The organism is Geomonas sp. (assembly GCF_056994735.1).
Window position 1 is genome coordinate 1 of the sequence record NZ_JBXKJL010000292.1, and the last position, 57,671, is coordinate 57,671.

Genomic DNA, 57,671 nt, shown 5'->3' on the forward strand with positions numbered 1-57,671 from the left:
CGGCACCAGGATCTCCTGGAAAGCCTTGTAGTGAAGCGGTTCGGTGTCGACGATGATCCCGTCAAAATCGAATATCACAGCGCTAAGCATGCATGCTCCTGTACTTCATGTTGTACCTTCTACGTTCTATGTTCAGGTTTCAGGTTTCACCCTTCACCCTTCACCCTTCACCATTCACCATTCACTGCTTTTACACCCTCTCGTAAGGCTCGAAGAGCCTCTTGAACTCGTCCAGGGCGAACCGGTCGGTCATCCCCGCAATGTAATCACAGATCACCCGCTCCCGCCCCTCACGCTCCATCTTTACCTGGTGCTTCAACGGAAGGAGCGTCGGGTGCTTCAGGTACATCTCGAAGAGCTCGGCCAGGTAACGCTCGGCCTTGACCCGCATCCTCTCTACCTTGTAGTGGCGGTACAGGTTCTGATACAGGAACCTCTTCAACTCTGCATTCCTCTCGGCCATGGCCGGACTGAACGAGGCAACCTGCTTGTTCACCCGCCTCAGATCTTCCTGGGTCTCGATCTTGAGGGCCTCCAGATTGGCCGCAGCGGTCACCACCAGGTCGTTCATCAGCACGCCGATCAGCGCGCTCACCGTCTGGCAGACGGCCCGGTCGGTCTCGATGCCGGGATACTTCCGCAGTATCCCCTCGTGCACCTCGTCCCAAAGGGCCACTTTCTTCAGTTGTGCCAGATTGATATAGCCCGACTTCAACCCGTCGTCGATGTCATGGTTGTTGTAGGCGATCTCGTCGGCGAAGTTGATCAGCTGCGCCTCGATGGTCGGGACCACGCCGGGTAGAAATTCGGCAAAGGCATTCTGGGGCGTGTCGTACTGCGATGAATGTTTTACGATACCCTCTCTCACTTCCCAGGAGAGGTTCAATCCGTTGAAATTGGGATAACGCTCCTCCAGTTCGTCAACCACCCGAAGGGACTGGAGGTTGTGCTCGAAGCCCCCCGCCCCTTCCATCAGCCGGTTCAGGATCTCTTCACCGGTGTGGCCGAAGGGGGTGTGCCCGAGGTCGTGGGCCAGGGCGAGGGTCTCCGTCAGCTCCTCGTTGAGGCCAAGCCTCCTGGCGATCCCCTTCCCTATCTGCGCCACCTCCAGGGAGTGGGTGAGCCGCGTCCGGTAATAATCGCCCTCGTGGTTTACGAAGACCTGGGTCTTGTACTCGAGACGGCGGAAGGCTGCACAGTGGATGATGCGATCCCGATCCCTTTCGAAGGCTGGCCGGTTGTCCCGGAATTCTTCCTGGTACCTGCGCCCCCTGGAGGCACTGCTGCTGGCCGCATAACCCGCCAGATCGGTCCGCTCCATGGCCTGGCTCTCTCTCATCAACCCTCCCCATCATGAATAATTTCAAAAAAACATCGTATTTATATACCGGTCTGTTACTGTGTCAACAGCAAAGTTGCCATTGACGCAGTGGACGGCATCGTGGTAATAGAGCGTTTACAAAAGGTGTCTCATAAAAAATGCGCTGTGACAGGGAACCGTGGCGGCTGCAGACACTCGAAATGCAGTTGAAGCTATCTTCTTGAAACTGATAAGAGTGGAGGACTGACCTGCAATGAAAAAGGGATCGACAGAATGAGGGTAATCGCAGGAGAGGCGCGAGGGCGCAATCTCTTAGCCCCAAAAAGCCTGAGGGTCCGCCCCACCGCCGACCGCGTCAAGGAGGCTCTCTTCAGCATGCTCCTCAGCAGGCTGGGCGACTTCTCGGGGATGAGGGTCCTCGACATCTTCGCCGGCACCGGCAACCTCGGTATCGAAGCTCTGAGCAGGGGCGCCTCCTATGCCGTCTTCATCGATTCCCACCGTGAATCAGCGGAGCTCATCCGGAAAAACCTGGACATCACCCGCTTCACCGACAGAGCCAAGGTGGTGGTCCAGGAGGCGGCGAACGCCCTGAAGTCGCTCTCCCGCGGGGAGGAGCCGTTCCATCTCGTTTTCCTTGACCCCCCGTACAGCCAGGGCCACACCGAAGCCATCCTCGAGATGCTCTCCGGCTCCCCGCTCGTAGACCAGGGAACGACCGTCGTTGCCGAATTCTCGTCGAAAGAGGAGATCCCCCGCAGCTTTGGCCGGTTGGTTGAGACCGAGCGGCGGATCTACGGCGACACCGCCATATCCTTTCTAAATCTTTCCGACAGAGGTGAACAGTGCCCCTGAAACTCGCAGTCTACCCGGGCTCTTTTGATCCCGTAACCTACGGTCATCTGGACATCATCGAACGCGCCCTGAAGATCTTCGACGGCGTCATCGTCGCCGTCGCCAGGAACTCGGAAAAGAACTCGCTCTTTTCGGTCAAGGAGCGCATCGACCTGCTGTCGGAGATCCTTGCCGACCGGCCGCAGGCGAAGATCGAGACCTTCGACGGGCTGCTGGTGGACTTCGTCCGGCAGCGCGGGGCCACCGTTATCGTACGCGGCCTGCGTGCGGTTTCGGATTTCGAGTATGAATTCCAGCTTGCCCAGATGAACAGGAGCATCACCAAGGAGGTCGAGACCCTGTTCATGATGACCTCAGTTCCTTACAGCTACCTCTCCTCCTCCATCGTCAAGGAAGTGAGTTCGCTGAACGGCCCGGTGGACAAGCTGGTGCCACCCCTGGTGAAGGCAGCTCTGGACGCGAAATTCGGAAGGTAGTAGCCGGTCGCAGGGAGAGTAACCGTACACACTGGATCAATCATGGCTACTTGTCACCCTTTGAAGTATCTGATAATGTTATAGGCGCCTGCACCAGCGGCGCCTTTTCTATTAGCGGCTCCCACATACAGTATCAGGAGGATCCAATGATCACGAGAGACATGACCATAACCCAGATCCTCAGCCGCTACCCCGAGACCCTCCCCGTCTTCCAGCGCCTCGGCCTGGACTGCTACGACTGCCAGATCGCCGAGTTCGAGCAACTCGAGCACGGCGCCTCCGTTCACAAAATCGACCTCGACACCCTCATGAGCGAGCTCAATCTCCACATCACCCGTTAGCCCCACCTCTTCCTGACGAATATGAGACCTGCTTCCTGGTGATATGTATTGACGGTATTATCCTTGAGGGATAATAACTACCACTAAGAGGTGATTTATATGACTAAGCGTGATTTCCCTGCTATCCATCCGGGTGAAATACTTCTCGCAGAGTTTTTGGAACCAATGGGAATTACACAGTACCGTTTGGCGAAAGACATTGGCGTCACGCCGCGTAGGGTCAACGAGATAATCCATGGACGCCGTGGGATAACCGCCGACACAGCACTTCGTCTGGGTCGATTCTTCAACATGGAGGCGCAGTTCTGGCTGAATCTGCAGACGCACTATGACATGGAGGTTGCGCTGGAAGCTCTTCAAGGCCGTCTTGACACTGAAGTAAGACCTTTTTCGAGAGCGGCTTGAGTCCGGAAGTGCCTATCTTGGTTGTTAAGGGAACTGTATCGCAGGGGGAAAGGCCCTCGACCTGCAGATCCTAGACGATGCTCTTTCCAAAGAGAGAGACCGCCAGTTCTATGGCGACCCGGGCCGTCTGGTTGCGCTGATCCAGTATCGGGTTGATCTCGACGATATCCAGTGAAACAACACGCCCCGTATCGGCCAGGATCTCCATGAGGAGCTGGGCCTCGCGATAGGTGAGCCCGCCTGGCGACCTGGTCCCCACCCCCGGCACCTCGCTGGGGTCGAGGGCATCCAGATCGAGGCTTACATGCAGCCTCTCCACATGCTGCAACTTCCCCAGCGCCTCCCGCGCCACCGCCCCCATACCGTGCTCGTCGATGTGCCGCATGGTGAAGAGGCCCATGCCGCTATCCCGCAGCCGCAACCTCTCTTCAGTATCCAGCTCACGCAGTCCGATCATCACCACATCTTCCGGCTTCAGCTTCGCCCCCCGGCGTCCCACGTTCACCAGTTCAGGATATCCCTCCCCCGTCAGGGCGGCGACGCACATGCCGTGGATGTTCCCGCTGGGCGTCGTCTCCGGGATGTTGAAGTCGCCATGGGCATCGATCCAGATCAGGCCCACCGGCTCCTCATGCGTCACCCCTCCGATCGAGCCGATGGCCAGGGAATGGTCGCCCCCCATGAAGACCGGGATCACTCCCTCCTTGACCGCCGCCCTCCCCGCCTGGTAGACCGCCTCGCACACCGTCTTGATAGAAGGGAGGTAGTGCAGTTCCCGCTCATCGACCAGCACGTCGCGCACCGGGACATAGAGGTTGCCGGCATCATGCACCTCGTAGCCTAAGGCCGAAAGACGGGCGGAGATTCCGGCATATCTCAGCGCACCTGGCCCCAGATCGACACCCCGCTGTGCCTGGCCAAGATCTATCGGCACTCCTATGATCCTGATGTTCCCTGGCATCTCGACTCCCTGTCACATCTTCATTTCTGGTCGCACTTCAGGTTGTTCCAGAGGTTCACCATGAAGTCCTGGGCGTTGGTGAGAATGGCCGCCGCCTGAGCCGATCCCCGGTTCGCAAGCTTGTCCACGCAGAACTCGTTGAGATCGACCACGTAAAAGAAGACGGGACGGACACTGCCGTCGTCCTGCACCTGGTAGCTGGGGACCATGTTGCCGAAGGCGATGGAATGGAGCTGGGTGGCAACCGCGATCACGGTCGAAGCCTTCCGCGCATGCACCCTCATGGCGTCCTGCGCCTGGTAGACATCCGCTATCACCTCGGGGAGCGGACCGTCATCACGGATGGAACCGGCCAGGACATAGGGGATCTTCATCCTGTGGCAGGCGTACATGATCCCGTCCTTCAACTGCAACTCCTCCATGGTGCGGGTCATACCCCCGCGCATGCGGACCTCGTTGATGATGTCGAGGTGGTTGTAATGACCAAGAGGCTGGGAGATCTGCGTGTAGATGTCCTGACCGAGGCCGGTGCGGAAACGGGCGGCCTCCAGGTCATGAACGGCCAGGGCGTTCCCCGCCAACAGGGCATGACAGAAGCCGCTCTCCATCAACCCCTGCATGGCGCTGCGGCTGTCCATGTCGAAGGCGACCGCCGGCCCCAGCACCCAGACGATGTAGCCGTGATCGCGGTCGTGGCGAAGCACCTTGTACATCTCGTCATAGGAACGGGAAAAGGGGGTCTCGCGGGTACCACGGCTGCGGAAGGAAAATTTGTCCGGCTCGGTTTCGGCGATCGCCTCGAAGCCGCGGACATGGATATAGATCCCATCCTCCCCGTTCTCGCTGCGTCCGATCACCACCGGTTCCCCCCTTCTGACCCGCCGCGGCTCAACCACTTCCAGTCCCGATTCCCGCAGTACCAGGACCGAGTCCATGCGGCTGTGCGGAGCAAGGAGCCATCGTCCTCCCCCCAGGTGGACATACTCCGGGTGGTTGGAGGTGCCGTGGTAGTTCGCGGGCAAGACGCCATCATGGGGGGCCGGAACGACCTGGACTGCCGGGGCACTGGCCAGTTCGGGGAGAGAAAAATCAGGGGCGACATATTGGGGGATCACCGACATTTTTTGCACCTCCCGTCAACAAGGTGAAGTAGCTGCCCGATCTCATCGAAAGCGCCCTTCCGTTATAACTTTAACACCATCACCAACAGTTACAATGACATGGAAGAACTTGTCTATGTACTGTCTCAGTGGGGCGCTTTCCAGATACCCTTATGTCAGAGAGTGCTGGCCGCCCATAACGTTACAATCATCTAACTTAACATTTCTATTTCAAGTTCAGTCTTTGTCCTGTCGAAGAGCGAAGTACAACAATATCCCATGCCGGTCGTGCAATAGATCGAGCGCCCGCTCGGGGAGTCGTGATGAGTTTGTGGATGAATCTGAAGGTGAAGACTTTGGGAAAGCGGGCCTGGCAGAATCAGGGGAGGTAGCTCGCGGAGACGGCCCCGCCGGCCCAAAGCCTCCCCTCCCCACCCCAGCTCTTACCGGAGAAATCCCTTTACAATAACCCCTCACTTCTATACTATTCATTAGTTAACCTCGGCAGGACAAAGGACAATATGGTAATCGAGCATATCCGCAACTTTTCCATAATCGCCCACATAGATCACGGCAAATCGACTCTTGCCGACCGCCTCCTCGAATTCACCGGTACCGTATCGTCACGTGAAAAACAGGACCAGTTCCTCGACAAGATGGACCTGGAGCGCGAGCGCGGCATCACCATCAAGGCACAGACCGTTCGGCTGAATTACCGCGCCGACGACGGCAAGGACTACATCCTCAACCTGATCGACACCCCGGGACACGTGGACTTCAGCTACGAGGTCTCCCGCTCGCTCACCGCCTGCGAAGGCGGTTTGCTGGTGGTGGACGCATCGCAGGGGGTCGAGGCGCAGACGCTGGCCAACGTCTACCTGGCGCTGGACAACAATCTCGAAGTCTTCGTGGTCCTCAACAAGATCGACCTCCCCGCGGCCGAACCGGAGCGGGTCAAGCAGGAGATCGAGGACATCATCGGCCTCGACACCCATGACGCGGTACTGGCCAGCGCCAAGGAAGGGATCGGGACCAAGGACATCCTCGAAGAGATCGTCAAGAAGATCCCGCCCCCCCAGGGCGAGCCGGCCCAGCCCTTGAAGGCGCTCCTCTTTGACTCCTGGTACGACCAGTACCAGGGAGTGATCATACTGGTCAGGATCATTGACGGATCGGTGAAAAAGGGCGACAAGATTCAGCTGATGTCGAACCGGAAGGTCCACGAGGTCCTGAAGGTAGGCGTCTTCTCACCGGAGATGTGCGAGGTTTACTCGCTGACGGCCGGAGAGGTCGGCTTCATCATCGCCGGCATCAAGGACGTCTCGGACGCCAAGGTCGGCGACACAATCACCATGCTGCACAACCCCTGCGACGCGGCGCTTTCCGGGTTCAAGGAAGTGAAGCCCATGGTCTTCTCCGGGCTGTATCCGATCGACACCTCGCAGTACGAGCAGTTGCGCGACGCGCTCGCCAAACTGAAGCTCAACGACTCCTCCTTCTCCTACGACCCCGAGACCTCTCTCGCGCTGGGCTTCGGCTTCCGCTGCGGATTCCTGGGGCTTTTGCACATGGAGATCATCCAGGAGAGGCTCGAGCGCGAGTTCAACCTTGAGCTCATCACCACGGCCCCGACCGTCGTCTATCGCGTGCACAAGCCCGATGGCTCGATGATCACCATCCAGAGCGCGAACCAGCTCCCTCCGACCCAGGAGATCGCCTACGTCGAGGAGCCCTTCATCCTGGCCTCCATCCACGTTCCCAACGACTTCGTGGGGGGGATACTGGCCCTTTGCGAGGAGAAGCGCGGCGTGCAGCGGGAGATCAAGTACCTGACGCCGACCCGGGTCATGGTGGTGTATGAGCTGCCGCTGAACGAGGTGGTGCTGGACTTCTACGACCGCCTGAAGTCGATCACCAAGGGTTACGCCTCCCTCGATTACGAGATCCTTGATTACAGGCAGAGCGAACTGGTGCGCCTGAACATCATGATCAACGGCGAGGTGGTAGACGCCCTGTCCCTGATCATCCACAAGGACAAAGCCTACTACCGAGGCCGTGAACTGGTTTCCAAGATGAAGGAACTGATCCCGCGTCAGATGTTCGAGATTGCCATCCAGGCGGCCGTCGGCGTCAAGGTCATCGCCCGCGAGACCGTGAAGGCGCTCAGGAAGGACGTTCTGGCCAAGTGCTACGGCGGAGACATCACCAGGAAGCGGAAACTCCTGGAGAAGCAGAAGGAAGGAAAGAAACGGATGAAGAACGTGGGCAACGTCGAACTGCCGCAAGAGGCGTTCCTTGCCATCCTCAAGGTCGAAGGCTAGAAAAAGGGGAAAATAATACTATGGAAGATTACAAGAACGTCGTCAGCGATAAGCCGGCCCAGGCTGAAGCCAAACCTGCAAAGCCGGTCAAGGCGAAACACATCGTCAGGGAGTACGCGGAGTCCATCATCATCGCAGTCCTCCTGGCTCTGGTGATCCGCACCTTCATCGTGCAGGCGTTCAAGATACCGTCGGGTTCCATGGAGGACACCCTGGCCATCGGCGACCATATCCTGGTCAACAAGTTCATCTACGGCTCCAAGATACCCTTTACCTCCGATAGGGTGCTGAAGATCCGTGACCCCCGCCAGGGAGACGTCATCGTCTTCGAGTACCCCGAGGACCCCTCGAAGGACTTCATCAAGCGCGTCGTCGGCACCCCCGGCGATACCGTCGAGGTGAAGAACAAGCGGGTCTTCGTGAACGGGAAGCTGTATGATAACCCGCACGAGGTGCACAAGGAGTCGGAGACCATCCCGAAAGAGATGAATCCCCGCGACTTCAAGGATCCCATCAAGGTTCCCGCCAACTCCTACTTCGTCATGGGTGACAACCGTGACCGTTCCTACGACAGCCGCTTCTGGGGCTTCGTGCCGATGGAGAAGATCAAGGGCCTGGCCTTCATCAAGTACTGGTCCTGGGACAAGGACAAGTTCCGCGTCCGCTTCGGCAGCATCGGAAAGCTGATCAACTAGATCTTCGAAAACGTCATATACAAAAAAGGCCCACGGGGAAACTCTGTGGGCCTTTTTGTATCAAACCGCTAATTGCGCCCTTCGACAGGCTCAGGGCGAACGGTCTCAGCATGTCTTCTTCAGGGGACCATCTGGTGCCGATCCTGCGGAAGCACGCACTGCACGTTCATGACCCCTTCGCGCCGAGCCCGTCGAAGCACGCACGCATTTGATGACCCCTTCGCGCCGAGCCCGTCGGAGCACGCACCCATTTGATGGCCCCTTCGTGCCGAGCCTGTCGGAGCACGCACGCATTTGATTGCCCGTTCGTGCTGAGCCTGTCGAAGCACGCACTTATTTACCCAGTGAACCTGGGGACGTGTGTGGATGTGCCATAAAAAAAGCCCCCTCTGCCGAAAGCGGCAGAGGGGGCTTTTTGATTATTGCAGGGTTATCTTACATCCCCGGGGTCAGATCCTCTACCGCCATGTAGATGATGTCGAAGAGTTCGGGAAGATCCTCTTCAGCGATGCAGGAGAAGGCGATACGCAGGTCGGTCTTGGTGATGGAGATGGCACCGACGCCGTACTTCTCGAGGAGATGCACGCGGAGCTTCTCGGCTTCCACGGTCTTCAGCTTGAGGCACATGAAGTAGCCAGAGTTGAAGGGGTAATAATCCCAGGCCTTCACGTACTTGCCGCTGTCGAGCACTTCCTTGGTCTTGAGGGCGCGCCCCTTCATGACCTGGAACTTCTGCTCCTTCTGGGCCAGGAAGTCCGGGGAGCGCAGGGCCTCGATGACGAAGGTCTGGGAGGGGTGCGGGCAGTTGGAGATGCGGGCGCGGATGATCCCCATGGCCTTCTTCTCGAGGGCGTTGATGACCGGGGCGTTTTCATAGTCGTTGCCGTCGGCAAAGGTGATGAAGCCGGTGCGGAAGCCCCACACGAACTCTTCCTTGGTGGCCCCGTCGAGCTTGACCGCCAGGATGCGCGGATGCAGGTTGGCCAGCTTGCCGAAGAGCGACTCCTTCATGCTGTCTTCGTAGAAGAGCCCGAAGTAGGCGTCGTCGGTCACCGCGACCACGTTGCAGCCGCCTTCGGCGACTTCCTTGATGGCGGCCACGATGGCGTCGCCCTCGGCGACGGTCGGGGTGTAGCCGCTGGGGTTGTTGGGGAAGTTCAAGAGCACGATGACCTTGCCCTTCTCCTCGGCGGAGTTCTGCAGCTCGGCCTTGAAGGCGTCGACGTCATAGCCGCCGGTAACGGTGAAGGTCGGGTGCTTCTTGACGATCGCGCCGCTGCAAGTACCGAAGGTGAGGTTATAGTTCCCCCAGAGCATGTCCGGAAGGATGATGTGATCTCCCCTGTCGACGAACAAGTCGGAGACGATGGAAAGCCCGTGGGTCAGGGCATTGGTGACGATGGGGTTGCTGAAATGCTTGCCCTGCTGGCTCGGGTTCTCGCGCAGCATCTTCTCCCTCCACAGCGAACGGAGCTCGGGCTTCCCTGCCGGAGGGGCGTACGGATAGATGTCCTTGGGGTCGAAGCTGGAGAGCTTGTCCTGGATGCAGGAGAGGAACATCGGGCCGCCGTTTTCGGTGGCGATCCCTATGGTCGCGTTGAATTTGTGCGCCTTTTCCTTGGCTTCAGCAGACTGGGTGAGGATGCCCTTGGGGAAGAAGAGGTTCTTGCCCAGATCGGAAAGCATCTCCAAAACGTGCGGGCTGTGCTGTGCTAGAGACTCGTTTAATTCTGCGGCCAATGGGTTCATTAATTCCTCCTGAAGCTTTATCGTTAATATCCGTGGCGGATCCTGTCGCGCCCGGGGGGACGCGCCATTAAATCAGCTTCACTCCTGATTTGTCAACGGTTCTTTTCAGCGCCTGATCTGGAATAAAATGGCGACGATTACCTGCTAGCGGGCCGCGAAGCCGTATTTCGCCAGTACCGTCTTAGCCTCGCCCCCGAGGAGGTAGCGATAGAATTCGGCAGCCTCCCTGTTGTTGGCGCCGACCGAGGTCATGGCAATGGGATAGACGACGCGGGGATAAAGTTTCTGCGGTACGGTGAAGAGGACCTTGATGTTTTTGGCCTCCAGGGCATCGGTGAGGTAGACCATCGCTCCGTCCACCTCCCCCCGTTCGGCATACATGAGGCACTCGCGGACGTCCTTGGCCATCACCAGCTTTTTTCCGAGTTGGCTGGCGATATAGGCGTTCTTGAAGGCCACCATGGCATATTCGCCTGCGGGGACGCTCTTCGGGCTGCCGATGGCGATCCTGTTCAGCTTCAGCAGATCCTTCATCGATGAGGCCTTGGTACTGGCGGGACCGGCAAAGACGAGTGCGTTGTAGGTGAAGTCGGCCATGGTCCTGGCTGCCAGGAGGTTCCTCTCCTTGAGGTAGTTGATCCACTCCTGGTTGGCGGAAATGAAGATGTCGACCTGCGCACCGTTTTCCAGCTGTTTTGCCAGGGCGCCTGAGGCCCCGTAGCTCTTCACGAATCTGACGGAGGGATTCTTCCTGGCGTAGTTGGCGGAGAGCTCGTTCAGGACCTCCTTGAGGCTCGCGGCCGCCGAATAATGAACCTCCCCGGCCCGGGCCGTAGCCGGAACGATAGCGAGCACCGCCAGCAGCAGCAATTTCCGTATCAAGTGCCTCATCTCTTCCTTCCCGATCATTTCGCGAGCAGCAGTTCCATCAGCCGGAACCCTTCCGCCACCTTGAAACCAGCTGCGGCAGCCGAGATCTCGTCGTAGCCCGCCACGCCCTCTTTGACTTCCTGCTCGCCGCCGTAGATGAGGAAGGGGACAGGATCGGAGGTGTGGGTCATCAGCGCGACCGGAGTCGGATGGTCGGGGGCGCAGAGGATGCGGTAGTCGCCTAGCTCCTTGAGTCCCTCCAGCACCGGGCCGACCACCAGCTCGTCGAAGCATTCGATGGCCTTGATCTTGTCCTGAAGCTTCCCGGAGTGCGAGGCCTCGTCAGGAGCCTCCACATGAAGGAAGACGAAATCCCTGGTCTTGAGCGCCTCCAGTGCGGCCTCGGCCTTCCCCTTGAAATTGGTATCGAGATAGCCGGTGGCGCCGGGAACGTCAATGATGTCGAGCCCGGCGTAGACGCCGATCCCCTTGATCAGGTCGACCGCGGAGATCACCGCGCCGCTCAGGCCGAACTTGTCGCGGAAAAGCTCCATGGCCGGGGCCTTCCCCTGCCCCCACAGCCAGATCGAGTTGGCGGGAGTCTCCCCCTGCGCGGCACGGCGTTTGATCTGGGGATGGTTGTGAAAGATCATCTGCGAGCTGTTCATGAGGTTGATCAGCCGATCGGCGCCCTCCCCCTTCGGGAGATAGTTGAGGATGTCCTGACCGGTAATGTCGTGGGGGGGCGTGGCCTGGATCTCGGTCTTCCCGCCGTGCCAGACCATGAGGTGACGGTAGCTCACGCCGGGATGGAAGGAGAATTCCTCGTTGCCCAGCTGGCGCTGGAGTTCCTCGACGAGTTCGCGGCCGTCGGCGGTGGAGATATGGCCGGCCGAGTAGTCCTCCATGAGGAGCTTCCCGCCGCGGGCGTCCAGGGAGACCAGGTTGACGCGGAAGGCGACGTCGTCGGGACCCAGTGAAACACCCATGCTGGCCGCCTCCAAGGGGGAGCGGCCGGTGTAGCAATCGACCGGGTTGTAACCGAACATCGACAGGTTGGCCACGTCGCTTCCCGGGGGGTAGCCTTCCGGGACCGTCTGCGCGAGCCCCAGTCTGCCGCGCTTCGCCATGAAGTCCATGTTCGGGGTCTTCGCCGCCTGCAGCGGGGTCTTCCCCCCCAAGCCCTCTATCTTCTCATCCGACATACCGTCGCCAAGGAGCACTACATACTTCATAAGATCAATCCTCTGCTCGTTTTTATAGTCACCTCCTCGAAAGGAGGTCATATCAGGGCGGTGTTCCTCACCCGCGCGGGTGGAACTGGCTGTGCAGCCTCTTGAGCCTCTCCCGGGTCACGTGGGTGTAGATCTGGGTCGACGAGAGGTCGGCATGACCCAGCATGATCTGTACGCTTCTCAGGTCGGCGCCGTTTTCCAGCAGGTGGGTGGCGAAGGAGTGCCGCAGCGTGTGGGGCGAGATGCTGCTGCGGATACCGGCCTGCTGCGCCCTTTTCTTGATGATGTTCCAGAAGGACTGGCGCGTCATACCCTCCCCGAGCCGGGTGAGGAAGAGGCGGGTGCTGGAGCCCTCCTTGAGGAGTTCCGCGCGCGCCTCGCTCAGGTAGCGACCGACCGCCAGGCAGGCACTCTCCCCGATCGGAACGAGCCGCTCCTTGCTACCCTTGCCGATGGTCATCAGGTAGCCGGCCGATATGTTGACCTCGCCTACCTTGAGTCCCACCAACTCGGAAACCCTGAGGCCGGTGGCGTAAAGAAGCTCGAGCATCGCCTTGTCCCGCACCCCTGCCGCGCCGCTCTCCAGCGGCGAGGAAAGAAGCGCCTCCACCTCCCTCCCGCTCAGCACCGCGGGGAGCCTGACGATCCCCTTGGGAGCCTCGATGATGGAGGTGGGGTTGTGCTCGCAGTACCCTTCGACCACCAGGAAGCGGTGCAGCATCCTGAGGGCGGAAAGGGCCCGGGCCCGGCTCCTCGGCGCCATCTTCTCGGCCTTCAGCTGCGCCAGGAAAGAGGCCACGTCGTTGGGGCGGATCTCCCCCGGAGCGCGGTCGCCGAGAAAGCGCAGGTAGCGGGCCAGATCGCGGCTGTAGGCGACCACGGTGTTGGCTGCGGCCCCCTTCTCCACCAGGAGGTAGTTCAGGAAAAGATCGATGAAGCGGTCCACTAGTTCTTGTCGCTGGCAGCCAGGAGTTCGGTGCGTATCTCCTCGAGCTTCCCGGGATCCATGATCTTCTGCCCGAAGATATCCTTGACGTAGAAGACGTCGGCCACCTGGTCCACCTTGGTGGAAATCTTGGATACCCCGATGTAGAGGCCCAGCCTGGTGAGCGTGCTGGTGATGTTGTAGAGGAGCCCGATCTTGTCGTGGGCGTAGATATCGATGACGGTGTAGTCGGAGGAGACCTCGTTGTCGATCTCCACCCGCGCCGGCATGGTCGGCTTGGCCTTCTCCATCAGGATGCTGGGGCGGTGGCGCTTCTTGACCAGCGAGCTCACCCGGGCCTTGCCTTCGAGGACCTGCCGCAGGTCGGAGTCGACCTTGTCCCAGCGGCTTTGTTCGTCGATGACCAGGCCCTGCGGTGAATTGATCTGAAGCACGTCCAGCACCTTTTCGTTGGTGTTGGTATGGATCTGGGCCCCCAGGATGTTCATGCCGTTGGCGGCCATGACCCCGGTTATCTTGGAAAAGAGCCCGGGGACGTCGTAGGTGCAGATGGTGCAGTTGGTGTACCCTTTATCCTTCTCATGGGATACGGTGAAGACCAGGAGATTGTCACCCAGGGAGAGGAGTACCTTCATGTGCTCGGCAAGCACATCCGCCTTGTAGGAGAGGAGGTGCCGGGTGGAGAGCGCCTGCAGCTCGTCCTTGACCGTCTGTGCCGGGTAGTCCTTGGAAAGGAGGTCGAAAAGCGCCCTCTTGACCCGCCGCACCCGATCTCCGGAGGCTTCCAGCTTGAAATCGCCGCGCTCGAGGACGCCGAAGGCCTTCTCGTAGAGCTCCTGGAGCAAAAGCGCCTTCCACTGGGTCCAGACATCGGGCCCGACAGCCCTGATATCTGCATAGGTCAGGAGGTAGAGCATCTTGAGGTTCTCGCTCTTCTCCATCTGGCGGGCGAACTGGATGATCATCCGCTCGTCGTGCAGGTCGCGGCGCTGGGCGATGTGGGCCATGAGGAGGTGGTGCCTGACCAGGAACTGGAGCCTCTCGCTGTCTTCCTTGTTGAGCCCCATCCGGCGGGCCACCGTCTTGGAGAGTTCGGCACCTACCTCGGCGTGACCTCCGCCTGAGCCCTTCCCCACATCGTGGAGGAGCACCGCCAGCAACAAGAGCCAGCGCTTGTCGATCTCCCGGGAGAGTTGCATCAGATGCTGCAGCTTCTCCGTCTCCGCGTCATTCTCGTCCTTCTTTTTCGAGAACGTCCCCCGCCAAAGCTTGCCGATCTCTTCGACTGCGAAAAGGGTGTGGGTATCGACGGTGTAGATGTGGTAGACGTCGTGCTGCACCTTGCAGTTGATACGCTCGAACTCGGGGATGAATTTCCCCAGAAAACCGAGGTGGTGCATCTGCTCCAGGGTCTCGAAGACCCATTTGTCGGACTGGAGAATGTTGACGAAGGAGGCGTTGGCTTCCTTGGAGCGGCGGAACTTGTCGTTCACCAGGTCGAGGTTGTCGCGGATCAGCTTCTTCGCGCCGAGGCTGATCTCAACCCGCTGTTTCTGGGCGTACTCGAAGATGCGGATCAGCCTGACGGGGTCCTTGGCGATCACCGTTTCGTCGGGGACCACCAGCTCGCCCTTCATCACGTACAACCCGTCGCCAACCGGTCTGCGGGTGAAGTAGCCGAGGATCTTGCGGGCACCCTCTTCACGGCGGTGGGATTTATTGATCAGCATGGAGCAGAAATGCTCGACGTTGTTGGCGTGGAGGTAGAAATCCTGCATGAACTGCTCCACCGCCAGGGTCTTTTCCCCGTCCTGGTAGCCGAAGAAGCGGGCGATGGCACTCTGGGCTTCGAAGGTCAGCTGGTCGTTTTTCCTCCCCGCGGAGTAGTGGAGCTCGTTTCGGATCCGCCAGAGATGGTCGAGGTACTTGTAGTACTCCTTCTCCTGGGACTCGAGCAGCACCCCCTTGGTAATCAGCTCGTGCGGGGTGTCGACCTTGTACTTTATTTTCGCGACCCACATCGCCGTGTGCAGATCACGCAGACACCCTTCCCCTTCCTTGATGTTGGGTTCGAGTATGTAGACGCTGGAGCCGTACTTGTCACGCCTCTTGATCTGCTCCTCGAGCTTTTCGTCAATGAAGGCGTCGCTTCGTTTGGCCCATACCTGCTTGACCATCACCTTCTTCAGTTCGTTGAAGAGCTCTTCGCTGCCGGTGAGGAGCCTGGCGTCGAGGAGTGCCGTCTTGACGGTGGTATCGCTGTTGGCCATCTCGACGCAGTCGGAGAGCGTCCGGATGGAGTAGCCGACGTCGAGGCGAAGATCCCAGAGGAAATAGAGCAGGCGGTTTGCGACCTCCTCCACGGGCTTGGAATCCTTGCCGCCGTAGAGGAACATGAGGTCCAGGTCGGAGTAGGGGTTGAGCTCCTTGCGGCCGTAGCCGCCCACGGCGACCAGGGCCAGCTGACCGTTCTTGGGGATGTGGAGATCATCGGAAAGTGCGGTAAAGAGGGTGGTGACCATGTCATCGGTCATGGCGGTGATCGATTCCACCACCTCTATGCCCCCGGCGCCTTCGCGATGCTCGCGCTTGGACTCCTCGCGGAAGTGCTCGAGAAACTCACGCGACGCCGCGAGATAGGCGCCGCGCTTCTCTTCAAAACTCTTCCCCTCTCCCTTGAGGGACTCGGGGAGATATGCCTTGATGTTTAGACGACGCATTACCCTTCCTTGGCGATTCTCACCACCTGCAGCACGCCGGGAAAGGCCTGGATTTCTGTTTCCGGGAGGGAGTCGGTGTCACCGATGACTCCTATGATGACCCGGTTGGCTCCGGTCGATTGGTGTATGTCGTAACCGCGGTCGATCAGGTAGGCCTTGATCAGCTCCTGGGCCTCGCTGTCGGCCGCCTTGCGCAAGACTATCAGCACCCTTGTCTCCTCCTCACCGTCAAAGGCGAAAGCGCTCCGGAGAACCTTTCGCCTTCTGGCTAGCTTAGTGTTCCCCGCGGGTCATGATCCGCTCCAGCCTGCGCGACTCGTCGACCACGCGCTCGAAAAGGCGGACAATGGCCTCGTCGTCCAGTGGCCCCGGGTTATCCGCGGTCATCCGGTTGAAGATCCTCTTTTCCCTCGCAGGGTCATAGACCGGCAGGTCCAGCCCCTTCTTGATCTCGCCGATCTTCAGGGCCAGCGAGGCGCGCTCGTTGAAGATCCGCAACAGGTCGCTGTCCAGCCGGTCGATATTCTCCCTGATCTCGTCTATGGTCATTGGCGCCTCAGAACTGCTTCTTGATGAAGGTGTCGCGTTTCCAGTTGGCATCGTCGACGGCGGGATGGTCGATGTTGTAGTTGAGGCCGCGCGACTCCTTCCTCATCATGGCGCAGGAGACGATCAGCTTGGCCACGGTGGCAATGTTGCGCAGTTCGATGAGGTCGGAGGTGACGATGAAGTTCCAGTAGTACTCCTCGATCTCGTCCCGGATCAGGTCGATCCTGCGCATGGCGCGCTGGAGCCTCTTGTCGGAGCGCACAATGCCCACGTAGTTCCACATGAAGCGCCTGATCTCGTCCCAGTTCTGGGAGACCACCACCATCTCGTCGGAGTTGGTTGCGGTGCCGCAGTCCCACTCGGGGATGACCGGGGAGGAGAAGGTTCCTTCTTTGAGGACCTTGACGGCGTGCTGGTAGGCGCGTCCGGCGTAGACCGCGGCCTCGAGGAGCGAGTTGCTGGCCAGGCGGTTGCCGCCGTGAAGCCCGGTGAAGGCGACCTCGCCGATGGCGTAGAGGTGCTTCACATCGGTCTCGGCGTTGCTGTCGACCGCCACCCCACCGCACAGATAGTGCGCCGCCGGCACCACCGGGATCATGTCCTTGGTCATGTCGATGCCGAAGTCCAGGCAGGTCTGGTAGATGTTGGGGAAGCGGGTGGTGATGTAGGAAGGATCACGATGGGTGATGTCCAGGTAGACGCAGTCGTCGCCGTGGGTCTTCATCTCGTTGTCGATAGCCCGGGCCACGATGTCGCGGGGAGCCAGGTCCTTCAGCGGGTGGTAGCGCTCCATGAAGGCAGTGCCGTCGCGGCGGCGCAGGATGGCCCCCTCCCCCCTCACGGCCTCGGAGATCAGGAACGAACGGGCGGTGGGGTGGTACAAGGTGGTGGGGTGGAACTGCATGAACTCCATGTTGGCGATGGTGGCGCCGGCACGGTAGGCCATGGCAACCCCGTCGCCGGTGGCGACCTCGGGGTTGCAGGTGTAGAGATAGACCTTCCCGGCCCCCCCTGAGGCGAGCAGGGTGATGCGCGAGGCGAAGGTCTTGACCACGCCGGTCTCGATGTCCAGCACATGAGCGCCCAGGCAGCGGTTCTGCTCCTGGGGCGTTTTCGCTACCTTGGACTCGGTCACCAGGTCGATGGCTATATGGTTTTCATGGAAGGTGATGTTGTCGTGAGCCCGCACCGCCTCGACCAGGGCGCGCTCGATCTCGCGGCCGGTGATGTCCTCGGCATGGAGGATGCGGCGGGCGCTGTGACCGCCTTCGCGGGTCAGGTCGTAGACCGTTCCGTTCTTGGTGAACTGCACCCCCCACTCGATCAGGTTGGCGATGACCTGGGGGCCCTCCTCCACCACCATGCGCACCACGTCTTCGTGGCAGATGCCGGCGCCGGCGACCAGGGTATCCTGGACGTGTGCGTCGAAAGTGTCCTCGGCCGAGGAGACGGTCGCGATCCCGCCTTGTGCGTAGTTGGTGGCCGATTCAGATATATCCCGCTTGGTGACCAGGGCGACGGTCCCGTGGGCGGCCGCCTGCAGGGCGAAGGAAAGCCCCGCTATGCCGCTGCCGATCACCAGAAAATCACTTTGCACCTTCATCACTTCCCCCGATTAGGCCAACGTGTACGTTGGTTTCATTGGAAAACTCGCAAATTGTGTACCCCACCGGGATTTTTGTCAAGACTTTTGACATGTTATCGCTGAAGCGGCTACTTTAGGCCTTGAATTATCGGTTTTATTGTTCTATATGTTTTGAGTGCAAAATTCGTTCTCGACACACCCCAAGGAAGGTCACGCTTGAAGCCATACTTTATCCTTTTGGTTGCCGCACTGACAATAATTCCGACCGTCGTTCCCATCACCGCCCCCGCCCGGGCTGACATCTACCGCTACGAGGAGCCCGACGGCACCCTTCACTTCACCGACGCTCCGACCGACAAGCGTTTCAAGGTTTTCATGCGGGACATCAAGAAGGACCGCAAGCTCCGCACGGCCTTCAAGCTTCCGGGCTACGCCAGGAACCCGGCCGAGTTCGAGCCGATCATCGCCTCCTGCGCCAAGAAATACGGGGTGGACGCCTCCTTGGTGAAGGCGGTAATCCACGCCGAGTCGGGATACAATCCCAGCGCCGTGTCGCCCAAGGGGGCGCAGGGTCTGATGCAGCTGATGCCGAAAACCGCCCAGGGGCTGAAGGTCGCAGACTCCTTGAACCCCTCCGACAACATCCAGGGAGGGGTCCGCTACCTCAGATTTCTGCTCGATACTTTCAAGGGGAATGAGTCGCTGGCGCTGGCCGCGTACAACTCCGGGCTTGGGAGCGTGGCTAAATACGGCGGGATACCCCCTTACCAGGAAACGCAGAACTACGTGGCCAAGGTATTGAGCTACAGGAACAACTACAGATAGACAAAGGCTGAAGCATGCAGAAATCCTCCCGGGCCCAGATACTCAACCTGCCAAACATCCTGACCATGGTCAGAATCGCGGCCATACCGATCATTTGTCTGCTGCTGCTGTCGCCTGAGCGCCGCCCCTGCTTCTGGGCTGCTGCACTCTTCGCAGCGGCATCGGTCACCGACTGGCTGGACGGCTACCTGGCCCGGCGTATGGGCATCGTCACCGTCTTCGGAAAGTTCCTGGACCCCATCGCGGACAAGCTGATCGTGATGGCGGCCCTGATCATGATCCTTCCCTACGACCGTGTGCCGGCCTGGATGGTGCTGGTGATCCTTGGGCGCGAGATGATCATCACCGGACTGCGCGGCATCGCTTCGACCGAGGGGATCGTGATCCCCGCGAGCAACCTGGGAAAATTCAAGACAATTTTCCAACTAGTTGCCATTATCGGCCTGCTGCTGCATTACGACTACCGCTGGTTCTTCTCCGTCGATCACCCGCTGCTGGTCGTCAACATGCATAATGTCGGCATGTTCTATCTTTGGATAGCGACTGTGATCACCATCTGGTCTGGCGTCGATTACCTGCACAAGTTCGTCAGGGTCATCGCCAAGTAAGAAAATTTCCCATTGACAAAAAAAAGGATTCACGGTATATATTCACCTCCTTTCGTTGATTAAGGCGGCATGGCCAAGTGGTAAGGCAAAGGACTGCAAATCCTTCATTCCCCGGTTCAAATCCGGGTGCCGCCTCCAGAAACATCAAGGGGTTAGCTTTAATGGCTAGCCCCTTTTTCTTTTTATCCCACCAATTAACTTTCCGTTATTATACCACAGCTTAGAGCGCAAGCCTCCGCGGCGAAAGAAGATGCCAGTCGCCCCCGTTCCTCGGGCCGGCACCACCGTCGCGCCTGCCGACCCATCTCCGATTCACCACTCGACTCCCATTCCCAGGCTCTTGCTACCCCCCGTCGTCCACCCAAGAAGTAACAGTCACAGCTATTGTTTATTCTGTACTTCCTCCTTTTTCAGTGTAGAAAGCCAAACCGATTAACACCGAGCCAAGACTACCGACACCAAGATTCAGAACACACATTCGTCCTCATCCATAAATGAGCAGCGGCTACTGTCACTGCCATCCGCAATGAAGTGTCGGTAGAGGTCGGCACAGATAGAGCAGACCTTAAAGGTATCCAGACCTCTTTCAGTGACCAGACCACCTGGCGGGGATCTGCCTGGTGGATGGCCTGATCATGGCGCTGCTTATCCATCCCCTGTGGATGGTGGCAGGACCGGCGGGTGCGGTTGTTATGCCGCAAGGACAGAAGTATGTGCGGGGGGATTAGCGGAAGGGAATGTCGCCGGTGAAAAGGGTGCGGGCCCCGTCGATGACGTACTGGGCTGCAATGAACGCCAGGAGCAGGCCTGCTATCCTGGTGACGATCCTCATTCCCAGGACGCCTACCATCCTGCCCAATTCATCAGCCCAATAAAAGAAAAGGTAGGTGAAGGCGAAGACGATCGCGGCGCCCTCGATGAGAACCATGAGGGAGAACACGTTGGTGGCCCGGCTGGCAAAGATGAGGGTGGTGGCAATGGCTCCCGGGCCGGCCAGAAGTGGAATGGCCAGCGGCGTGACGGAGACATCCTCCTTCTCTTCCGCCAACCGTTCCTCCTTCGTGCTGGTCCCGGTAGTGGTTGCCCTGCCGTGCAAAAGTTCCAGGGCGATGAGGAAAAGGAGTATGCCACCGCAGATACGAACGGCTGAGGTTTTGATGCCGAAGTAGCCTAGCACGTAGGGCCCGGCCAGCAGGAAGAAGACCAGCACCAGGAACGCGATGAGGCAGCTTCGCCTCGCCGTGGCGCGGCGGTCGGCCTTGTTCTTGTGCCGCGTGATCGCCAGGAAGATCGGGATGCCGGCCAGAGGATCGACGATAATGAAGAGCTGGATCACGAATACCGTCAGTAGTTCCAGATAGTCAGCCATCCACACCCCTCCGCGAAACCGTCACCCCGATTGGCTGATGGAAAGCTTTCTCATCAGATCGTAGAGGGTTGGCCTGCTGACCCCGAGGTCTTCCGCGGCCTTGAGGATGTTGCCGGACTGTCGCTCCATCGCGCCGAGCACCATCTCGCGCTCCATCCTTTCCCTCGCTTCCCGCAGTGACATCCGCTCGCGTTTGGGCTCGAGAACCGCCGGGTCGCAGTCACAGCCCAGGTCGGCCGGGGAAATACCGGGGCCATCGCACATGATGACGGCGCGCTGGACCCTGTTGCGCAACTCGCGCACGTTCCCGGGCCAAGGATGCCTCCTCAGAAAAGCGGTCGCCGCCGGCGAGAAGCGCGCCACCTTCTTCTTGTTCTCCTTCACGTACAGCTTCAGGTAATTTTCGGCCAGCAGGAGAATGTCGTCGCCGCGCTCGCGAAGCGGCGGAAGCTTGATGGTGATGACGCCGATGCGGTAGTAGAGATCCTCCCGGAAGCGCCCCTCGCTGATTGCCCTGGGGATATCGACGTTGGTGGCGCAGGTGGTCCTGGTGTCGATGGAGATGTTTTCCCTCCCCCCTACCCTCTGGATAGTCCCTTCCTGCAGGAAACGAAGGAGCTTGACCTGCAAGCTGACCGGAAGCTCACCGATCTCGTCCAGGAAAAGGGTCCCCTTCTGGGCGTACTGCAGCTTCCCCTGCACGGCGATGTGGGCACCGGTGAACGCCCCCCTTTCATGACCGAAGAGCTCGCTCTCCAGAAGGTTCTCCGGGATGGCACCGCAGTTGATGGCGACGAACGGACCTTTGCGTCGAAGGCTGGCTTCATGAATCGCCCCCGCCACCAGTTCCTTCCCGGTCCCGCTCTCTCCGGTGATAAGAATGGGAGCGTTCGAGGCGGCGACCTTTCGGATCGTCGTGAAAACGGTCTGCATCTCCGTGCACGACCCCACCATTCCCCACTGATCAGCCGGGTCCGGGGCCTGGGGGACACATCCTCCCTGCTTCAGGTTCTGCTCTTCGATATTGGCGAGATGGAAGGCGCGGCTGACTATGACCTTGAGCTCGCTGAGCACGGGAGGCTTCGCGTAGAAGTCGAAAGCTCCCATCTGCATGGCCTTCAGGGCATTCTCCCTCTCGTTGTTGCCGGTCAACATGATGACCTTGGCGGCCGGGTACAGGCTCAGCATCTCCTCGAGACAGCGGAAGCCCTCGACCGAGCTGTCAGTGTGGGGCGGGAGCCCGAGATCGAGCACCACCACGTTCGGACGCTCCGTGTGGAAAACGGCCAGCGCCTCCCGTGCGTCGCCCGCCAGGAGCACCTGGTAATCCCGGTTGAGCCCCCACTTCAGCTGCTGGCGGATTTCTTCATTGTCATCAACGATCAGCAGTTTCTTCACGGCACTCCCCTTCAGATATATTCAAGGCTCCCGGCCCGGCTGAGCCTACATGGTCGCGGCCCTTGACCCTTCACCCTTCACCCTTCACCCTTGACCCTTCACCCTTCACAGCTCTTAAGCCGCCTGATGGATGTCGGCGCTTCCTTCGGTACCGGTCGGCAACCACACGGTAAAGACCGTCCCATCCCCTTCCACGCTGGCGACCTCGAGCCGGCCGCCGTGGGCGGCCACGATCTGGCGGCACTGGTACATGCCGATCCCCAACCCCTTGAGCTTCGTGGTCCTAAACGGTGCGAAGAGCTCGCTTCTCACGAAGCGGGGGGACATCCCGCAACCCTTGTCGCTGACCCTGATGAAGGGAGCGCCGGCGAAGCCCACCTCCGCTGTTATGGGTGCCCCCTTCTTGGACGCCTCGATCCCGTTCACCAGCAGATTCAGAACCACCTTCTGGAGTTCGTCCTCGTCGACCTTGGCCGTTTCGCGACTCCCCTGCACGGTGATGGAGCCTCCCTGGACCATCCTCGCCGTCCGCTCCACCAGGGAGAATAGGTCTACCTGACGCATCTGGAAAAGCTCCTGTTCGCCAAGGTTCCGCAGCCGGCCGATCAGCCCGTGCATCTTCTGCGATGTGCTGCCGAGGCTGGCGAGCATGTCCCGCTGGAACTCGGGGTTATCCAGGTGCTCCTTGGCGTTGTCCACTATGAGCGCGATGGTGGCCGCGAGGTTCTTCAGGTCATGGGCCACGAAAGTCGCCAGGTTGCCGACCGCCTCCATCGCCTTCGCCTGGGTCAACTGCTCGGAAAGGCGCTGGTGCTGGATGCTGATGGAAGCCTGGCAGGCAATGGTCTTCATCAGGTCATAATCTTCATAGCGGTACTTTTCGTCCCTGACCACCTGCTCACCCAAGGCAATGAAGCCGGTCAAGAGGTCGGATTCAAAAAACGGAATGACGAAGGAGATATGGTGGAGGTCTATCAAGTTCCTGTTGCTGGCCAGGATCGCGGGATTGTCGTCCCTGCTGTAGAAGACCCACTTTTTCTCACGCAGGTAGGCGAGCAGCGGGTTGTCGTCGTTTATGGTGTCTTCCAGCCCCTCAAGCTCCTGTATCGCGGTGGCGCAGAACCACCCGCACCCCTCCTGGTGAAGAAAGACAGCGCCCCCTTTTACTCCGAAGATGTCGCAGTAGGCCGAGAGCACCCTCTTCAGCAGATCCTCCCCCGAGTCGAAAGTCGCCAGCCGCCGGGTAAGCCCCAGCCACTGTGCCCGGTAGTCGTACTTGCTCTGGTAGAAGTTCTTGTGAAAGAAGACGGTGAGTTCGCGCTTCAGGCGGCCGGAAAGAAGAAACAGCAGCAGGGCCATCCCCACGATGAAGGCCAGCGACAGGGTAAGGACGCGGGGGAATTGCGGCCCGAAGTACTTCATCCCCTCGCCGAAGACTCCGAGGATCAGTAGGTAACCCGTTACCACCGCAAGGACCCCGGAGCGAACCAGCACCCGCTGCGAAACCCTCACCCGTGCCATTCCACGACGGTGGGCCCGCGACCACGCCATCATCAGGGCGGCCACGATGAAGAGGAGCGACCGAAGCGGGACCAGGTCCATATTCAGGGTGCGCTGCAAAAGGGCATTGCTGTAGTAGAAGATCAGCACGGCCAGCATCGACCCAAGTGCCACCACATCGAGCTTCACGCGCCACAGAGCATCGGGAGAGGCGTTCACCAGGGTCGCTTCCAGGTTGGTCAGGGCCACCACCAGCAATACCAGGATTGCGACATAAAAGTAGTATCCGGCATCGGTGAGAAAAAGGATGCGCTCCGCCGGGAAATCAGGCGCGTAGAAGAGACCCTGTGGAGGGAGCACGGCCGGGACCAGGACCATGAGAGCGCTCATCCCCAGCAGGAGACGCACCCACCCCTTGAGCTCCTTCGAATTATCGACCCTGGCATAGGTGACACTCAGCAATAGCCACAGCACAGGGAGGAGCGCCTCGAGGTAAATCGAGCACTTCTTCCAGGGCATTTGCGGCGCAAGCCCGCTCACAGTGAGAAGATCGCACAGCTCAAGAAGCGCCGTCGCGGCGAAAGGCGCAGCCAGTATGAAACGGCCGTTTTGCTCCAGCTTGAAGATCCGCAGGACCGAAACCGACAGCACGATGACCGCTATGAGCGATATCGCCATATCCACCTCTGTTCATCCGGCCGCTCCCTTCCCGGCCGGGGCAGGCTGCTACAAGGTCCACATCCTGATTCCGGCGGCCGTCATCACCTGCCGGTCATACAACCTCTTCACGTCGATCAGTACCGGGTTATCCCCCATGAGCGCTGCGATCTCGGCACCTGTCATACGGCGGTATTCGGCATGGGCCACAGCCGCAATGACTGCCACGGCAGGACGCATGGCCGTACGCGGCACCAGCGTCACCCCGTACTCATGGGCGGCCTCCGCCGCGTCAGCAAGCGGGTCACAGACCTGCACCTCCATCCCGTAATCGCGAAGCTCATGAATGATGTCCACGACCTTCGAATTGCGCAGATCGGGGCAGTCCTCCTTGAAGGTGAGCCCCAGGACCGTGACCCTTGAGCCCAGCACCGGGTGCCCCGCCCTGATGATCTCCTTGACTGCGCGCTGGGCGATGAACTTCCCCATGCCGTCGTTGATGCGCCGCCCGGCCAGGATGACCTGCGGGATGTACCCCGACTTTTCGGCCCGGTGGGTAAGGTAGTAGGGGTCGACCCCGATGCAGTGCCCTCCGACCAGTCCCGGGGAGAACTTCAAGAAGTTCCATTTGCTTCCCGCTGCGGCCAGCACATCTCCCGTGTCGATGCCGAGGCGGTCGAAGATCAGGGCCAGTTCGTTCATGAGGGCGATGTTCAGGTCGCGCTGGGTGTTCTCGATCACCTTGGCCGCTTCGGCGACCTTGATGGAGGAGGCCCTATGGACCCCCGCCGTGACCACCGAGCCGTAGACCTCGGCCACGATGTCGAGCGTCTGGGCGTTTTGGCCGGAGACGACCTTCTTGATCTTAGTGAAGGTATGTTCCTTGTCGCCGGGGTTGATGCGTTCGGGGCTGTAACCGACTGTGAAATCGAGGCCCCCTTTCAGCCCGGAAACCTTCTCCAGGATGGGGAGGCACTCCTCCTCGGTGACGCCGGGGTAGACGGTCGATTCATAAACCACGATATCACCGGCCTTGAGGGCGGCGCCGACGGTCTCGCTGGCCCGGCACATGAGGTTCAGGTCCGGCTGATTCGCCTCGTCTATCGGCGTCGGGACCGCAACGATGTGGAAATCGGCGGTCTTCAGCACGTCGATGCTGTCGGTGAAATGGATATCCGCAGCCTTTAGGTCCTCGGCACTGACCTCATCGGTGCGATCATAGCCGTCGCGCAGCTCGGAGATCCTGGTTCTGTTGATGTCGAAGCCGATGGTCCTGCGCTTCTTGCCGAAGGCAACAGCAACAGGAAGTCCAACATACCCAAGGCCGACGACTGAAATGATGCGATCTGAGCTCATAAATATCCCCCACAGTGTAATCACTAGAATTTGGAGTGTCTCTTCCCGTTACCGAAACCAACTGCACCTTCAATGCTCTCATGCCCTGTTACCGCCAGCCCCCGCGTAGGGGCCTGCCCTCAACTCGGCAAAAACCCTCGAATGGCCGGGAGGAAATCGGATACGAATCGCTCCGCGACCGCCGTGGCCTTCTGCTCGTCACCTTGGAATGGAACGGAAATGCGGATGAAGGAGGCATCGCGGCGGCGGTACAAAACGGAGTTGCTGATTTCCGCCACCTTCAGCGAGTACTCCTCGGAAAGGCTCTTCCCTCTCACCTGGTACCAGTAGAGAAAGAGCTCCTTGCTGTCGCCCTTCTGGTAGACAGCCCTGACCAGGTTGAGCTTGTCCCCGGCCGCCGGCAGCTCCGCGCGGGAGCTTGAGATCTCCAGCCAGCCGCTTCCGGGAAGGCAGTGCTTTGGTGAATGGATCTCACCTGCGCCCTTGCCTCCGTCGTGGTAGCCGATGTAAAGCTGGACCGTCTCTCCCCGGTCGTTGACGTACTGCCGCAGCAGGACATCGGAGGCCTTGAGCACCGCCAGAACACTGTCCGAGAGCTGCGACTCCCCCGCCATGCGCCACTGGCTCACCACCGCCGGGAAGCGCTCAAAGGGAACTTTCATCGGCACGCCAAGATCCCGGTGCAGTTGAAGATAGAGGCCGGAGATCAGGATCAAGGCATACACCGCGATGAAGCGGCTTTTTCCGATCACGCTTCCCCCTTCTTGCGCTCGGTGAGCAAGGCGCCGAGGCCGACCAGAAGGACTATGGCCACGGCGAAGACCGCCATCCCGGCGAACTCGTGAAAGAAGCCTTCCGCGGCCCTGCTTCCCCAATACTGCGCCAGCAGCCCGGTACCAATTACCCTGACGGCGTTGGCGAAGATGGCGATGGGAATCGCGGCAGCGACCAGCAGCATCCTCCTTGCAGTCGTCACCTTGAGAAAGAAGGCGTAGGCGACGGCCAGGGACAGAAGTGAGATCAACGACCTGATGCCGCTGCAGGCGTCGGCGACCTCCAGCGTGGTCATCGGGAGCATGATGATGTTTCCTTCCCGCATGACCACCACCCCGACAAGCTTGAGGACGTAGATCGAGACGCGGGTCACGAAAAGTTTGAGCGGGAAGGCTATCGAGTCATAGACGATATACGGGAGCGGGACCATGAAGAGGAGATAGCCCAGCGGCAGCAGCATCTGGCGAAAGAGCCTCTTCCCGAAGAAGAAGAGTGTGAGCCCGCAGAGCGTGACCACGAGGGAACTCCTCATGGTGAAGAATTCGGCCCCGAGCCAGCCGATCACCAGTTGCAGCAGGCCTAGGATAAAGAGGACCAGCCCAGGCCACCACGGCTCGGTCGCGACCGCAAGGAGTTCGTCCCGCCTTTGATAGATGAAGTATCCAGCGATCAGCGGGACGATGAAGCCATGAGAGTAGTTGGCATCGTCGTACCACTGATGTGCCATGTCCGGAAGCACGCCGCGGTAAAGCACGGCCACGAGCAGCAGGGTGAGGAGGAACTGGATTCGATAAGCCTTTATGGTCTCTGCACAAGTCACTATTGGTCCGCCATCGACACATTAATTAAAGGTAAGAAAAAACAAATCCAATTAAATACTTATCATATTTTTATGTCAAGCATAAATTCACAAAAGTTAATAAATTTTCTTCAATTGGGTTTGATGAATTTAAGCAGGCCTACTCCCCTTGAAGACAAGGGTGGGAGTGAAGAAAATTAGTGGTTGTGCGGGTCTGACTGCGGCGGGGCAAGAAGCTTTAAAGACCAAGTGCTTCCAGGTATAGATCCTTCAGCTTCTTGTGAAAGATGGACTGGTCAAACTCCTCCCGCGCACGCTGATACCCCGCCTCAGCGATCGATTTCCTGAGACCCGGGTCCGTCAGGAGCATAAGTATGGCATCCGTGAAGCGCTCGGCATCGAGGTCCAGGGTGAAGCCGTATTCTTTGGAAGGGATGATCTCAGGTATCCCACCGACACGCGTCGCGACCACGGGAACCTTGGCGGCCATGGCTTCAACAAAGACCATTCCGAAGGGCTCGGAGCGTGTAGGGAGAAAGAAGACATCGAGAGTGGCAAGAAAATCTGCCACGTTGTCGAGCGGCCCAAGGAAAAGAACCTTCCCTCCGAGACCTTTGTCCTGCACCATCTGTCTCATTTCGGAAGCGAACCGCTCCTCCCCCAGCCCGTCAGGCCCGGCAACCAGGAATCGGGTATCCGGCATGGTTTTCAGCACCAGTTCCGCGGTCTCGATCAGCACATCGATCCCTTTCCTTTGGCAGACCTGCGCCAGCGCACCCACGACCGGGACATCATCCGCCAGCTTCAGGGGGGCACGAAGCGAGCTTCCGCCCGAGAAGCGGCCGACGGCTATCGGATTATAGAGGACCTCGACTCTGTCGTCGAAGGCACTCCCCTCGCAGCTGGCGGCGGCAAGGGCCTTCGAGACGAAGAGGAACTTCGTGCCAATCCTGCAGTTCAGGTTGGATTTGCACATCGTGACGGGGTTATGGATGTGGAAGAAGACCGGAATGCCGACGAGTTTAGCAGCCAGGGCCAATTCGGAATTCCATCCGAGCTCGTTCAGGTGTACCAGCGAGACCCTGTTTTTCAGCAAAAGCGAGGCGAGCCGGGAGAGATTTAGAAGGCTCTGGGGCAAAGAGTGCAGGGAGAGCTGTCCCGACCTCCCCCGCAAGACCCCGCACCCCCTCTTCCCCAGTTCCCGGCTCAGGTCCCCATCCCCCTGAGCCAGAAAATACGGGGCAAACGAAGCCCGGTCGAGCCCCTCAACAACCCCCATCAGCACCCGTGGGGAACCGGTGTGAATCTGTTGCGATGAATAGTGGTACAGGACGTTTTTCATCGGCCCAACACCCCATCTTATGTTTCCCACCAAAGAAGCAACGCGTACCGATGCAAGCCCCAACAGCTGTTCGTGCCGAGCCTGTCGAGGCACATATCCCAAGACTTGATACCGAGCTGCAAAAGTCGGCACTGGCGCGACATCGTCTTCATGACAGCTTCAAGGATAGCAGATGTCGAGGAAGTTGGCCGCCCGCAGCGGACACCTGTCCGGCATGGTTGAGTGCCAGGGCCGGACAAGTGTCGGAAACCTTTACATATCCACCCCACCCCCTTCACGGGCGAGGAAGGAAACGGCAGCATAGGCGGTTCTAGCAAGTGGCATCGAAGTTGCTCGCTTCGTTTTTGGCACTGACCTGGTCATTGAGCATTCGGCATTGGTATGCGGAGGAAGCTTGAATATGCATGAGAGAAGCGATGGTCGCCAAAGATTGACCGGGAGTGCGATAAGCAACATTCCCTTCTTCTCCATGCTGCTGCCGGAGGAAATCGAGCAAGTCGAGGTGCTGTTCAGAAAGAGAAGGTACGCAAAGGACGAGATAGTTCTCTTTGAGGAAGAGGTATCGAGCTACATGTATCTCGTGTACTCAGGGAAAGTCAGGGTCGTGAAGCAGAACGAGGAAGGACGCGAACAGATCATAACCATCCACAAGAAAAACGACTTCTTCGGCGAGATGTCGCTGCTCGACGGCAGGACCGCCCCCGCGACCATCATCGCCCACGAAGAAGCGACCATCGGGATCCTTTCTAAAGCGGACTTCGAAGAGCATCTCTTAAGGCACGACAACATCCGCCGCAAGATCATCGACCTCCTCTGTCATCGGCTGAGAGACTCCTGGTCAGTCATTAAGATCCTCAGTTTCGACGGCGCCGAGAACCGCGTCATGGCAGTACTGGAGCGTTTGCAGGACCTATGCGGGGTAAAGGACAACCGTGGCGTCATCATTACGGCGAGACTGACGCACCAGCAGATCGCCGACTATGCCTCGCTGACCCGCGAGACCGTGTCGAGGGTTTTGAAAAACCTGGAAAGAGAGGGATTGATAAGCGTCCTGGAGAATAAGTCGCTCCTGCTGAACGACGTCTTTGCGGCACGCCGCAAAGATGCTATCCAGGTAAAATTCAGGCCTTCACTGGACCATATTCTGCTTAAGACTGCACGAAGTGAAATGGGTGAAATCGATATTGAAGGTTAGACCATTGGCAATGTAGTCGCCTCAGGCTTTCACGGTGTCGAGAATCTTTACAAAAGACCAAAATGATCAAAAGAAGGAGCAAGAAGCAGATAACGTGATGAAATGGCGGAAGAGTGACAGTGCCAAAGGGTACCACCACGTCAGAAACAATGTCGGATCACCTTACAGTTGCCGCGGGCCCGGCCTATTAAAATAACAAAATAACAACATGTTACACTGGTGGCACCCTTAGTGCTAATCATGCCCAAGCAAGTCCACTTTTAAGGGGAGAAATCATGAGAAAAGCAATCATTGTGGCTTCTGCATGCTTTTTGCTATTGATGAGCATAAACGGGGCGCAGGCGAATCTGATAGCCAACGGCAGCTTTGAAGAAGGCCCCTACACAAGCAACGATCCCTTTGTCACGCTTTATTCGAATACCCCCTCCTCATCCACCATTCCCGGCTGGAAGTTGATGAGCTTCGACGACGGCACCGTAACCTCGATAGACTGGATCAACACTTATTGGAACGCAAGCGAAGGAACGAAAAGCCTGGATCTGGCGGGCTATTATAAACACGGCCTTATTTACAGCGACCCGTTTACGACAGAAATTGGAAAGACCTACCGCGTGCAGTTTGACATGGCAGGGAATCCGGATCAATCGTATTTGAAGTCGCTGCTTGCCTTCTCCAACAACGATCTCAACGTTAACACCTTTAAGTTTGACTTCGATCAAAGCGGACATACCAAGGATCAAAGCGGACACACCAACATGGGGTGGGTAAGTCAATATTACGATTTTATAGCCGATACCGACACAGCCCAACTCGTTTTCCTCGACGTTACTAATTACCCTAACGCCGTGGAGGCATGGGGCGCAGCACTTGACAACGTCAGTGTGGACCTCGCCCCCGTTCCCGAGCCGTCCACCTTTTTGCTTTTAGCTGCCGGGCTTGCCGGTGCCGGCATTTTCCGGCGAAAGATGCGGCGGCAAACTGGGGTATGAATCCCATCGCATGTTCAGGAATGAGAAAAAGGCAGCTCGATATGAGCTGCCTTTTTCTTTGGGGGCATCCTGGCCAGCAGGGCCGGAAGAAAATCGTACTCCATTAATAGAATCGATTGATGGTCTTCGATACCGAGTTGACGTTGTTGGCCGCGTCGTATGCTTTCACCACGATGGTGTGTTTTCCGAGAGTGAAATTCCAGCCGATGTTGAAGGAGCTGCTGGTCGTCGTGTATTTCAGCGAACCATCGATGTACAGTTCCATCTTAGAGACCGCGACGTCATCGGTAGCCGAGGAGCCAATACTCACGTTGTTGCCGGACACGTAGTTGGAGCTAGGGGCGAGGAAGGCAACCGTCGGTGCGGTGGTGTCGTTGAAGACATTCACTGTCACGTCAGAGGATTGCCCGATGTTGCCCGCCGCGTCATAGGCCTTCGCAGTGAGTGCGTAAGTGCCGTTTGCTAGAGCATAGGTGTTCCAGTTAAAGCTGTAAGGTGCGCTGGTCGATATCGTCTGAAGGGCGCCATTGACGTAGAACTCCACCTTGGTAACCGCCACGTTGTCGCTGGCGTTGGCCGATACCGCTACCGAACCGCTTCCCGTGCCGTTAGCGGTCGGGGAAGCGATGGAGACCGTCGGAGCGGTCGTATCGTTGAAGACGTTCACTGCCACGATGGCGGACTGGCCGACGTTGCCGGCTGCGTCGTATGCTTTTGCGCTCAGGGTGTGCTGACCATTGGCCAGATCCACAGTGTTCCAGTTGAAGATGTACGGAGTGGTATTGAAGGAGGCCGTCAACTCGCCGTCGATGTAGAGCTCGGCGCGGGTCACTCCGAAATCATCGCTCATGGTTGTCTTAACCGCCACGGTTCCGCCTATGGTTGTGCCTGCAGCCGGTGCCAAAAATCCGATGGTCGGAGGGGTAACATCGCGGTTGATGATCACCGGCAGATTGGAAGCTTGCCCAACATTCCCTGCCGCATCGTATGCTTTGGCTGAAAGAAGGTGGATTCCGTTGGAATACTTCGTGGTGTCCCAGATAAAGACATAGGGTGCCGCTGACTCACTGCCCTGCAGGATGCCGTTGATGTAGAACTCCACTTTAGTCACTGCCATGTTATCAGTAGCGGTGACATTCACGGTCGATATTGCGGTCACCGTCGAGTTGATGGCAGGTGCACTAAAAGATACCACTGGCGCATCTGTGTCGGTAACGTCAGACTTGCATTCGTAGGAGAAGCCGCTCTCACCTTTCAAGCTGTCGATCGCCGTGACCGCTATGTAGTAAGTCTGTCCGCTTTGCAGTCCGCTCAGGACGCTGGAGGTGACATTGCCGACCTCTTTGCCCGTTTCATACCCCGAAACATTATAGATGCCCGACGAGGTTCCCACGTAGACCTTGTAGCCGGCAATATTCGCATTAGCGGAGGCAGCGTTCCAGCTAACAGCGACACCAGCGCCAGCCGCAGTCGCTTTTACGTTGAAGGGAGGGACCGTGCTGCCCAGATATCCCCAGATGTAGTCGGTAAGCGGAGTAGCTGTGTTGACGGCCGCAAAGCCGCGATTACCACCAGGGCCGGAGGCCGTATATGCTTTCATCTTGGCTGCCCAGATGGCCTCGTTCGGGTAGGGCCACAGAGCGTTGGTGCTGACCTCATCCCACCCTCCGTCACCGTAAAATGATCCACTGTTGCCGATCTGGTACATGACGTTTGCTCCGACATCAGTTCCATCACTTCCGGCGCCGGTGAGGGTAGAAGCCTTTTCGATCCTGGGAAGGTACTTCAGGGCGTTTACCATGGGGTTGGCAGTCAGGGCATTGGTTAGGCTGGTACCGGTTGAACCTTTTATGTTTCCATAGGTATCTACATAAGAAGCTGTTCTGCCGTAGTAGAAACCGTATCTGCCATTGTTGGACGAGATGGAATTCTCCACATCGATAAAACTGGTTTTGTAATAGGGATTGCTGCTTACTCCGTCCACCGTGTTGGCGCCGATGGTGAGATGATTTGCCGAGATAGTTCCTATGGTGTTCGCTCCAGTCACTAATCCGCTTTTACCGTTGCCCCAAAGCACCGTATCTTCGATGGTGAAGGTCCCGATATTGTACTGCGGTTGATAGCCATTCAACCTGGCGTTGTTCAGAGCGATGGAACCGACGACCTTGTCATTCAGGGTGGAGGGACCGCTGCTGGGATAGTTGGCTGTTGCCGAAAATGCGCCGTAGTGCTCGCTTGCGCTGGTGTCCGTGCTATCTATAACCACACAGTTCTGACACACGTTGTCATGTCCATTATAGAACATGATGCCGCCGACCGGCCCTGTAGCCGCATCATCCTGACGCACCACGACTCGCCTGAAGACGGAATGATCTACACCGGGAGAAGAGCCGCCGAAGTAAACCCCATACCGACCTTTACCCCAGGCCCAGCAGTCTTCGAAAAGGATATAGCCAGAGTTGTTGCCCGCTATGTCCGCGATAGGAAGCTGCCTGGTATCGGTCGGGGACTGCCCATCCTCAAATCCACAGTTGGTAACCTTGCTGTAATGGCCCTTGATTGTAAAGACGCCAGCGTTGCCGCGCCTGAAATGAATGCCGTCTATATGCAGATAATCGGAAGGTACGGCTTGGTTCGCATTGCTGAAGGGGACGTCGGTGTAGTTGCCGTCTATGATTGCGCCGCCGATGTTCCTGGCCTTGATCGTGGTGAGGTGATCCCGGTCAATGCCTGCAGGTGGGAACGCCTTGGGGGCGACAGTCCCTATCATGTTCAGTGTGCCAGTATAGACGCCATCCTCGATGATGAGCGTATCGCCGCTGTGCAGCAAAATGATCCCGGCAGAAATGGTTTTCTTGGGAGACGTTTCGCTCCCGTTCCCGGCGTCGTTAACTGCTGAGGCATCGACATAGTAGGTCGCCGCAAGCAAACTGGTGGCGCAGATGGAGAGGAAAAGAGGTAACACGACCGCCGTTACGATAGTCCGCTTTAAAAGGATTCTTACATCTTTCGAATATCCACACATGACTTACCTCCGTTTGTTCCTGCCAATAATTTGTCCTCAGAAAGAGCTTGAACTTCATGAGAGCCAGGTATCTTTACAACTAAGGAAGAAATAAGTTTGTGAGGCACATCACGAAACGAGTTTTTTTCAATGCCTACAACCAACCCACTTCTACACGGTAGATGCCAGTCCGGGGCTGCAAATAAGCAGGCGGCTAAGCTGCTGAATTGAAAATGTTATCGCCACCAGCCGTACCAGGAAATGATTAACGTTTTCAAGTTGCGTTTGTTCACCTTGGTTGCAAGGACCTGATAGATGTGCAGTCGAAGGGCAGAAGAAGTAACTGGCTGGTCTGAGATGGGATCGATGGGTGGGAAACTGGTGATGAAGGGAGTAACGGCGCGCGGCCAGCGTGATGTAAAAGGGGACCCGTGGGCAGAAAAAGGAGTGGTTTAAAGGCGGTGAGAGCTCCGTCCGTAGTAAATCATCACGAACTTAGGTGAGTTTTGATCTGCAGGTGAAGGGTGGCGCTGGGAGAGTGTTTGCCGGAGTTGTCCCTGTCGGAGGCCAAGACGCATAACCCTGTGAGGAGATTGGCTGACTACCGCCGGGATGTGTCGGTAACTACCTCGTAAGAGTACCCGCTCTCCCCTTTCACTTTGTCGAGTGCGGTGACAGAGATAAAATAGGTCCGGCCGGCGGGGAGGTCGAGAACCTCCGAAGTGGCCTTTCCGACTCGGCGCCCCCCTTTATATCCTGCGAGGCGGTAGGTTCGCGAGGAGGTTCCGACATATATTTTGTAACCGCTGAGGTTGGCATTGGCGCGGGCGGCATCCCAACTCACTTCGACCCCCTTGCCGACCGCGACAGCTTTTACGTTGAAGGGAGGAACGGTGTTACCGATATACCCCCAAACGTAATCGGTAAGTGGGGTGGGAGTGTTTACCGCGGCGAATCCACGGTTGCCGCCCGGCCCGGAAGCCGTATATCCTTTCATCTTGGCCGCCCACATCGCCTCGTTGGGAAGCGGCCACAGAGGTTTGGCGGTGACCTCGTTCCAGCCAGCATCCCCGTAAAGCGCTCCAGTGGTGCCAATCTGGTAGAGGACATTTGCTCCGGCTCCCTTACTACCTGAAGAATTCTCGATTCGTGGCAGGTATTTCAGGGCGGGGAAAGGATCGGATGTCGATCCACTGGTTATCTTGGTGCCTAACGCTTCGCCTGACCGGTTGCCGTAACTGATAACACGGTTAGCTGTCCTGGCATAACGCAAACCGTATCTGCCGTTTTTGACAGCAAGGGTATCCTTAACGTCGATAAAACTCTTGGTATAAGTAGGGTTGCTGCTGATGCCGTCGACGGTATTTGCACCAATGGTAAGTTGATCTGCAGAGGTGATTCCTATCGTATTCGCTCCGGTCTCTATCCCGCTCTTACCGTTACCCCAAAGAACTGTGTCTTTAAGGGTAAAGGTCCCGATGTTGTACTGCGGCTGGTAACCGTTCAGCTTCGCATTGTTGAGTGCGATGGAACCTACAACCTGATGGTTCAGCGTAGTGGGACCTGTCAAAGGGTAGTTGGCTGTAGCCGCGAAAGCGCCGTAGTGTTCGCTGGTACTGGTGTCGGTGCAATCGATGATGATGCAGTTTTGACAGGCATTATCGTGCCCGTTGTAGAACATGATGCCGCTGACCGGCCCAGTCGCAGCGTCATCCTGACGTACCACCACACGTCTAAATATCGAATGGTCCACGCCGGGTGAGGATCCGCCAAAGTAAATCCCATAACGCCCCTTGCCCCAGGCCCAGCAGTCCTCGAAAAGGACGTAGGAGGATGCACTGCCGATGATGTCGGCGATGGGAAACTGCCTGTGGTCGGTTGGGGACTGTCCATCCTCGAAACCGCAGTTGGTGACCTTGTGGTACCTACCCTTGATCTGGAAGACACCTGCGTTGCCGCGTCGAAAATGGATGCCGTCGATAGCCAGATAAGCGGCTACGGGATTGGCTTGATTGGCATTGGTGAACGGGATATCGGAGTATTCGGCATCTATTATTGCTCCGCCGACACTGCGGGCTTTTATGACCGTGTAATGTTCAGCCGTCCCCGCTGGCGGAAAACGGCGCGGGGGTACTAGCCCTATCATGTTGGATGTACCGGTGTAGATCCCGTCCTCCAATATCAGGGTATCTCCCGAGGACATGAGAGCGATGCCGGAAGCGATGTACTTTTTGGGACTCTCCCGCGTCCCGGCCCCGCTGTCAGTCGGAGCAGAGGCATCGACATAAAATGTGGCTGAATGCGCAGGATGGATGCCGCACCAGCAGAGAAGCAAGCTGACCCAAAGGAGCAACTTCATACCTCATCTCCCTCAATGACAGGACCATGGCTCACGTTCTCTCCTTCAGGATCAGCCCTTCCCGGCAATGCTTTTCAACGCCATCACCATCTTCCCTTTCCAGGTGACGGGAAGGTCATAGTCGTACTCGGTGATCACGTTGCGTCCGAATTCCTCCTTGAACTTGTTGATCTGCAGTCGAGCCTGATCGCTTTGTCCGGAGTACCAGCCGCCGAAGTCATAAAAGTGAAAGCCGCTCTCTTTAAGGCAGGCCATGTCTTTCCAGTGAAGCCATCTGTTCGCACGTCCCACGAGACTTCTCTTTGCCGCTTCGTCTTCGATCCGGAAATGGGAAGCCGAATACAGGAGTCGTGCTGTTGTTCTCCCCAGGTAATAGACGTGCCAGACCAACATGCTGCCGTTTTTGGCAGCCATGGAAAATGATAACTTCCCGGCGCTCGACAGGCGCGTCAGGTACTCGCAGGAGAGCTCGTCCAACCCTTTCGCCGCAGCAAATCCATTGTAATACTTGCAGAATTCTTCGATCTCCTTGAGGTTCGGATGTCTCATCCATACAAAGTCTAGCTCATCACTAGTTTCTGCACGACGAATTTCGTACCTGGTGTTCTTTTTGAAACCGGCGGCGATATCGTCAAGATCGGGCCTCAGATCGATCTTTATCGTGGTCATGCTGGCATACTTTACCCCCTCCGGGGGGGCAGCACTCTGCCTATGCTTGACGATGTCCACTCCCGAGAGATCCTTACAGTCGTCGAACCACACATGTCCTATGTTATATAGTTTTCTGTTGAACACTATCATAACAAGCTCCTTGCTGTTTCAGGTTGCGGTCCTGTTTGTGGTTTGACAGAAACCTGTACGGTTTGGATGCCGGTCAGGGCTTTTCTTTTGCCATTAAAGAGATAGGAAAGCAGGTCCGATCTTGACACAATGAATAGATGGATGCATGCGCTCGCACTGAAGACGGTAATGATCATCAGAGGAAGGCCGAGTTGCGCCCCTATTCCCCAGCGGATGAAGAGCATTCCCAAGGCTATGACCAGAATATGATGAAAGAGGTAAATGGAGTAGGAGGCATTGGCAAAAAATGACATGACGGTGGAAGGCTTATTGGCGACCGCCATGAAGAAGGAGAAGCACAGGGAACAGGAAAGCCAGGTGGTCAAAAGGTTGGTGTACCTGTGGATCAGCAGGGCTGCTGTGGTGCCTTCATCAGAGGACAACGAACCAATCACTAGGGCAGCGGACAACGCTGCGGCAACCGCAAGAACGTTGCAGCCGGAAAAATTAGCAAGGAGCCGGGATCTCCACCCCAGACAGGCACCAAAGGCAAAGAACTGGAAATAGAAGAGAAGATCGAACAGCGAAAATAGCCCCAGCGGTGAGTCATAAAGCTGCGGCATCACCTTGCCGGCCGCAAGGAGCATCAAATATGACAGCGGCAACAGGAACAGAATCGACAATATATTCGCCTTGTCCAGACGGCCACCCAGAAAGGAGACGAAGCGTGCGGGAAGTTGCAACCACCCTTTCCAGAGACACATGATCAGGTAGAAAACCAGAAGGTAGGTCAAGAACCAAAGGTGCTCCACCCATTTCCCGTTCCCCACGAACTCCTTCCAATCGAGTGGGCGCCAACCGGTGAGATCGAGAAGATACGCCTGGAGGCAGTTGATGGTCGCGGCCGTCACCAATAAGGGCACGAGGATCCTTTCGCCACGCAGTTTTAAAAAACGGGCTACCCCGTACTTGTTCAAGGATCTGAGGCAAAAGAATCCGGAAACCATGAAGAAGGCAGGGATCCTGAAGGTGTGGATGACAGTTACAAGCCATGAGGAAAAGTGGCTCCCGACTGGACTGTGGATGATCCAGCCGCCGTGCGGATCGTACACCAATGCGGAGTGGAGTACGACGCCCAGTGTCATCAGGATACCTCTCATGGCGTCCATGAAGTAGTATCTGTGAGCGGAGTAAGGCATCTCACTGTCCTTTGAGCCGGCTTCGCTCATTTCCTGAAGCTCGCGCATTCGAGATTGTATGAGAAATCGACCATATTCTTAGGCACTGCCATTCGTTTGATTGCCAGAGGATCGTCTCCCCTGCGAACGGTGCCGTACGAAGTTGTGGTCGCCATCTTGTAGCCGGCCTGTTTTGTCCTGGCAATGGTCTGGTCAGTCCAGTGCGGGTTCAGGGTGGGATGTGGATATGAGAAGTGATGGCAACGGACACCCAGTTCGCGCTCCAGAATCTGTTTCGATTTGACGAGTTCCAACTGTTGCTGGTCATCATCTATGTGCGCTAGGTTAGGATGGGACATGGTGTGTGAACCGATGATGTGCCCATCCTTGTGCAGATTCCTGACCTGGTCCCAGTTCATCATCAAGTGAGGTGCGGAGGGCGACTCGACGTCGAAGTCATCCTCTATGACTTTTACGAGCTTCTGCTGCTCGTAATGGCTCAGAGCCGCGCAACGGTTGGCAACCACCCTGAATACCGCATGTTTTTCCTCCGGAGAGGCCATGCTTCTGTCCGTCCCCTGGTGCGGGTCGAACCACGACTTCTTGCGCGTCTTGACGAATGCGTGGCGAATTCTGCAAAACCAGGGGAGATCCCTCGTCACTATCGAATTCACAGTCACATAGAAGGTAGCCGGTATCGCATAGCGTTTAAGTACCGGACCGGCAACCTCAAGATTATCGGCAAATCCGTCATCAAATGTTACCGCTACAGCGTTCTTCGGGAACGGATTCTTCTCTTCCAGCGCCAGCAACATGTGATCCAGGCTTATCGGAGTAAACCGCCTGGCGATATGCTCCATCTGTCTGCTGAATACCGACAGTGAATGGACTATGCTGGTGTTGATCAGCGCCTGATTTTTTTCGGGACTTTCCTGAACGGAGTGATAACGAAGTACTGTTACAGATGGCTCTGACATATGCCTTGCCAGCCTTAGCACACGGCTCTTTATGATGCAACCTTTCACGGCACGCTTGAACCTCAAAGTAATGTCAGTCATTTCCCCCTCACTTTCGATACATGTAACGGTAAAAGCGGATTCGGGATGTGTTGCCCCATCTAAGGCAACTTCCAAGACCTGTAGAAGGTTCCCCCGGCATTAGCACTCTTTTTTGACAGCAACTTTGTGAAAAACGTCTATCACCTCGTCGGCTACTTCGCCCCACTCTTGAAGCGACGAGGTTTGCGAAATCGACTTCTGGTCCCAGGTGAGACTCATGACGCGGTCCAGTGCTTCAGCCAGTGACTGCGCGTCTGAGCGAGGTACTGTGACGCCGCAATCACCGGTGACGAAGTGAGGGACGGAGCCGACCCTCGACGAAACGACCGGTGTGCCACAGGCAAGAGCTTCGATGACCACGTTGGGACATCCTTCCCAAAGAGATGGCAGACAGAAAACGTCGGCGGCATTGTACCAGGTGGCCAAATCGTTATGAGGTATGGAGCCGACGAAGCGGACCTTGTCAGCTAGACTGTTCTCCTTCACATACCCGTTCAAGGTGCCGTAAAGAGGCCCGTCACCTATCAAGGCCAGCTTCGCGTCTTCCCTCTTGAGCAAGCTCATCGACTCCATGAGGTATTCCAAGCCCTTCTCGCTGGAAAGCCTGCTGATGGCGAGGATGTATCGGCAGTTTTCACTCAAGCCGCACCGGCTCCTAGCCTGCACCTTGTCCATCGGCTTGAACTTGATTTTATCGACGCCGTTGTGTATCACCGTTACCTTTTCAGGATGCACGCCGTATTCCCTGATCATCTTTTCCTTGAGATCCTCGCTCACCGAAATGACGTGATCGAAGAGTTTCATCTTCTCAACAATCATCTTCCGTATAGGGCCGTCCTGGTAGTAGTGGAGCGCCTCGTTGCCCCGTACGGTGACAACCACCTTCCTACCGAACCTTTGCCCCCACTCCAAAGCCGCCAGCCCGTCAGGATAGACCCAGTGCACGTCCAGGAGTTCGGCGCCGTTTTCTTGCAGGAGCTCCGCTACGAAGCTTCTCAAGGAGCGTTCATAAAAGCGGGCGTCCATGAACTTGAAATATTTGGGGATCATGAAATAGCGGGGATGCAGAACCTTCATCTCGCCGGAGTGATCATGCGCTCTTATCCGTTGGTAGCCCGCATATTTAGCGGTCTTCTCCAGGAAAGGAAACGAGGGGACCGGTGCGACCATGGTCAGATCGATTCTTTTTGCCACACGCAGCAGTCTTTCTTTTACAAAGATGCCCAAGTGTGGTCGCACCACGTTCGGAAACATGTGGCATATGGAGATTACTTTCATAATACCTTTTCTCCGGGGCCTCCATTTTCAGGTGCAGGCGCGATGGACAGTTAACCCCGGTCGTTGAAGTATCCGTTGGCGACGTTGGAAATGGTGAACCTGAACTTTCCCGACGCCTCGACCAGTGATGAGGTGCAATACTCAACAGCAACGGCGACATCGGCCCCAAGGCACAGCCTGATCTTGTCGAGGATGGGGCCCAGCGAGGCGGGGACGAAGCCGCTGCCGGGGACGATTTTGAGAAAGAGGCGGTCGCGGGTTTCCTGCACCAGCTGGAATTGCTCGATGCCTTCCACTCCGTAAAAGAGGTGAGTGAAGTATTCGCCGTGCACGAGGCCACCCTTGGCATCTACGAAGAAGTCGCTGACCCGGCCAGTGACGTCCGAAATGGTGGGGAGGCCGCGGCCGCAGCTGCAGGGGTGGAGACTCCTGGCGCCGACGTCACCCATCTGGTAACGGATGAAGGGCATTCCGTAGTTCCAAAGATCGGTGACGATGATTTCACCCAGCTCGCCAGGCGAGGTAGCCACGCCCCCCTTCTCGATTTCCAGGTACACGCTGTCGGCGTTGACATGCAGCCCTTCTTGCTGCAGGCACTCGCTTGCAACCAGTCCCACTTCCCTAGATCCGTAGCGGTTCAGCACCTTGCAGCGGAAGGCGGACTCGATGTCGCCACGTTTTCCCTCGGTCAGCGTCTCAGCCGAACAGATCATCCCTTTGAGGCGCAGGCCGCTTATGTCCAGGTTGTTGCCGCTGATGACCTTGGCGAAAAGGGAAGCCACGTTGGCGTAGGCGAGAATCATGGTCGGTTGGATGGTACCGAGTGCGGTCAGGTAGTTATGCACCTTCTCTTCAGAGATGTCGAAGGCGTTGAAGCCGTAAATGCGGTGCACGTACCTTTCCACCAGCTGATACTTCCTGGAGATCTGGCTGTCGAACTCTCTTTGTGCCCCCCACAGCTTGACGCATTTCTCCCCCAAGTCCCACCCGCACCATCTGTCATGCCGGATCTGGTCCGCCCGGCTGTCCAGAAAGCGGCCCCTGTCTTTGTAAAAGTTGGTCGGTTTCCCGGTCGACCCTCCCGAAGCGTCGAGGACCAGCTCTTCCTTGCGGAAGTTGGAGGCTACCAGCCGGTGCAGGTTCTTCTGCAACTCCGCCTTGGTGAGATAGGGGATGACGCCAAGTTCACTGAAATCGCGGAACCTAGCGGGATCGAAGCCGACAGAGTCGAACCTTTCCCGGTAGAAGGGGACATTGCGGTAGCAGTGCTCCAGCAGTTTCTTCAGGGCCTCGAACTGCCTCTCGCGGATGGCATCCGGGCTCAGATACTGGCTTTTCTCCAGGCACGACAGCCTTTCCAGGGTCCGGTTCCCTGTCTTTCGCAGATATAAGGGCAGCAATATGTGTTTGGCGATCTTTTCATAGACCATATGATCTCCCTGCCTTGCCTGTCGCTTCCAGGTATACGGCCTGATAGACGTCGATCATCTTGCTGATGTCGTATCCCTGCTCGGCAAGCTCTCTGGAGCGAGCGCCGAGCCGCCGGCGCAGCTCGCGGTCCGCTATCAGGGGCATGAGCGCCTCCTCCAGCGCCCGGCTGTCGCCGGACGGCACCAGGAATCCGTTCTCCCCCCCCTTTATCAGCTTGCCGCTGTCCCCTACCTCGGTGGCGACGACCGGCTTTGCGCAGGCCATGGCTTCCAGGATGGTGTTGGACATCCCTTCGCTAAAGGAGGTGGAGAGGAAGATGTCGAGTGCGCACATCATCTTATGGGGCTTGTCGGTTTTGCCCGTGAAGTGCACCCTTTCCGCTATCCCCAGCTCTCTGGCCAGGGTCTGCAGGCTTTCCATCCGGGAGCCGTCCCCTACCAGCACGCAGTGCAGCTCAGGGTGATCTCCCGAGAGCCGGCAAAAGACGTGCAGCAGCATCTCGTAGTTCTTCACCAACTCCAGCCGCCCCACGCTCCCTATCACGCAGGCGGAGGGGGGAATGCCTACTTCCCTTCTGATTGCGTCGACCTCTCCCCCGCCGGCCGGAGAAAATTTCCGCAGGTCGACCCCGTTGGGAATCGAGACCACCCTCGGTCGCAGCCCCCGTAAGATCTTCTTTACCTCGTCTTCCAGCGAGTGCGACACCACCACATACCGGTCGACCAGAAGCGAGAGCAAGCGGTAAGCCGCCCTTCTTCTCATGTTGTCGAGGTGAAAGGTACCGTGCTCGCCATTGATCAGCCAAGGCACCCTGGCCAGGACCGAGGCGATGGACGCGTAAAGGAGAGTCAACCATCCGTGGGTGTGCACGACGTCCACCTTGCACGCCCTGAAAACCCTCGCCAGCTTGAAGAAGAGCGAAAGGCTGAAGCCCCCGCGCCAGTGGAGGACTTCCACCTCGACTCCGTTGTCCCGAATCCTCGCAGTGAGGCTCCCGGGGTGCGACAGGCAGCACACGAACAAGGTGAAGCGCTCCTTGTCGATGAGGTTCGCTATGTTCACCACTCCGTTTTCCATGCCTCCCACATCCAGACTTTCCACCACGTGCATGACGCGACAGGTCTCGCTCATTGTCCCACCACCTTGTCGAAGACCGCAGCGAGCTCTCCGGCCAAAGCCTTGCGGGAAAAGTGCGAGACGTCGTTGCCGGGGGTCATCCTGATGTTCCCTATCTCCGCCACGATCTGCCGTAATGCGCGGCGGATGCCATCAAGGTCCTCGGCAGGAACGACGGAGAGCTTGTTGTAGTTGGTCGCTAACAGATCCCTCGTCTCGCCCTCGGGCACCAGCGCGAGGATCTGTTTCCCTGAGGCCATGTACTCGAAGGCCTTGCCGGTGATGATCTTCCCCGCCCCCGGCAGGTCGCTCAGGGTGAGGAGCAGCACGTCGGCGTTCCAGATTTCACCCATGAGCTCCGTGTGCGGCAGGTAGCCGTGCCTCTGCACCACTCCTGCCACCCCCTCGTCCTCGAGGTGTGGAAGCTCGGCGTCCACCACCCTGCCGAATATCCTCACGCTCAGGACTTCCCGCATGGCCGTGTCATTCGCCATGAGTTGCCGCAATGCCGCCAGGAAACTGGCCAGAGAGGTTGCCTTCCAGACCGTCCCCGCGTAGACGATCTTGATCTTTCCCCGGTCCGAGGGGGCGAGGTGCTTTGGCCTGGGAGCAAAGTCGTCCTCGTCGAAGCCGTTAGTCACCACGAATCCCTTGCCGGTGGCGGCACCGGCATAGTTTGCGGAGATGGCAGACACGTAACTTCGGTTGGCGGCGGTGAAGGCCGCGCACCTTGAGACGGCGTAGCGCTCCATCAGGGAGTCGAGCCTACTGGCCATGCCGTGCTTGGTCGAATTCTCCCAGTGCTCCCGCGAAAAGGACCATTCATCGCGGTAGTCCAGCACTACCGGGACCCGCATCATCCTCCCCAGGAAAACCACCGGCAAGAAGGAGGAAAAAGGCGGGGCGCTTACGAAGATGATCTTGGGGCGGTGCGACATCATCACCCGCACCAGCCCGATGACGAGTCCCGGCCACCAGAGGACCTGCAGGTCGGGGAGCAGGAAGTTGGCCGCCACCCGTTTCACCGCCTGCTTCACCCGGGACACGAAGGTCGCCCCAGAGGAATCGAACTCCCGCTTTCGAGCGTAGGAGGGCTCGAAGCTGCGGGCGCCGTGCACCGCCACGCCGGGCGGGATGTCGCGCAGCAGGCCGTGATCGAAGACCGGGACGGAAGGATTGGCGACTGTGAGCACCACCGGTTCCCAGCCATACCGGCGTAGGTACTTCACGAACTTGACGGGCCTCTGCACCCCCGCGCCCCCTACCGGAGGAAAGTTGTAAGAGACGATCACCACTTTTTTCATGGCGAGACTCCGCCCTGGTGCGCCCCGGCTAGGAAGGTCTCCTTCCAGACGTCCAGCACCAGCAGCGACATGATCAGCTTGCCGTTTTCCTCCGCGCCGCTTTGATGCCTGCTTAGCAAGCGTTGCACGGATCGGGGATTCAAAAACGACAGCAGATCCGACTTCGCTATCCTGTCGCTGATGGCGGGAAAGAGCCCGGCCCCGAACCACTCGTCGATAGGGACCGGGAAACCCATCTTCTTCCTGTCCACGATCTCGTCCGGCACCCGTTGCCGGGCGAGATTCTTCAGGATGCGTTTCCCGCAGCCGTTTTGCAGCTTCAGAGACGAGGGTAGCGACATGGCAAATTCGACCAGACGGTAGTCCAGAAAGGGGACCCTGAGCTCCACAGAGGCCGCCATGGTCATCTTGTCCGCCTTCAGGAGGAGGTCGTCGACCAGCCAGGTCTTGGTGTCGACGTAGAGCATCTTGTTGACGCTGTCGGGCATGTGCTTTACACGGTCGAAATGGTAGCTGAAAGTCTCCTCCAAGTACCTCCCCTTTCCGGCTAGCAACTCGGGGGCGTACAGCTTCTTCTTAACGCTCTCCGTGAGGTAGCTCGAGGTTCCCTGGTAGCTCTTCTGCAGGGGGGTCGAGAGCCAGTCGAGGTACTTCAGATGCTTGAGCTTGCAATAGGGGTGGGCGATGCGGGCCAGAGCCTGTGGCAGCGCCCTTGGCAGCAGCCCTTGCGCCCGCTCGATCTGCGCCATCAGGTGGTAGAGGTAATAGCCGGCAAAGAGCTCGTCGCTCCCTTCACCGGAGAGAAGGACCGTGGCGGTTTCTCTGGCAAGGCGGGAGATGTGGTAAAGGGCAATGGCGGCGGGCTCCACCACGGGCTCCTCGCAGAAGCCGACCATGGTGGCCAGCGACGAGAAGAAATCCTCCGGCCGCAACTTGAACATGCGGTGCCGGGTGCCTAACCTGCCGGCAACCAGCTCCGCGTAGCCGGCCTCGCTGAGCCCGGAGTCGTATCCGACGGTGTAGGTGTTGACCGAGGCTTCGCTCAGCCCGCTCACCAGGGAGACAACCAGGCTCGAATCGAGCCCGCCGCTCAGGAAGACGCCGACAGGCACGTCGCTGATGAGCCTCTTGCTGACGCTGTCGAGCAGGAGCGCCTCCAGGCGCTGCAGGCTTTCGGCGGCTCCCCATTCGGAAGCCTCCACCGAGGCGAAATCCCAGTACTCCTTCTCCACCAGCCCGCCGTCCCTCAGAGTCAGGAAATGGCCGGGCCTCAGCTTACAGATCCCCTTGAACATGGTCTGGGGCGCGGGGACGTAGCCGACGCTCAGGTAGGCGTCGATAACTTCCGGATTGAGTTCGGCTCGCACCAGCCCCGTGGCCAGCAGCGGCTTGACCTCCGAAGAAAATAACAGCACCTTTCCGTCAAAGTAGTAGTACAGAGGCTTCACGCCCAGCCTGTCACGCACCAGCCACAGGGTGGAACTGCGCGAGTCCCAAATGGCAAAGGCGAACATGCCGTTGAACCTGTGCAGGCAGTCGAAGCCCCACTCCTCGTATGCGTGGATGATGACCTCGGTATCGCTGCGGCTCTTGAAGGCGTGTCCCCTTTCGATCAGCTCCGCGCGGATCTGCGGGAAGTTGTAGATCTCCCCGTTGTAGACCAGCGCGATGGAGCCGCTTTGGTTGAACATCGGCTGATGACCGGACGGAGAGAGGTCTATGATGCTAAGGCGCCGGTGCCCAAGCCCCACGTTGCCGCCGGCCCAATAACCGCCGTCATCTGGGCCGCGGTGCGCCATCAGGTCGGTCGATTCAGCCACCATCCGTTCGTCGACCCGGCGTGAAGCATCGCAGTAGGCAATTCCGAAAATCCCGCACATTGTGAAACCTCTCTTGAAGAGCCGTCAGCACCTGACGGCAGGCTCTCTTCTCCGGCGACGGCCCCTGCAACGACCCGAACGGCCTTTAGCATGGCCGCTAGGCAGCGGGCCATGGCTGCGGCGTCCGCTTCGCCAACTCCAGCATGGCCGTACTCACTTTAGCTTGTCGAGGGATGTGCCATTCCCTCCCCTACCCGTACAACCGATTCTGTCTTCTGTCCTGCCCGCACTTAAAGGTAGCGGCCATAATTAGCGGAACACCGGGGCAGCCAGATCACCTCTTGAAGGGATGGGGGATCAGGTAATCCCTGTACTGATGAGGATCTCCGGTCTTGCCGTCCTCGGCTGCCTTCACTATATTGTAGGCCTCGCGGGAGGTCACGTAGTGCAGCAGGTACTCGCTGCCGTCGTTGTACCTTTCTTCCAGGTAGCCGAGCATCCGGTCCGTTTCCTGGTCCAGCACGTGACTGTGGTCCTGCCCGCCGTGGCAGAAGACCTTGACGAAGATCCACTCCGGACGTCCCTTGACGTGGATGCCGGCCTGGATCCAGGCGTCGATGCGCCTGGAGTCACAGTGGGTGCGACTAGCGCCGATCTCTCCGTTCTCTATGGTCGGGTGCCACTTGAAGCGCCAGTCCCTCCAGTTCACCGTCAGGGGGCCGGGGAAGATCATGAACTCCTTTTCCGTCTCCCGGATACCCACCTCCGCCCTGCGGCCGCTGAAGTATCCCGGCTTGCCCCTTTTGAAGTCCGCATAATAGATGGAGTTGATGAGGTTCGGCTGCGCCTCGCAGTGCAGCGCGGGAAAGGTGAAGTCCCCGTAGCAACCGGCGCTCTTGAGGAGTTCGATCTCGTTGTCGATGCCACAGAGGCTGTCCCCGCGGGAGTTGTTCAAGGACCAGTTGCCGTGGATGAAAGCGAAGCACCCCTCCGTCCCCGGGGCTATGGGACGCATGAATCCGAACTTCTGGAAGACGGCAAGTCCCGAGCATAGCTTGGCCAGGAAGGTCTCTTGGGTATCATGACCGTGATGCCAGTGCAGTTCGACCTCCCCCAACCCGGCGGTCACCAACTCTCTCAGGGAGTCAAGCTCCTCCTCGCGCATGAGGTCGAGCGCATAGAACCAGGTGTGCTTGGGAGACTCGCCGTCGGCATCCCGATGCCGCCCTGCCAGATCCGGGTACCTCGACATCCATTGCGACAGCCGGGGCTCCTTCCCGGCCAGCTCGAAGTGGTCCACGAACTGGAAGATGACGTGCCGCGCCCCCCCCTCCCTCTTTCTGAACGGCCTGCAGAGTTCCTCCTTGAGGTAGGTCCCGGCCCAGTTTTGCAGATACAGCTTTCTCATCTATTGATGCCTCTTTAATTCCGCTGCCGAATAGGTCAGGCCGAGACGTCGCCACGCTTCCCGGGAAATAGGTACTGCAGCCATCTCTTTACCGGAAGCGGCACCGGCAGGACCTCGGCGCTCCAAAAACCCGTGATGTTGGTGAGATAGGCGAATGAGGAGAACGAGAAAGCCATCAGGTAGCAAAGCTGTAGCAGATCGCTGCCGGATACGTAGAAGCTCCGCAAGGCAAGTGGCAGCAGCAGGCACGACAGGGATATCCCGAGGATCCTGGCCATGTAGCCGAAGGGGAGCAAGCGGCGCCACCTGAGCGAAAGGATGTACTTCGAATAGGCGATCTCGGAGCCGACGATGAGGCATCTCGCGGAAACGAAGGAGACGATGGCCCCCATCATGCCGAAGTGCCTGATCCCGAAGTACGAGGCGACCAGCATCAGGCAGAAGGCGACCATGGACGCCACCAGCATGAAGCCTGTGCGCGCGTACGCCCTGGTGATCATGCCGTAGCGCAACGATTCGAGCAGGACGGTGATCAACGACACCCTGAAGATCGGTACGGCCTCGAGGTACTTGGCGGTGAAAACGGTGGTGATGAACTCGCCGGCATAGGCGAAGAAGAAGACGAAAACGGGTATGCCGATCAGCATCGACTGTTCTATGGCCTTGTGCCAGGCCTGGGCCACCGCCTCGTTCTGTTGCATGCTTTTCAGCCTTACCACTACCGGCAGCATCACGTCTCCTATCGAGCCGAAGATGACGATGATGAAAGGGAGTTCGTAACACCCCGTGGAGTATAGGGCGAATGCCTTCTCTCCCAGGAGGTGGGAGACCATGAACTTGTCGGCCGACTCCGACAGCATGGCGAAGATGCCTCCCATCCCCAAGGGGACGGCATAGCTTAGGTGCGGCAAGGAGTCCGCCAGTTTCAGCCCCCGCAGCGAAATTCGATACCTCTTCCTGAAAATCACAAGCGACACGAGAGACTTGCAAACCAGCGAGCACAGGAAGCCCACCAGCAGCAGGTAGACCCCGCCGGTCAGAGCGCAGGCGATCAGCACCGGGGCCTGCAAAATCTTACCGCCGCTCATGATCTTCGCCGAAAGCTTCACCTCCCCGTCGGCCAGGAGCGCCGTGTCCAGCAGCGAAGAGAAGGCGAACATAAAGGTGGTCATGCCGACGAGGAGACTCGTCTCCAGGTAGCGCGGGTCCCTGAAAAAAATGGCGATTTCACCGGCGCCGGCCCACATCAGCAGGCAAAAAAGCAAACCAGAGAGGAAAGTGACCACGATGGTACGCGATAGGTAGCTCCCCTTCTCGGACGGGAAGTGCGGGAAGAAATAGTACAGGCTGTTAGGCATGCCGAGCGAGATGATGGAGCCGGCGGTGGTGATGATGAGCATGGCCTGCCGGTACTGTCCGTATTCGCCCACGGAGAAGCACCTGACCAGCACTACCGGCGTGATCACCGAGACCGCAAGGACGATCGCCCTGCCGGCCATGAGAAAAATGCTGTTTTTAACCTGAGTATCGGACACCGCTACCCTCTGTGATGCATCCCCCAGCGACTGCCGGCAAAGGGATCTCCATGGCGGATTTGCTGCACTCCCCCGCGACCTCCTTTCCCGCCAGCCGCAGGGCGACGCTCACCTGCGCCATGGTCAAGAAGAAGAGCAAAGACAGCAACTGGTTGGCCCACATGTAGTAGAACAGGGAACTGCAGTAGATGCCGCCGGCAACGGCCAGGTTGGCGTTGGAAAGTCCCCCCTTCTTGTTATCCAGCATCCTGCGCCAGGCCTGCCTGCCGATCCTGAAGAGATAGTAGAAGAGAAACGGGGCTCCGAGCAGCCCCGTTTCTACCAGGGTCTGCAGGTAGGTGTTGTGCAGCGGCTGTCCGCCGAATTCGTACCTGGCCCGCTGGAATCCGACCCCTACCAGCGGATACTCCTTGAAGAGCATCATACCGCCATGCCTGAGGTCCAGCCGGTCCGCCGTCGAGGCCTCGGTGTCAAGCCGCTGGGGCGCGTAGCTGCCCGACACCAGCATCGCCACCACGAGGCCGGCAGCCAGAACGACTCTGACGCCCTTTATGTCCAGCAGCATCAAGAGCGGCAGGAAGAGGAGCACCAGCGAGGCAAGCCCCGCCCTGGACCCGGTCAGGAAGATGACCAGGGTGAAAAACGGTATCAGCAGCGAGCCGGCCAGGTAGAGCAAGGTCCTGCGGTACCTGACGCATAGAAAAAGGACGTTGGCGATGCCTATGCAGGCAAGGAAGGCCGTCTCGTTGGCATTCTTCCAGTTGCCCCAGGCCTGCAGCCTGCCGGCCTGGGTGACATGAAAGAAATTCCAGGCGGGGCTTCCTGCAGCCTCGGTGTAGTGGTAGTACAGAGGTTCGCCGCATACGAACAGGAGGCTCGCGACCACGGCAAGGCTTTGCGCAGCCGCCCCAGCCGAGTCCGAGCAGAAGACGAGCAGGGTGCAGTACAAAAAGAAGCCAACGGCCAAAAAAGACGCGTTGCGAGAGAGGTCCTGCGGATGGAATATCGCCGTCTGCACCATGATGAAGAGCATGAAGTACAAAAGCGGTTTATCCGCGAGCACCTGCGTCCGTCTCTCCTCTTTCGAGGAGAAGAGCAGCAGAGACAGCGCCAGCACCGGAAAGATCAGCTTCGGATAGGACACGACACACTCGAACCTCTCGTTGGGCCGCATCAGCAACAGCGCGGCCATCAGCGCCGTGAAGTACCTCGGCTTGGCGAAGGAGCAGACCATCGCCAGCAGGATGGCCAGTTCCATCACGAGGTTTGGTTCGTACAGGTATTTGGTAACTTCCTCGACCATGTTAAGAGTGCTCGCTCCGCCCAGACTGGGCGTGTTCCTACAGAAGTGCCCACCGTTTTCCCGTCCCCAGACACAGGTGTTCTCTCAACCGATTCATTCAACGGCAGCAGTTAGTGCTGGATCTTCTTCTCCACGCAGGCGAGCAAGTCCCCCACCATCTTAAGGGCCAGGAGTTCCTTCTGGCTGAATTTGATGCCGAAGGTGGCCTCGATCGCCACGATCAGGTTGACGTGAGAGAGTGAGTCCCACCCGTCCACGTCGTTTGCCGTCATCTGCGGCGTGAGATTGAGGCCGTCGTCATCGAACACCTCGCAGAACACCGAATTGAGCCTTTGCAAAGTCGTCACAGTCTGCCTCCTTGACTTGCTGCCTGAGTATGGGCCGCCTCTACACCCTGGGCCCGGACTTCCGGCACGGAGCCGGTGGCCAAGGGTCGCCGAAAGGGGATGTCATCCTGACGACGGGGCGGGTCAGTATATTAGCGGGAAAATGCGGGCCGGGTTGCCGATCACCAGCGAGTCGGGAGGCACCCGCTGGGTCACCACGCTTCCGCCGGCCACGATGGAATTCCTGCCGATCACCACCCCCTTCATGATCAGGCACTTCTCCGCGATCCAGACGTTGTCCTCGATGACGATCGGTTTGCTGCTTTCCGGCGGAGGCGGCAGATGACGCTCAGCCGGATTGGAGCGGTGCTGGTCGTAGCTGAAGATGGAGACCCCTCCGGCAATCATGACATTGTTGCCGATAGTGACATCGCATCCCACGGTGATCTGCAGTTGATACCCAAGCACCGTGTTGTTGCCGACTCGCAGCGTGGGCTGCTGGAAGACCTTGGCGCCGGTGAAGGTCGATTTCCCATGGAGCGAAACGTTGTCGCCCAGGACCATGTGCAGGTTTCCCTGAACCAGAGGGATACCTCCCGCCAGGTTCAGCCCCTTGCCTACCTCTTCGCAGCGGCTCTTGAAAAGAGGCTCGTAGTACATGAACTGCCATAACCGGCGCCACAGCGTCCTCCGCATCCGGTACTCGGAGTAGAGAAGACTATGAAGGGGCCTGATAACCGGAAAGTTGAAGGCCTGCAGCCGCTTGAGGAACAGATATAGCCTGTCGTAGAACGGGGTCTCCCTGCGTCTGATCTTCAGAATTAAAGCAGTAGCGTTCACGGGCACGGTCCTTTCGGAAAGTATGGCTGGGGAAGCCCAAGGTCTGCGACCTTTCTTCTATCCCGAATCACTCTACCTGGTCGTTGAAGCTCGGCCGGAGCAACCAGCCTCCGTGCTTCCGGTAGTAGTAGATCAGGCCGCTGAAATGGCTGCGGGAGACCTTGGAAAAGGGCTTTCGGTGACTGATCTGCTGGGTGTGGTGCAGAAGTTTCAGCGGGGTATAATACAAGATGGTGAATCCCGCCTTCCTGATCCTGTGGCTATAGTCCAGATCCTCGGGCGAATACAAGATCTTCTCGTCCAGGTAACCCACCTTGTTCAGCAACTCCCGCCTGAAGATCCAACAGGCCGAGATTGCCGAATCGACCTGCCGTTCTCCTTCAAAAGGGAAATTTTGGTAGAAGTCAGCGTTCCAGGTACGGATTCCGAAGAGGATCCGCGGTATCTTGATGATCTTGTGCCAAAGGGTAGGAAAGCGTTTTACCGAGTTTTGCACGCTGCCATCGGGAAGGATGAGTTGTGGAGCTATCATGCCGACCCGCTGCCGGGTGTTCAGCAGGTCAAGGACTTCGCTCAAACTGCCGTTGTGAAGCTCAGTGTCGGAGTCGAGTATGCAAAGGTATTCGCCCTGTGCCAGATTCAGCCCCAGGTTGCGCGTGTAGGTGGTTCCTCTGTTTCGGTCCAGGATGATGAGCTTGAAGCATCCGGGATAGCGCTCCTCGAAACGCCTAAGCAGGGCGACCGAACCGTCAACCGAACCGTTGTCGATAATGATCGCCTCGTAGGTGATACCCTCCTCTGTGCATCTATTCACCAGAGAAGACAGGCAAGGCTCGAGATACGATTCGGAGTTCCAGCTCAAGATGATGAAAGAAATGGTTTTCATGCCTTGGTCCCGTCAGAAATGTCTCGTCGATTCGATGAGGCCTTTTCCGCCTTCACAACCCGGTTTTGATCTCCAGCAGCACCCGGTTCGTCACCTTATCGCCGCCTGTGCTGTCGAACGAGTGACGATCGTTTCGGTAGGTATAGGAGAGCAACAGCGCGGTGTAATCGTTATAAAAACCGTAGTTGACCGCACCGCTTGCGGTCAGGCGGTACGGATAGTCATCAACCTGTGTGTGACTGAAACGATCGGCTGTCACCGAGGCTGACACTGAAAGCCGTGGCATGATGTCGTAGCGCCCGGTTCCGGTCACGCTCAGCCGACGATGCTCGAGGTCACCTGTTTGTGTGACGAAGTACTCGGCATAGGTGCTGCTCAGGCCGAAGGCGCCGCGGGCGAAGGGCTTGTCGAGGCGACCGGTATAGGTCACCTGCCTGGTCGAGACGGTCAACGGGTCCTGGACGTCTTGGACTTTGGTCTCTAGCAGCGCCTGGAGAAAACGGAAGTCATGACTGATCCCGACATCCCACAGCAGGTAACTGGTCCTGGTACCTCTCGAAAAGCTCTGCCAGCTGTTGCCGACGCTGCCGAACAGGAAACAGTTGTCGGCGTAGCTGTACTTGAAGCCGCCGATTACGTCGTGCCGGTCATAGTCTAATGTCGACGTTTCGCCACGGGCAAAGGTGTATCCGCCTGAAATGCTGAACCTCTCGCTCACTTGATGAGCCAGCTCCGCGAAGGCGCCGTTTTCACGTTTATCGATGCCACTCCCCTCCCAGTAGCGGGTGTCATCATAGCGATAGCCGGTTTTCAGCATGGCCTTGTCGGTCGGGTGCCAGAGGAGAAAGGGCACGACAGAGGCGATGTTCCTGGTGGTCTGAGCTGCCACCAGGCTTTCCGTTTCCACGTCGCGGGCCACGTTCACTGTCGTCCGGTGCAGGGCATCGGTCAGATCGAGAAATATGAAGTTTTCAACGAGCTGGGCCGTCGCTTTCAGGTCGACGTTATGGATCTCTTCATCGCCACGGGTCCCTCTGGCATAGTGGCGGTAATCGAAGCCGTAGGTGGTATCAAGATCGAACCACTTCGCCCGGTAGCCAAGGACTGCGCTGGGCCGGACGCGGGTGGTGTATTCAGTCTTTCTCCCGTCGGCGGTTTCCCTGATGTTGTCCGTGTATTCCTCGCCTACCGAGATCGAAGGCCTCAGCTGCAGTTCACCTGCCTCAACCCTCCCCCCGGCGAAAGTTGCCAGCACAAGTGTCGCGAGACAGATGAAGCGGTTATGTGGGGGCTGCTCCGTGTTCACGTTCCCTGAGAGTCGACACCGCCAAAGAGGCGTCGTACAAACCCTCCTGCTCCTGCAGTCGTGACGGACGGAACGGCGGCAGGAATTCCGCTGAGATCGTTCACCATCGTTTCCCATTTACCGATTCGCGTCCTGAACTCCTCCTGAAGGAGCGCGAGACTGTCGGAGATCTCCTTCAGCGCAGCCGGGACGTTCAGGGTGAACTCTCTCTCCATCGTGTCGAGCCGCTGTGCCAGGTCGACCACAAGCTCGGAAGAAGGCTCGGCCTTGACGATTGCTACACCGCCGTCCTTCCCTGCCTGCTCGACGGGAGCGCCTCCCCAGTAGTGGTTCTCGAAATCGAGGTCGCCGATGATGTCGCGCACCATTTCGAGCGGGACCGACCTGGTCTCCTCCGCGAATGCTGAGAGCATCAGGAAGTCACAGATGATGTTGATAAGACGCGGGATCCCCCGGCTGCACCCGTGAATCACGTCGAGGGTCTCCTCGGAAAATTGAACGGCAGTGGCGTTGCCGGCCACCTCCATCCGGTGCAGGATGTACTCGGCTGTCTCCTCCCGGCTGAGGGCCTTAAGGTGGCAGTTGATGCTGATCCTCTGGCGAAGCTGCAACAGCTCCGAGGTGCCGAGCGTGCTGCGCAGCTCGGGCTGCCCCACCAGCATGATCTGCAGGAGCTTGGCGTGGGAGCTTTCGAGGTTGGACAGCATCCTGATCTCCTCGAGGAGATCGCCGGCAAGATTCTGGGCCTCGTCTATGATCAGGATCGGATGCTTCCCCTGTGCGTACTGCTCGAGGAGGAAATCGTTCAGCTCCCGCATCAGGGAGATCTTGTCTTTCCCCGCCACGGGCAATCCGAAATCGTCGTTGATCATGGCGAGGAGTTGTTCGGAGCTGACGCGCGTATTGAACACCTTTGCCAGCACTACCCTGTCGTACTTCTTTTTCAGCAGGTCGCGGATCAGGGTGGTTTTTCCTGAGCCGACTTCTCCCGTGAGGAGAATGAACCCGGCCCGCTCCCTGATGCCGTAGTCGAGGTAGGTGAGTGCCTTCTTGTGCGAACGACTCAGATAGATGAAGTCCGGATCGGGGACCAGCTCGAACGGCTTTTTCCTGAGATTGAAAAACGACTCGTACACAGAGTCCCCCCAAATTCAAAACTTCATTGCATCAAAAGACAAAACCATTAGCCACGGAGACACGGAGGTCAAGGAGAAGACCATGAAACAGGAGTTAGATCTTGCCTACGCTTTCCCCGGTTTCTCGTATTTGCGGTAGTAAGAGTAGCGATCGTCATTGCCCCCGAACGAGGCGGCGTTGTACACCAGGCCGAAAATGGAGCACCCCTTCAAGGATTCCACGGCGTCCTGGATGTTTGCCTGGGAGGCCAAGCGCTCCATGACAACGAAGAGGACTCCGTCAACGAGATTGCCGAGGGAGCGTGTTTCCGCGAAGGGCAGTACCGGCGGGGTATCGAAGATGAGGTAGCGGTCGGGGTAGCGATGCTTCATCTCGTGTACCAGCTGTTTCATCCTGTCCGATGAGAAGAGCTCGGCGGGATTGTCCACCTGGCGTCCTGCCCTCATTACCGAAAGTTTCCCGATGCCGGTTGGGACGATAGTCTCGCCTATCTCTGCCTCGCCGAGCAAAACGTCGGCAAGCCCTGCTCCCTGTTCCACCTCCAGGTACCGGTGCAAAGAGGGGCGGCGCAGATCGGCATCGATCAGGAGTACGGTGTGATCGAGTTCCTGCGCCAGACTCATGGCCAGGTTCAGCGAGGTCAGGCTCTTTCCCTCGTTCGGGACCGAGCTGGTCACCATCACCGCATTCCTGAAGCGGTCCCCTTTGGTCATCTTCACCAGCGTGGACTTCAGCTTTCGGTACTCCTCGGCGGTCGGGGAGTGAGGGTCGTGCAGGTTGACCAGAAAGGGGTTCCGGGGATTGAGCTTTTGGACCGGCGCTATAAAGAGAGGTGCCCGATGCTCTCCCCTTTGCACCGGTTCTGCGGGCTCCGGCATCAAGGGTTCCTGAATCCCCTCCCTCAGCAGAGAGGCCTTTTCCATCGCCATTTCAATCCTGCTCATAACACCTCACACTTCTTGGCAACCAAAGTCTGTCCAAAACCATTCAGCGAACCAGCCCTTTCATGCTCTGCGGAAGGTGAAGCGCATTCACCTGGTCCAAAACTTTATCCATGTAGGGCAACTGCAGGAGTTCCATGGCCGGGAAACAGAGCATGACCAGGAAGTAAAGCGCTGCCGCGGCCGCCACCCTCATGAACCTTCGTTGCTGACGTGCAACGACGGTCGGCTCTTCCATCTTCGGTATGATGGCCAGCAGGGGAAGCCCCAGCCCCTTTACCGCCTCCACCTCCTTCACCGACGAGTCCATCTGGTCCAGGAGGAACAGTAAACCGAAACTGGCGGCCAACGAGCCGATGATACCCATCAGCATGATCTTCAGGCGGTCGGGGCTCGAAGGCTTCACCGGTAAAACGGCAGGATCGACGATCCTGAAAGTCGTTGACTTGTCCTGCACTTCCATCTGCTTAGAGACTTCGGACTGTCCGTGCCTGGAGAAGAGCTGGTCGTAGATGTTCTTCTGGTTTTTCTTCTCCAGTTCGAGCTTCTCAAGCCCTGCCTTAGCTGACGGAATGTTCTCCAGGGTCTTCTTGTTGGTGGCGACGTAACGCCTCAAACCTGCCTCGGTCACCTTGATGGCGGAAATCTCGGATTCGATCTTCGCGAGCTCCTGTGGATCGAGAGGCTGATACTCTCCCGCCTTCCTGGACTTCAGCTGTTCCTTGACCGTCTCGATATCGCTCTTTACCGTCAACACCTCGGGGTAGCTGTCGGTGTATTGCACCCGCAGTTCGGCGAGCTTTTTTTGCAGGAAAGAAAGTTTCGCTTCCAGGGGATCATTGCTCTTGCGTGTCGTCTGCCGCATTCCCTCCAGTTGGCGGCGGCGCAGCTCGAGGTCGTAGAGCTTTTGCTGCGCCACGCTTATTTCCTGAAAGAGCTTTCCTTCGTCGATGGCGATGACTCCGCCGTTTTGGCGCTTGTAGGTGTTGACTTCGGCTTCGGCCTTTTCCAGCTTGGTGTTGAAGGTGTCGATCTGCTCGGAGAGGAACTTGGTGGCGTCGTACGATTCCCCCCGCTTGGAGGACATGTTCTCCTCTATGTAGAGACGCACCAGGGTATTGACGAAGTCTCTGGCCACCCGTGGATTGCTGTCAATGAACGAGATGGTGAAAAGATTCTTGTCCTTTACCTTCACCTTGGTGTTCTGCTGCAGGCTCTTGATCAATGCCTCGGTATCGGTGTCGTTCTTGCTGAGATTCATGTCCATCGTGTCGATGACTTTGGTCATAAGGGTGCGGCTGGTAATGGCATAGGTGAGAACGTTGATAGTGTCTTCCATCGACGGAGTGACTGTGATCCCCTTGACGAGTTCGCTGATAACGTTCTTCTCGATGAAAACGGTACTCGTCGACTCGTACTTCCTTGGCAGCAGGTAGCTCGCGGCGAAAGCGGCCGTCATCAGCAGCAGAGACAGAACGAGGAACAGTTCCTTGCGCCGCATGATAAGGTTCAGATATCTCTTGTAGTCAACCTGGGAGGACTGCATATGCACCCCGTTACTATTCCGAATCCAGATGAAAGGTTGTGAGCGTCCTGCGGCTTTTCCTCTGCTAGAAGAAAGCCTCCTTCACCACGATATAATCTCCCGCCTTCAGGTCGACGTTCTGGCTCAGGTCCCCGTCCTTGGCGAGCTTCTTGGCCTTCACTTCCAGTGAGACAG

50 protein-coding genes and 1 tRNA gene (1 of these 51 running past the window's edge) are annotated in these 57,671 nt (G+C 58.0%); 11 read left to right on the forward strand and 40 right to left on the reverse strand.

What is annotated here, in order from left to right:
• On the reverse strand, positions 1 to 90 hold a 90-nt coding region (locus tag AC11W3_RS12775; RefSeq protein ID WP_484093129.1), incomplete at its 3' end, for an HAD hydrolase-like protein.
• A gap of 100 nt (positions 91 to 190) precedes the next feature.
• The gene (locus AC11W3_RS12780; RefSeq protein WP_484090587.1) at positions 191 to 1,339 is read right to left on the reverse strand and encodes a deoxyguanosinetriphosphate triphosphohydrolase; all 1,149 of its coding nucleotides are present in this window, start codon (positions 1,337 to 1,339) and stop codon (positions 191 to 193) included.
• Positions 1,340 to 1,564: 225 nt separating this feature from the next.
• Here AC11W3_RS12780 and rsmD point away from each other — a divergent pair, with 225 nt between their 5' ends.
• The 4 genes from rsmD to AC11W3_RS12800 all read left to right on the forward strand — a co-directional run bounded on the left by rsmD (position 1,565) and on the right by AC11W3_RS12800 (position 3,398).
• A complete protein-coding gene (rsmD, locus tag AC11W3_RS12785; protein ID WP_484090627.1) occupies positions 1,565 to 2,176 on the forward strand; it encodes a 16S rRNA (guanine(966)-N(2))-methyltransferase RsmD in 612 nt (203 codons plus the stop codon).
• The gene (coaD, locus tag AC11W3_RS12790) at positions 2,167 to 2,652 is read left to right on the forward strand and encodes a pantetheine-phosphate adenylyltransferase (protein WP_484090586.1); all 486 of its coding nucleotides are present in this window, start codon (positions 2,167 to 2,169) and stop codon (positions 2,650 to 2,652) included. The genes rsmD and coaD overlap by 10 nt, the downstream gene beginning before the upstream one ends.
• A gap of 146 nt (positions 2,653 to 2,798) precedes the next feature.
• A complete protein-coding gene (locus tag AC11W3_RS12795) occupies positions 2,799 to 2,993 on the forward strand; it encodes a DUF1858 domain-containing protein (protein WP_484090585.1) in 195 nt (64 codons plus the stop codon).
• 99 nt (positions 2,994 to 3,092) lie between these two features.
• Positions 3,093 to 3,398 (forward strand): HigA family addiction module antitoxin, encoded by a 306-nt coding sequence (locus AC11W3_RS12800; RefSeq protein ID WP_484090584.1) that lies wholly within the window; start codon positions 3,093 to 3,095, stop codon positions 3,396 to 3,398.
• Between the two features lie 70 nt (positions 3,399 to 3,468).
• Here the strand turns inward: AC11W3_RS12800 and rocF are convergent, their stop codons facing one another.
• A complete protein-coding gene (gene rocF, locus AC11W3_RS12805) occupies positions 3,469 to 4,359 on the reverse strand; it encodes an arginase (protein ID WP_484090583.1) in 891 nt (296 codons plus the stop codon).
• 20 nt (positions 4,360 to 4,379) lie between these two features.
• Positions 4,380 to 5,480 carry a putative NPN-dependent ornithine cyclodeaminase gene (locus AC11W3_RS12810; protein WP_484090582.1) on the reverse strand — a complete coding sequence of 367 codons (1,101 nt, stop codon included), beginning with the start codon at positions 5,478 to 5,480 and terminating at the stop codon, positions 4,380 to 4,382.
• A 500-nt stretch (positions 5,481 to 5,980) separates the two neighbouring features.
• Here AC11W3_RS12810 and lepA point away from each other — a divergent pair, with 500 nt between their 5' ends.
• Both lepA and lepB read left to right on the forward strand, forming a co-directional pair.
• Positions 5,981 to 7,780 (forward strand): translation elongation factor 4, encoded by a 1,800-nt coding sequence (lepA, locus tag AC11W3_RS12815; RefSeq protein WP_484090581.1) that lies wholly within the window; start codon positions 5,981 to 5,983, stop codon positions 7,778 to 7,780.
• A 20-nt stretch (positions 7,781 to 7,800) separates the two neighbouring features.
• Complete coding sequence (gene lepB, locus AC11W3_RS12820) at positions 7,801 to 8,475, forward strand: signal peptidase I (RefSeq protein WP_484090580.1); 675 nt, start codon at positions 7,801 to 7,803, stop codon at positions 8,473 to 8,475.
• Positions 8,476 to 8,910: 435 nt separating this feature from the next.
• Here the strand turns inward: lepB and AC11W3_RS12825 are convergent, their stop codons facing one another.
• The 8 genes from AC11W3_RS12825 to nadB form a co-directional block, all read right to left on the reverse strand.
• Positions 8,911 to 10,224: an aminotransferase class I/II-fold pyridoxal phosphate-dependent enzyme gene (locus AC11W3_RS12825; protein WP_484090579.1), complete on the reverse strand. Its 1,314-nt coding sequence runs from the start codon at positions 10,222 to 10,224 to the stop codon at positions 8,911 to 8,913.
• 144 nt (positions 10,225 to 10,368) lie between these two features.
• Positions 10,369 to 11,115 (reverse strand): molybdate ABC transporter substrate-binding protein, encoded by a 747-nt coding sequence (gene modA / locus AC11W3_RS12830; protein ID WP_484090578.1) that lies wholly within the window; start codon positions 11,113 to 11,115, stop codon positions 10,369 to 10,371.
• Between the two features lie 14 nt (positions 11,116 to 11,129).
• Entirely contained in the window at positions 11,130 to 12,329 is a 1,200-nt protein-coding gene (locus AC11W3_RS12835) for a cofactor-independent phosphoglycerate mutase (RefSeq protein WP_484090577.1), read from the reverse strand.
• Between the two features lie 67 nt (positions 12,330 to 12,396).
• Complete coding sequence (xerD, locus tag AC11W3_RS12840; RefSeq protein ID WP_484090576.1) at positions 12,397 to 13,275, reverse strand: site-specific tyrosine recombinase XerD; 879 nt, start codon at positions 13,273 to 13,275, stop codon at positions 12,397 to 12,399.
• Entirely contained in the window at positions 13,275 to 15,995 is a 2,721-nt protein-coding gene (glnD, locus tag AC11W3_RS12845) for a [protein-PII] uridylyltransferase (RefSeq protein ID WP_484090575.1), read from the reverse strand. The genes xerD and glnD overlap by 1 nt, the downstream gene beginning before the upstream one ends.
• The gene (locus AC11W3_RS12850; RefSeq protein WP_484090574.1) at positions 15,995 to 16,204 is read right to left on the reverse strand and encodes a hypothetical protein; all 210 of its coding nucleotides are present in this window, start codon (positions 16,202 to 16,204) and stop codon (positions 15,995 to 15,997) included. The genes glnD and AC11W3_RS12850 overlap by 1 nt, the downstream gene beginning before the upstream one ends.
• 64 nt (positions 16,205 to 16,268) lie before the next feature.
• Positions 16,269 to 16,544: a chorismate mutase gene (locus tag AC11W3_RS12855; RefSeq protein ID WP_484090573.1), complete on the reverse strand. Its 276-nt coding sequence runs from the start codon at positions 16,542 to 16,544 to the stop codon at positions 16,269 to 16,271.
• A gap of 7 nt (positions 16,545 to 16,551) precedes the next feature.
• On the reverse strand, positions 16,552 to 18,147 hold the full coding sequence (gene nadB / locus AC11W3_RS12860; RefSeq protein WP_484090572.1) for an L-aspartate oxidase: 1,596 nt from the start codon (positions 18,145 to 18,147) through the stop codon (positions 16,552 to 16,554).
• Positions 18,148 to 18,366: 219 nt separating this feature from the next.
• Here nadB and AC11W3_RS12865 point away from each other — a divergent pair, with 219 nt between their 5' ends.
• From AC11W3_RS12865 to AC11W3_RS12875, 3 genes are all read left to right on the forward strand, one after another.
• Positions 18,367 to 18,954 carry a lytic transglycosylase domain-containing protein gene (locus tag AC11W3_RS12865; protein ID WP_484090626.1) on the forward strand — a complete coding sequence of 196 codons (588 nt, stop codon included), beginning with the start codon at positions 18,367 to 18,369 and terminating at the stop codon, positions 18,952 to 18,954.
• Between the two features lie 14 nt (positions 18,955 to 18,968).
• A complete protein-coding gene (pgsA, locus tag AC11W3_RS12870; RefSeq protein WP_484090571.1) occupies positions 18,969 to 19,562 on the forward strand; it encodes a CDP-diacylglycerol--glycerol-3-phosphate 3-phosphatidyltransferase in 594 nt (197 codons plus the stop codon).
• Positions 19,563 to 19,625: 63 nt separating this feature from the next.
• A tRNA-Cys gene (locus AC11W3_RS12875) sits at positions 19,626 to 19,700 on the forward strand.
• A gap of 586 nt (positions 19,701 to 20,286) precedes the next feature.
• On the opposite strand, the gene AC11W3_RS12880 is transcribed toward AC11W3_RS12875, so the two are convergent.
• From AC11W3_RS12880 to AC11W3_RS12910, 7 genes are all read right to left on the reverse strand, one after another.
• Positions 20,287 to 20,931, reverse strand: coding sequence for a MarC family protein (locus AC11W3_RS12880; protein WP_484090570.1), 645 nt, complete (start codon positions 20,929 to 20,931; stop codon positions 20,287 to 20,289).
• 21 nt (positions 20,932 to 20,952) lie between these two features.
• On the reverse strand, positions 20,953 to 22,329 hold the full coding sequence (gene prsR / locus AC11W3_RS12885; protein WP_484090569.1) for a PEP-CTERM-box response regulator transcription factor: 1,377 nt from the start codon (positions 22,327 to 22,329) through the stop codon (positions 20,953 to 20,955).
• 114 nt (positions 22,330 to 22,443) lie between these two features.
• Complete coding sequence (gene prsK / locus AC11W3_RS12890; protein ID WP_484093124.1) at positions 22,444 to 24,507, reverse strand: XrtA/PEP-CTERM system histidine kinase PrsK; 2,064 nt, start codon at positions 24,505 to 24,507, stop codon at positions 22,444 to 22,446.
• A gap of 48 nt (positions 24,508 to 24,555) precedes the next feature.
• The gene (locus AC11W3_RS12895) at positions 24,556 to 25,842 is read right to left on the reverse strand and encodes a nucleotide sugar dehydrogenase (RefSeq protein ID WP_484090567.1); all 1,287 of its coding nucleotides are present in this window, start codon (positions 25,840 to 25,842) and stop codon (positions 24,556 to 24,558) included.
• A 119-nt stretch (positions 25,843 to 25,961) separates the two neighbouring features.
• Positions 25,962 to 26,594, reverse strand: a complete 633-nt coding sequence (locus tag AC11W3_RS12900; RefSeq protein ID WP_484090566.1) for an exosortase C-terminal domain/associated protein EpsI — start codon at positions 26,592 to 26,594, stop codon at positions 25,962 to 25,964.
• Entirely contained in the window at positions 26,591 to 27,436 is an 846-nt protein-coding gene (xrtA, locus tag AC11W3_RS12905) for an exosortase A (protein WP_484090565.1), read from the reverse strand. The genes AC11W3_RS12900 and xrtA overlap by 4 nt, the downstream gene beginning before the upstream one ends.
• Positions 27,437 to 27,653: 217 nt before the next feature.
• A complete protein-coding gene (locus AC11W3_RS12910; RefSeq protein ID WP_484093125.1) occupies positions 27,654 to 28,757 on the reverse strand; it encodes a glycosyltransferase family 4 protein in 1,104 nt (367 codons plus the stop codon).
• 400 nt (positions 28,758 to 29,157) lie between these two features.
• On the opposite strand from AC11W3_RS12910, the gene AC11W3_RS12915 reads away from it, so the two are divergent.
• Both AC11W3_RS12915 and AC11W3_RS12920 read left to right on the forward strand, forming a co-directional pair.
• Entirely contained in the window at positions 29,158 to 29,952 is a 795-nt protein-coding gene (locus AC11W3_RS12915) for a Crp/Fnr family transcriptional regulator (protein ID WP_484090563.1), read from the forward strand.
• 275 nt (positions 29,953 to 30,227) lie between these two features.
• Positions 30,228 to 30,941 carry a choice-of-anchor C family protein gene (locus AC11W3_RS12920; protein ID WP_484090562.1) on the forward strand — a complete coding sequence of 238 codons (714 nt, stop codon included), beginning with the start codon at positions 30,228 to 30,230 and terminating at the stop codon, positions 30,939 to 30,941.
• Positions 30,942 to 31,044: 103 nt separating this feature from the next.
• Here AC11W3_RS12920 and AC11W3_RS12925 read toward each other — a convergent pair whose 3' ends face one another.
• The 21 genes from AC11W3_RS12925 to AC11W3_RS13025 all read right to left on the reverse strand — a co-directional run.
• The gene (locus tag AC11W3_RS12925) at positions 31,045 to 33,966 is read right to left on the reverse strand and encodes an Ig-like domain-containing protein (RefSeq protein ID WP_484090561.1); all 2,922 of its coding nucleotides are present in this window, start codon (positions 33,964 to 33,966) and stop codon (positions 31,045 to 31,047) included.
• A gap of 580 nt (positions 33,967 to 34,546) precedes the next feature.
• Entirely contained in the window at positions 34,547 to 36,304 is a 1,758-nt protein-coding gene (locus AC11W3_RS12930) for a fibronectin type III domain-containing protein (protein ID WP_484090560.1), read from the reverse strand.
• 51 nt (positions 36,305 to 36,355) lie between these two features.
• Positions 36,356 to 37,105 (reverse strand): hypothetical protein, encoded by a 750-nt coding sequence (locus tag AC11W3_RS12935; RefSeq protein WP_484090559.1) that lies wholly within the window; start codon positions 37,103 to 37,105, stop codon positions 36,356 to 36,358.
• Positions 37,102 to 38,331, reverse strand: coding sequence for an acyltransferase family protein (locus AC11W3_RS12940; protein ID WP_484093126.1), 1,230 nt, complete (start codon positions 38,329 to 38,331; stop codon positions 37,102 to 37,104). Before AC11W3_RS12940 ends, AC11W3_RS12935 begins: the two co-directional genes overlap by 4 nt.
• Positions 38,310 to 39,320 carry a polysaccharide deacetylase family protein gene (locus AC11W3_RS12945; RefSeq protein ID WP_484090557.1) on the reverse strand — a complete coding sequence of 337 codons (1,011 nt, stop codon included), beginning with the start codon at positions 39,318 to 39,320 and terminating at the stop codon, positions 38,310 to 38,312. The genes AC11W3_RS12940 and AC11W3_RS12945 overlap by 22 nt, the downstream gene beginning before the upstream one ends.
• A 99-nt stretch (positions 39,321 to 39,419) precedes the next feature.
• Entirely contained in the window at positions 39,420 to 40,514 is a 1,095-nt protein-coding gene (locus AC11W3_RS12950) for a glycosyltransferase (protein WP_484090556.1), read from the reverse strand.
• Positions 40,515 to 40,648: 134 nt separating this feature from the next.
• The gene (locus AC11W3_RS12955; RefSeq protein ID WP_484090555.1) at positions 40,649 to 42,028 is read right to left on the reverse strand and encodes a phenylacetate--CoA ligase family protein; all 1,380 of its coding nucleotides are present in this window, start codon (positions 42,026 to 42,028) and stop codon (positions 40,649 to 40,651) included.
• Positions 42,018 to 43,160: a glycosyltransferase gene (locus AC11W3_RS12960; protein WP_484090554.1), complete on the reverse strand. Its 1,143-nt coding sequence runs from the start codon at positions 43,158 to 43,160 to the stop codon at positions 42,018 to 42,020. The genes AC11W3_RS12955 and AC11W3_RS12960 overlap by 11 nt, the downstream gene beginning before the upstream one ends.
• Positions 43,157 to 44,449, reverse strand: a complete 1,293-nt coding sequence (locus tag AC11W3_RS12965; RefSeq protein WP_484090553.1) for a glycosyltransferase family protein — start codon at positions 44,447 to 44,449, stop codon at positions 43,157 to 43,159. Before AC11W3_RS12965 ends, AC11W3_RS12960 begins: the two co-directional genes overlap by 4 nt.
• Positions 44,446 to 46,329, reverse strand: a complete 1,884-nt coding sequence (gene asnB, locus AC11W3_RS12970) for an asparagine synthase (glutamine-hydrolyzing) (RefSeq protein ID WP_484090552.1) — start codon at positions 46,327 to 46,329, stop codon at positions 44,446 to 44,448. The genes AC11W3_RS12965 and asnB overlap by 4 nt, the downstream gene beginning before the upstream one ends.
• Positions 46,330 to 46,603: 274 nt before the next feature.
• The gene (locus tag AC11W3_RS12975) at positions 46,604 to 47,677 is read right to left on the reverse strand and encodes a hypothetical protein (RefSeq protein WP_484090551.1); all 1,074 of its coding nucleotides are present in this window, start codon (positions 47,675 to 47,677) and stop codon (positions 46,604 to 46,606) included.
• Between the two features lie 35 nt (positions 47,678 to 47,712).
• Complete coding sequence (locus AC11W3_RS12980; RefSeq protein ID WP_484090550.1) at positions 47,713 to 49,212, reverse strand: lipopolysaccharide biosynthesis protein; 1,500 nt, start codon at positions 49,210 to 49,212, stop codon at positions 47,713 to 47,715.
• Positions 49,193 to 50,515, reverse strand: a complete 1,323-nt coding sequence (locus AC11W3_RS12985; protein ID WP_484090549.1) for an O-antigen ligase family protein — start codon at positions 50,513 to 50,515, stop codon at positions 49,193 to 49,195. Before AC11W3_RS12985 ends, AC11W3_RS12980 begins: the two co-directional genes overlap by 20 nt.
• 110 nt (positions 50,516 to 50,625) lie before the next feature.
• Positions 50,626 to 50,862: an acyl carrier protein gene (locus AC11W3_RS12990; protein ID WP_484090548.1), complete on the reverse strand. Its 237-nt coding sequence runs from the start codon at positions 50,860 to 50,862 to the stop codon at positions 50,626 to 50,628.
• Positions 50,863 to 50,985: 123 nt separating this feature from the next.
• A complete protein-coding gene (locus AC11W3_RS12995) occupies positions 50,986 to 51,681 on the reverse strand; it encodes an acyltransferase (protein WP_484090547.1) in 696 nt (231 codons plus the stop codon).
• Positions 51,682 to 51,748: 67 nt separating this feature from the next.
• Positions 51,749 to 52,567, reverse strand: coding sequence for a glycosyltransferase family 2 protein (locus AC11W3_RS13000; protein WP_484090546.1), 819 nt, complete (start codon positions 52,565 to 52,567; stop codon positions 51,749 to 51,751).
• 52 nt (positions 52,568 to 52,619) lie between these two features.
• Positions 52,620 to 53,822 carry a TIGR03016 family PEP-CTERM system-associated outer membrane protein gene (locus tag AC11W3_RS13005; protein ID WP_484093127.1) on the reverse strand — a complete coding sequence of 401 codons (1,203 nt, stop codon included), beginning with the start codon at positions 53,820 to 53,822 and terminating at the stop codon, positions 52,620 to 52,622.
• A 47-nt stretch (positions 53,823 to 53,869) separates the two neighbouring features.
• Complete coding sequence (locus AC11W3_RS13010) at positions 53,870 to 55,009, reverse strand: XrtA/PEP-CTERM system-associated ATPase (RefSeq protein WP_484093128.1); 1,140 nt, start codon at positions 55,007 to 55,009, stop codon at positions 53,870 to 53,872.
• 105 nt (positions 55,010 to 55,114) lie between these two features.
• Complete coding sequence (locus AC11W3_RS13015; RefSeq protein WP_484090543.1) at positions 55,115 to 55,954, reverse strand: XrtA-associated tyrosine autokinase; 840 nt, start codon at positions 55,952 to 55,954, stop codon at positions 55,115 to 55,117.
• A 43-nt stretch (positions 55,955 to 55,997) separates the two neighbouring features.
• A complete protein-coding gene (locus tag AC11W3_RS13020) occupies positions 55,998 to 57,497 on the reverse strand; it encodes an XrtA system polysaccharide chain length determinant (protein ID WP_484090542.1) in 1,500 nt (499 codons plus the stop codon).
• Positions 57,498 to 57,561: 64 nt separating this feature from the next.
• Positions 57,562 to 57,671, reverse strand: the end of a protein-coding gene (locus AC11W3_RS13025; RefSeq protein ID WP_484090541.1) for a polysaccharide biosynthesis/export family protein. Its footprint extends 697 nt past the window's final position; 110 of the gene's 807 nt are visible here — the last part of the coding sequence; the start codon falls outside the window, past its right edge; it ends in the stop codon at positions 57,562 to 57,564.

Excerpts from the sequence above, each read along its gene's own strand:
- glnD (WP_484090575.1), bottom strand. The coding sequence starts at position 15,995 with ATGCGTCGTCTAAACATCAAGGCATATCTCCCCGAGTCCCTCAAGGGA.
- lepA (WP_484090581.1), top strand. The coding sequence starts at position 5,981 with ATGGTAATCGAGCATATCCGCAACTTTTCCATAATCGCCCACATAGAT.
- AC11W3_RS12825 (WP_484090579.1), bottom strand. The coding sequence starts at position 10,224 with ATGAACCCATTGGCCGCAGAATTAAACGAGTCTCTAGCACAGCACAGC.
- AC11W3_RS12895 (WP_484090567.1), bottom strand. The coding sequence starts at position 25,842 with ATGAGCTCAGATCGCATCATTTCAGTCGTCGGCCTTGGGTATGTTGGA.
- AC11W3_RS12810 (WP_484090582.1), bottom strand. The coding sequence starts at position 5,480 with ATGTCGGTGATCCCCCAATATGTCGCCCCTGATTTTTCTCTCCCCGAA.
- AC11W3_RS12925 (WP_484090561.1), bottom strand. The coding sequence starts at position 33,966 with ATGTGTGGATATTCGAAAGATGTAAGAATCCTTTTAAAGCGGACTATC.
- AC11W3_RS12800 (WP_484090584.1), top strand. The coding sequence starts at position 3,093 with ATGACTAAGCGTGATTTCCCTGCTATCCATCCGGGTGAAATACTTCTC.
- AC11W3_RS12945 (WP_484090557.1), bottom strand. The coding sequence starts at position 39,320 with ATGACTGACATTACTTTGAGGTTCAAGCGTGCCGTGAAAGGTTGCATC.
- AC11W3_RS12920 (WP_484090562.1), top strand. The coding sequence starts at position 30,228 with ATGAGAAAAGCAATCATTGTGGCTTCTGCATGCTTTTTGCTATTGATG.
- AC11W3_RS12915 (WP_484090563.1), top strand. The coding sequence starts at position 29,158 with ATGCATGAGAGAAGCGATGGTCGCCAAAGATTGACCGGGAGTGCGATA.
- AC11W3_RS12940 (WP_484093126.1), bottom strand. The coding sequence starts at position 38,331 with ATGCGCGAGCTTCAGGAAATGAGCGAAGCCGGCTCAAAGGACAGTGAG.
- lepB (WP_484090580.1), top strand. The coding sequence starts at position 7,801 with ATGGAAGATTACAAGAACGTCGTCAGCGATAAGCCGGCCCAGGCTGAA.
- AC11W3_RS12835 (WP_484090577.1), bottom strand. The coding sequence starts at position 12,329 with ATGAAGTATGTAGTGCTCCTTGGCGACGGTATGTCGGATGAGAAGATA.
- AC11W3_RS12955 (WP_484090555.1), bottom strand. The coding sequence starts at position 42,028 with ATGGTCTATGAAAAGATCGCCAAACACATATTGCTGCCCTTATATCTG.
- AC11W3_RS12910 (WP_484093125.1), bottom strand. The coding sequence starts at position 28,757 with ATGAAAAACGTCCTGTACCACTATTCATCGCAACAGATTCACACCGGT.
- modA (WP_484090578.1), bottom strand. The coding sequence starts at position 11,115 with ATGAGGCACTTGATACGGAAATTGCTGCTGCTGGCGGTGCTCGCTATC.
- AC11W3_RS12795 (WP_484090585.1), top strand. The coding sequence starts at position 2,799 with ATGATCACGAGAGACATGACCATAACCCAGATCCTCAGCCGCTACCCC.
- prsK (WP_484093124.1), bottom strand. The coding sequence starts at position 24,507 with ATGGCGATATCGCTCATAGCGGTCATCGTGCTGTCGGTTTCGGTCCTG.
- pgsA (WP_484090571.1), top strand. The coding sequence starts at position 18,969 with ATGCAGAAATCCTCCCGGGCCCAGATACTCAACCTGCCAAACATCCTG.
- AC11W3_RS13015 (WP_484090543.1), bottom strand. The coding sequence starts at position 55,954 with ATGAGCAGGATTGAAATGGCGATGGAAAAGGCCTCTCTGCTGAGGGAG.
- asnB (WP_484090552.1), bottom strand. The coding sequence starts at position 46,329 with ATGTGCGGGATTTTCGGAATTGCCTACTGCGATGCTTCACGCCGGGTC.
- AC11W3_RS13020 (WP_484090542.1), bottom strand. The coding sequence starts at position 57,497 with ATGCAGTCCTCCCAGGTTGACTACAAGAGATATCTGAACCTTATCATG.
- AC11W3_RS12855 (WP_484090573.1), bottom strand. The coding sequence starts at position 16,544 with ATGACCATAGACGAGATCAGGGAGAATATCGACCGGCTGGACAGCGAC.
- AC11W3_RS13000 (WP_484090546.1), bottom strand. The coding sequence starts at position 52,567 with ATGAAAACCATTTCTTTCATCATCTTGAGCTGGAACTCCGAATCGTAT.
- AC11W3_RS12985 (WP_484090549.1), bottom strand. The coding sequence starts at position 50,515 with ATGGTCGAGGAAGTTACCAAATACCTGTACGAACCAAACCTCGTGATG.
- AC11W3_RS12960 (WP_484090554.1), bottom strand. The coding sequence starts at position 43,160 with ATGAGCGAGACCTGTCGCGTCATGCACGTGGTGGAAAGTCTGGATGTG.
- rocF (WP_484090583.1), bottom strand. The coding sequence starts at position 4,359 with ATGCCAGGGAACATCAGGATCATAGGAGTGCCGATAGATCTTGGCCAG.
- AC11W3_RS12965 (WP_484090553.1), bottom strand. The coding sequence starts at position 44,449 with ATGAAAAAAGTGGTGATCGTCTCTTACAACTTTCCTCCGGTAGGGGGC.
- AC11W3_RS12975 (WP_484090551.1), bottom strand. The coding sequence starts at position 47,677 with ATGAGAAAGCTGTATCTGCAAAACTGGGCCGGGACCTACCTCAAGGAG.
- AC11W3_RS12780 (WP_484090587.1), bottom strand. The coding sequence starts at position 1,339 with ATGAGAGAGAGCCAGGCCATGGAGCGGACCGATCTGGCGGGTTATGCG.
- AC11W3_RS12935 (WP_484090559.1), bottom strand. The coding sequence starts at position 37,105 with ATGATAGTGTTCAACAGAAAACTATATAACATAGGACATGTGTGGTTC.
- AC11W3_RS12880 (WP_484090570.1), bottom strand. The coding sequence starts at position 20,931 with ATGGCTGACTATCTGGAACTACTGACGGTATTCGTGATCCAGCTCTTC.
- nadB (WP_484090572.1), bottom strand. The coding sequence starts at position 18,147 with ATGAAGGTGCAAAGTGATTTTCTGGTGATCGGCAGCGGCATAGCGGGG.
- AC11W3_RS12930 (WP_484090560.1), bottom strand. The coding sequence starts at position 36,304 with ATGAAGTTGCTCCTTTGGGTCAGCTTGCTTCTCTGCTGGTGCGGCATC.